The organism is Mycobacterium ostraviense (assembly GCF_002705925.1).
Classification (GTDB): Bacteria; Actinomycetota; Actinomycetes; order Mycobacteriales; family Mycobacteriaceae; genus Mycobacterium; species Mycobacterium ostraviense.
Window position 1 is genome coordinate 201,880 of sequence record NZ_NKRE01000001.1, and the last position, 57,671, is coordinate 259,550.

The window sequence follows — 57,671 nt, forward strand, 5'->3', positions numbered from 1 at the left end:
TCCGCCTGCTTCGGCGTCAAACCCAAACTCACCCAACCATTCTCACCGATCACGCCCGACTATCGGGTCAACGCCACGCGAAAAACACCACCCTCCTAGGCGGTGTAGGCGGTACCGGCGGCATCGGCGGCGGCGGCGGCTCCGGTACCCCCGGCAGCCCCCCGACACCGCCAAACAATCCGGCAGGTCCGGGAGGCAACGGCGGAGCGGGAGGCGACGGCGGCGTGGGCGGTATCGGCGGAGATGGCGGAAACGGCGGAAACGGCGGAGTAGGTGGCGGCGGCGGACTCATCGGCCGACCCGGCGTGTCCGGCGCCGGCGGCACCGGCGGCCTTCCCGGCGGTGGCGGCACAGGAGGTGTCGGCAATGGCGGCGGGGCGCCTGGCGGCGGCGCACCAGATGGCTCACCGGGCGCAACTGGTAGCCCAGGGGCGCAGGGCGCCACCGGGAAAGCCGGCGCGCCCGGGGCGCCCGGCTGATCAAGGTCACGTCCTCGGCTTCAAACGGGTTGTCGAGTTGACCGGTCTTCGCCGCTGCTACAGACACAAAACGACGCGTCCACCCCTGGACATGATCGCGCCTGGACCGCGGCATGCGCCGCCGCTATTTCGGCTCAGGCGCTGACTTTGCGCCGGCGGTTCGACCGGGGTGGGCCCGCCGGCTTCCCGGTGCCGACGACTTCCGCCAGGAACTTGCCCGTGTAGCTTTCCGGCACGGCGGCGACGTCCTCCGGCGTGCCCTGGGCGACAACTGTTCCACCCCCCGCGCCACCCTCCGGTCCCATATCGACGATCCAGTCCGAGGTCTTGATCACGTCCAGGTTGTGTTCGATGACGATGACCGTATTGCCCTTGTCGACCAGACCGTTGATCACCTTGAGCAGCTTGCGGATGTCCTCGAAATGCAGGCCGGTGGTGGGTTCGTCGAGGATGTAAATGGTGCGCCCGGTCGAGCGTTTCTGTAACTCGGAGGCCAGCTTGACCCGCTGCGCCTCACCGCCGGACAGCGTCGGTGCGGGCTGGCCGAGCCTGACGTAGCCCAGGCCGACGTCGACGAGAGTCTGCAGGTAGCGGTGAATGCCGGTGATCGGCTCGAAGAACTGCGCCGCCTCCTCGATCGACATGTCCAGCACCTCGGAGATGGTCTTGCCCTTGTAATGCACCTCGAGGGTTTCCCGGTTGTAACGGGCGCCCTGGCACACCTCGCAGGGCACGTACACGTCGGGCAGGAAGTTCATCTCGATCTTGATGGTGCCGTCGCCGGTACAGGCCTCGCAGCGGCCGCCCTTGACGTTGAACGAGAACCGGCCCGGTTGGTAGCCGCGGACCTTGGCCTCGGTGGTGGCGGCGAACAGGGTGCGGATCTTGTCGAACACCCCGGTATAGGTGGCCGGGTTGGATCGCGGCGTGCGACCGATCGGCGATTGGTCCACCCGCACCAGCTTGTCCAGATGGTCCAGTCCGGCGACCCGGGTATGGCGGCCGGGAACCTGCCGGGCGCCGTTGAGCCGGTTAGCCAATACCGCCGCCAGGATGTCGTTGACCAGTGTCGACTTGCCCGACCCGGACACCCCGGTCACCGACGTCAGCACACCGAGCGGGAAGGACACGTCGATGCCGCGCAGGTTGTGTTCGCGGGCGCCGACCACGGTGAGCTGTCGCCGCGGGTCGGCAGGTCGACGGATCGCGGGAATATCGATGCTTTCCCGCCCGGACAGATAGGCTCCGGTGATCGAGTTCTTGTCGGCCAGCAGTTCGTCGTACGGTCCGCTGTGCACGATGCGGCCGCCGTGCTCGCCGGCGCCCGGCCCGATGTCGACGATCCAGTCGGCGTGGGCGATGGTGTCCTGGTCATGCTCGACGACGATCAGGGTGTTGCCCAAATCCCTTAGCCGGGTGAGGGTTTCGATGAGACGACGGTTGTCGCGCTGATGTAGGCCGATGGACGGCTCGTCGAGCACATACAGCACCCCCACCAGCCCGGAACCGATCTGGGTGGCCAGCCGGATGCGTTGCGCCTCACCACCGGACAGGGTGGCCGCCGCCCGCGACAGCGACAGGTACTCGAGCCCGACGTCGAGCAGAAACCCGAGCCGCGACTGGATTTCCTTGAGCACCTGCCCCGCGATCGCCTGCTCGCGCGGACCCAGGGCGAGGCGCTGAAGAAAGTCCGCGCACTCGGCGATCGACAGCTCGCAGACCTCGGCGATCGACTTGGGGCCGAGCTCGCGTCCGGCCAGCGTCACCGCCAGAATTTCCGGCTTGAGCCGGGTGCCTTCGCATACCGGGCACGGCACGTCGCGCATGAAGCCTTCGTAGCGTTCCTTCATCTGCTCCGACTCGGTCTGCGACATCTTGCGTTCCAAGAACGCCAGCACGCCCTCGAAATCGGCATAGTACGACCGGGTGCGTCCATACCGGTTGCGGTAGCGCACGTGCACCTGCTCGTCGCAGCCTTCCAGAATCGCCTTGCGCGCCTTGGCCGGCAGCTTGCGCCAGGGAGTGTCGACATCGAAGCCCATCGCCTCGCCCAGCCCGGCCAGCATCCGGGTGAAGTACTCCGCGGTGTGGCCCGTCGACCATGGGGCGACCGCACCCTCGGCCAGGGTGCGGTCCGGGTCGGGCACCACCAGCTCCGGGTCGACCTCCTTGCGGATGCCCAGACCGCTGCATTCGGGGCAGGCGCCGTAGGGCGAGTTGAACGAGAACGACCGCGGTTCCAGGTCGTCGACGGCCAGGGCATGCCCGTTGGGGCAGGCGAGTTTCTCGGAGAACCGCTGCTCACGGTGCGGCGCGCCGGGTTCGTGGTCGGGGAACTCCAGCACCACGATGCCGTCAGCCAAGTTCAGCGCGGTCTCCACCGAATCGGTGAGCCGCTGCTTGGCGGTGGCTTTGACGGTGAGGCGATCCACCACGACCTCGATGTCATGCTTTTCCTGTTTCTTCAGCTTCGGCGGATCGGTCAAGGAATGCACGACACCGTCGACCCGGACGCGGCTGTAGCCCTGGGCGTTCAGCTTGTCGAACAGGTCGGCGAACTCGCCTTTACGGGTGCGTACCACCGGCGCCAGCACCAGAAAGCGGGTGCCCTCCGCCATGGCCAGCACCTGGTCGACGATTTGCTGGGGCGTCTGGCGCGCGATCCGCTCCCCGCAGACCGGGCAGTGCGGCGTGCCGGCACGGGCATAGAGCAGCCGCAGATAGTCGTACACCTCGGTGATCGTGCCGACCGTCGACCGTGGGTTGCGATTGGTGGACTTCTGGTCGATGGACACCGCCGGAGACAGCCCTTCGATGAAGTCGACGTCGGGCTTGTCCATCTGCCCGAGGAACTGACGTGCATAGGCCGAAAGGGATTCCACGTAGCGCCGCTGACCCTCGGCGAAGATGGTGTCGAAGGCCAGCGACGATTTGCCGGATCCGGACAATCCGGTGAAGACGATCATCGCGTCGCGGGGCAGGTCGAGGTCGACACTGCGCAGGTTGTGTTCGCGCGCACCCTTGACGATCAGGCGCTCAGCCACCCAGGCCCTTTCACTGACGGGTTCCTTCTCGAGTCGGAGTTCGTTCCCATGCTATGTGCCCGTACCGACAAGCATTCGGGGACCAGTAAGGTGACGCCTATGACCTGCGCCGATCGTCGCGGGTACCACCGCTTGCTGGGGAGAGTGGCGCACATGACCACCGTCGCTGACGACTACACCGGACACGTCGACCCGGGGACCGCGGCCCGGCGCACGCTACCCGGCGCCACCATCCTCAAGGCGTCGGTGGGGCCCATGGACAACAACGCCTACCTGGTGACGTGCGCTGCGACCGGCGAAACGCTACTGATCGACGCCGCCAACGACGCCGACGTGCTCATCGACCTGATCCAGCGGTACGCGCCTAAAGTGTCGTTGATCGTCACCAGTCATCAGCACTTCGACCACTGGCAGGCGCTGCAGGCGGTGGCCGAAGCCACCGGCGCCCCCACCGCCGCCCACCAAATCGACGCCGAACCGCTGCCGGTCAAGCCTGATCGTTTCCTGGCCAACGGCGGCACCGTCCGGATCGGCGAGCTGACATTCGACGTCATCCACTTGCGCGGGCACACACCGGGATCGGTCGCGCTGGCACTCGATGGGCCCGCGACCGGCGGGGTCACGCAGTTGTTCACCGGCGACTGCCTGTTTCCCGGCGGGGTCGGCAAGACCTGGCAGCCCGGCGATTTCACCCAGCTGCTCACCGACGTCACCACCCGGGTATTCGACGTGTACGCCGACTCCACCGTCATCTACCCCGGCCACGGTGACGACACCGTGCTGGGCATCGAACGCCCTCACCTTCAGGAGTGGCGCGACCGTGGTTGGTGAACGACGCATCGCGGTGACGTAGGGCAGAACAAGGCCGGAAGACAGCGGCGGTAAGGACCTTGTTCCCTCGTCGGCGACCCGGCGGCGGCGCACAATCGCACACGAAGCCCGGCGCGAAGTGAGGTAGGCGCCGGTCGTGGCGCGAAGGAATGGAGCTCCGACGATGTGGGCACCGTCATCTATCCCGTTCTCCGTGTGGCGCAAGATCGCCATGGCCACCTGGCGTCCCCGAAAGGACCCGATCATCTGGGCGACGGCCGAAGTCGATGCTTCGCGGCTGCTGGACTACATCGCCCGGGTCCGCGAGGCCACCGGCCAGCATGTCACCCCCGTGGATCTGGTAGGCCGGGCGGCGGGAAAAGTCGTCGAAGCGCTGCCCGGCCTCAACGGCCGGGTGGTGTTCGGCAGCTTCCTGCCATCTCCGACGATCGACTGCTTTTTCGTCGTATCGCTGCGAACAGACGTGGTGACGGGAGTCGAAGCGGCCAGGACCGATCTTTCCGGCGCCGTCGTGCGTCGCATCAATGAGAAGCCGCCCTGGGTCATCGCCAAAGAACTGGCTGACCGTGCCGCACGGATCCGCCACAACGAAGATCCACAGTTCAAGCAAGCCAAGGCCATGGTCAAAGGCCTTCCCCCGTTGCTGCTGCGCCCGGTGATGGATGCGATCGCGTTCGTCACCGAAAGTCTGCAGCTGCCGCTGCCCTTCCTCGGGCTTGAGGCCCGCCCCTACGGTTCGATCCTCGTCAGCAATGTGGGCACCTACGGCCTGGACACGGCCGCCGCTCCCTGGCCGACGTTTTGCCACGTGCCATTCGGGATCCTGATCGGGGCGGTGACCGACAAGGTGCTCGCCGAAGACGGTCAACCGGTGGTACGCCCGGTACTGCCGCTGACGATCGGTCTGGACCACCGGTTCGTCGACGGTTACCAGGCGGCGACGATGGCCCACGTATTTCGCCAGTATCTGGACGATCCCGCCGCATTCGACCCGGTCCCCCGTCCCGCGCCGCGGCGCAAGACGCGCCGGTCGCCCGTCCAGTCGAATGGGAAGCGGCCGGCGATGGCTTAGCCAGGCTTAGCCGCCCGGTTCGCCGACAGCAGGAGATGCCATGGAGCTAGCGCAAAAACGGGTCCTGATCACCGGGGCTTCGCGAGGCATCGGCGCAGCTTTGGCACATGCGTTCGCCGCCGCCGGGGCAAGCGTAGCGCTGGTCGCGCGGACCGACGGGGCCCTGCGCACGCTGGCGAGCGAGCTGGGAGGTTCTGCCCACGTTGCCGACCTGTCGGACCCCCGCCAGGTACGCATGCTGATTCCACGCATCGAGGACGAGGTGGGGCCGATCGACGTCCTCGTCAACAATGCGGGCATCGACAACCACACGGGTGGCTTCACTGACGCACCCGAGGATGATTTGCGACGAGTAACCGAGGTCAACTACCTCGCGCCCGCCGAATTGTGCCGGCACGCGATCCCTCGAATGCTTCACCGCGGCGGCGGGCACATCGTCAACGTCTCCTCGATGGCGGGCTGTGTAGCCCTTCCCGGATTAGTGACCTATTCGGCTTCCAAAGCGGCTCTTTCTCATTTCACGGCGGGCCTGCGAGCCGACCTTCGCGGCGTGCCGATCCGCACGACTCTCGTCGAACTCGGGCCGATCCCCACCGACCTGCTGGCCCATACCGAGGAATACCCGCCGACCGCTGATTCCTTCCGGCGGCTCTACCGGATGCACCTCATGGTCGAGGTCACCCGCGAGATGGTCGCCAATCAGGTCGTGTCTGCTGTACAGCAGGGCCGCAAACACGTCCGGCTGCCCAGGCGGGCAGCCGTCTTCTCGATGCTTGCCGAGGCTCCCCGGCGTACTGCCGAACTCGTTCTCACCGGTATTCCGCATCAAACAAAACGCTCCAGGACACGGGTTCACCCCCCGGTCAGGGCGAGTCGCCGGTGAAAATACGCCGAACGGGAATCCGCTCGCCGCAGCACCCAGCAGGCTAGGTGGTGTGCACGATGAGCACGTCGACCTTGGCCCGACGCGAGACGTTGGCCGGCACCGAACCCAGCAACCGCCCCGCGATCGTGCTCAGGCCGACGTTGCCGACCACCAGGAGGTCGGCCTTCGCTTCTTCGGCGAGGGTGACCAGCGCGTCGACCGGAGCGCCCACGATGGCGCGTTCCTCGACGTTCTTCGCGCCGGCGTTGTGTGCCCGTTCTTTGGCGTCGTGGAGGATCTCGTAGATCGGGGCGGTGCCCGTCACCTTGTAGCTTTCGTCCTTCAGGACGTCGGCGGCTCGGGCGTCCTCGTGTTGAGGCAGGTACGCCGACGCGATGATCAACGTGGCATCGGCCCCTGCGATCTGCGCGGCCCGGTCCACTGCCCGCATCGACGAGTCCGAGCCGTCGGTTCCTACCACCACGGTCCGATAGGCGCCCATTTACCCTCCCAGTGTCGGTTGCTACGCCAACCCCAGACAGTATCGCGTTGGTTGATCTAGATAGGCCAGATTAACCACACCGCGACGGCGTGGCGCAATCCGTGTTTTGCCGAGGCCGCGCAGCCGGCGAACACCAGCGGATGACGACAATGCACTCGAAAGTCCCCATGCGCGACGAAACTGCTTGTGGTACAAGGCTTTCCGCTAGATAGCGTGATCATACGGGATGGCTCCGGCGGCGGTGCAGCCCGATGCCCGGCCGGGTGGCGCGATGACGGCTGGTGACCGGAATCATCGCCGGCGACCTACAGTGACAGACATCATGTCTGCACCGACACTCGATCAGGACGCGGCGACACTGGCGGGAGAGGCCGCGCGCTTGCAGGCCCGTGGCCGGCGCCTCGACCCCTGGGCGATCGCTTTGCTCGCGACGGTCGTGAGCGGAGCCTGGGCCAGCCGGCCGTCGCTGTGGTTCGACGAGGGTGCGACGATTTCGGCTTCGGCACGGCGCACCCTGCCGGAGCTGTGGAACCTGCTGGGCCATATCGATGCCGTACACGGCCTGTACTACCTGCTGATGCACCGCTGGTTCGCGATCTTCCCGCCGACCGAGTTCTGGTCGCGGGTTCCCAGCAGCCTGGCCATCGGGGCCGCCGCCGGCGGCGTCGTCGTGTTCGCCAAGCAGTTTTCCGGCCGCGGCACCGCAGTGTGTGCGGGAGCCGTCTTTGCCATCCTGCCGCGGGTGACGTGGGCGGGCATCGAGGCCCGCTCCTCGGCACTGTCGGTGGCAGCCGCTGTCTGGCTGACGGTGCTGCTGGTCACCGCGGTGCGGCGCAACACGCCATGGCTGTGGCTGCTGTATGCGCTGGGGCTGATGCTGTCGATCTTGATCAGCATCAACTTGGGACTGCTGGTGCCGGTGTACGCCGTGCTGCTGCCACTGCTGGCCCCGGCGCAATCGCGGAAAGCTCCCGCCATCTGGTGGGCGGTCGCCTCGGCGGCCGCGGCCGGGGCCATGACGCCCTTCGTCCTGTTCGCCCACGGACAGGTGTGGCAGGTCGGGTGGATCTCCGGGCTGAACCGAAACCTTTTCCTCGACGTGGTGCATCGCCAGTACTTCGACCACAGTGTTCCGTTCGCCATCCTGTCCGGCGTGGTCGTCGCCGCTGCCGTCGTGCTGCGGTTGACCGGCGCGCCGGGGCCCGGCGAGGGTACCCGCCCGCTGTTGCTCGCCGGTGTGGCGTGGGTCGTCGTTCCCACCGCCGTCGTCCTGATCTACTCGGCGGCCGTCGAACCCATCTACTACCCGCGCTACCTGATCCTGACCGCCCCCGGAGCGGCAGTCATCCTGGCCATTTGCATCGTCACCGTCGCCCGCAAGCCCTGGCTCATCGCCGGTGCGGTGGCGGTCTTCGCCGTCGCCGCGTTCCCGAACTACTACGTCACCCAACGCGGGCCCTACGCCAAGGAGGGGTGGGATTACAGCCAGGTGGCCGACGTCATCAGCGCCCATGCCGCGCCCGGAGACTGCCTGCTGGTGGACAACACCGTGCCGTGGAAACCGGGGCCGATCCGGGCGCTGCTGGCCACCCGGCCGGCGGCGTTCCGGTCGTTGGTCGACGTCGAACGCGGCGCCTACGGGCCCAAGGTCGGCACGCTGTGGGACGGCCACGTCGCGGTGTGGCTGACGACCGCCAAGATCAACAAATGCACGACCCTGTGGACGATCACCAACCGTGACAAATCATTGCCGGATCATCAAGTGGGACAACGTTTGTCGCCAGGAACGGCGTTCGGGCGCACGCCGGTGCACCAGTTTCCCGGCTACCTGGGCTTCCACATCGTCGAGCGGTGGCAGTTCCACTACTCGCAGGTCGTCAAATCAACCCGGTGAACGACGTGCGCGCTGGGTCGCGCGGTAGGAGGCGACGAACCCGAGGGCGGCTAGCACGGTGAACACCGCGAACAACCAGCGAGCGGCCGCCACTTCACCCCCCTCGGTCGTGTTAACCACGACACCGGCCAGGCCGGCGCCGAAGGCCGCCGAGATCAGCTGCACGATGTTGATGGCCGCCGCGGCGGCGCCGCTCTCGGCCGGATCGTCGACGGAATCCATCGCCCACGCGGACAGATGAGGCCAAGCGATCCCGATCCCGGTCCCGGTGACCAGCAACGCCAGCGCCCACAGCGCGACCACCCCGAGGGGCGCATCGCCACGCTGGGTGACGGCGCCCAGCGCCAAGCCCGACGCCATCACCAACGGCGCCGCCGCCACCACATGCCCGATCACTCGGGTGTTGTTCACCGATGCGCTGACGATCTCGCTGGCCGTCCAGCCCACCGCCAGTGACGCACCCAGGAATCCGGCGGCCATCGGTGTGAGGTTGCCCAACCGCTGACCGAACAGCGGCACATAGGTGGTCACCATCGCGGCGACCATCTGCACCGACATGGTCAGGTAAATCCATCTCAACGGTCCGGGGCCAAAGACGCTGTGCGGCAACACTGCTACGTGCATTCGCCAGTCGACGACCACAAAGATCCCGATCAGCAGCACAGCGGCGGCGAGCAGCCCGGCGGTCTGCACCAGGTAGCGCGGGAGTTCGGCGACGCTGACTGCCAGGGCAGCAGCGCCCATCAGCAACAATGACCACACCGGCACCTTGTGCGCGGCGGTTACCTGCTGACCACCGCTTGCGCCGCCCCGGCTGCTCAGCACGGCCAGCACCAACAGGGCCATCAGCCCGGCCATCACCGCCATCGCAGCGAACGCCCACCGCCACAGCCCGAACTGCGCGAAAAGTCCGCCCGAGGCGGGCCCGACCAGCGTCGCCACCCCCCACATCGCCGACACCAGCGCCGAGCCGCGCGTCCACAGCCGATGCGGCAGCGCGGCGTTGATCAGCGCGTAGCCGAGTCCGGCCAACAGTCCGCCGGCCACCCCCTGCAGGGTGCGTCCGGCGACCAGGGTCTCCATATTCGGCGCGGCCGCACACAGGAGGCTCGCGACGCCGAAGACGGTCAGTCCCATCAGATACGAGGTGCGGGCACCGACCCGCAGCAGCATCGGGTTGACCGACGTGGCCGCCACCACCGAACCCACCAGATACAGGGTCGTCACCCAGGCATACAGCCGGCTGCCACCGATTTCGGCGATGGTGCTCGGAAGGAGGCTGATGGTCAGGAACTCGTTGGTGGCGTACAACGCGACGCCGCCGGCCAGCATGGTGGCCGTCCCCAAGTGCCTGCTCAGCAGTTCGCGCCAGCTGCCGGTCTCGCTCGCCGTCTCGGTCACAGCTACACCGTAGGCGTGCCGACCCTCACTTCAGCCCGGCAGCGTCCATCCCGCGCAATTCCTTTTTCAGGTCGGCAATTTCGTCGCGGAACCGGGCGGCCAGTTCGAACTGCAGATCGCGCGCGGCGGCCATCATCTGCTCGGTGAGGTCCTTGATCAGGTCCGCCAGCTCGGCGCGGGGCATGTTCGAGGTGTCGCGGCCCTCGAAGACCCCCGCGCTGAGCGCGCGACCGGGCGCACCCTGGGCACGTCGCCCGCGGGACGCGTTGCGGCCCGACCCGCCGACCGCGACCGCCTCGGTGGCATCACTATCCGCGGCCTCGCGATAGACCTGGTCAAGGATGTCGGCGATCTTCTTGCGCAGCGGCTGCGGGTCGATCCCGTTGGCCTCGTTGTAGGCGATCTGCTTTGCCCGGCGCCGCTCGGTCTCGTCGATGGCCTCTTTCATCGAGTCGGTGATCTTGTCCGCGTACATGTGCACTTCGCCGGAGACGTTGCGCGCGGCGCGGCCGATCGTCTGGATCAGACTGCGCGACGACCGCAAAAAGCCCTCCTTGTCGGCGTCGAGGATCGACACCAGCGACACCTCGGGCAGGTCCAGGCCCTCGCGCAACAGATTGATGCCGACCAGCACGTCGTAGTCGCCCAGCCTGAGTTGCCGGAGCAGCTCGACGCGGCGCAACGTGTCGACCTCGGAATGCAGGTAGCGCACCCGGATACCCATCTCCAGCAGGTAGTCGGTGAGGTCTTCGGCCATCTTCTTGGTCAGTGTCGTCACCAGCACCCGCTGGTCGGCATCGGCGCGTTTGCGGATCTCCCCGATGAGATCGTCGATCTGACCCTTGGTCGGTTTCACCACCACCTGCGGGTCCACCAGGCCGGTCGGCCGGATCACCTGCTCGACGAACTCGCCGCCGGACTGGCTGAGTTCGTACGGTCCCGGCGTGGCCGACAGATATACCGTCTGCCCAATGCGGGTGGCGAACTCCTCCCAGGTCAGCGGGCGGTTGTCGCACGCCGACGGCAGCCGGAACCCATATTCGACCAGATTGCGCTTGCGCGAGATATCACCCTCGTACATGCCCCCGATCTGCGGCACGGTGACGTGCGACTCGTCGATGACGAGCAGAAAATCCTCCGGAAAGTAGTCCAGCAACGTCGCGGGTGCGGACCCGGGCAGCCTCCCATCTATATGTCGCGAGTAATTTTCGATGCCCGAGCAGAACCCGACCTGCCGCATCATCTCGATGTCGTAGTTGGTGCGCATTCGTAGCCGCTGGGCTTCCAGCAGCTTGCCCTGCCCCTCCAATTCGGCGAGCCGCTCGGCCAGCTCCTCCTCGATGGTGGAGATCGCGTGCGCCATCCGCTCGGCCCCGGCCACGTAGTGGGTAGCCGGGAAGATCCGCAGCGAGTCGACCTGGCGGATCACCTCACCGGTCAGCGGGTGCAGGTAATACAGCGCCTCGATCTCGTCGCCGAAGAACTCGATGCGAACCGCCAGCTCCTCGTAGGAGGGGATGATCTCCACGGTGTCGCCGCGCACCCGGAACGAACCGCGGGTGAAGGACAGGTCGTTGCGGGTGTACTGCACGTCGACCAGCAGCCGCAACAACCCGTCGCGCGGCACCTGGCTGCCGACCCGCAACTCGACCGAGCGGTCCAGGTAGGACTGCGGGGTGCCCAGGCCGTAGATGCAGGACACCGAGGCCACCACCACCACGTCACGCCGCGACAGCAGCGCCGACGTGGCGGAGTGGCGCAACCGCTCCACGTCGTCGTTGATCGAGCTGTCCTTCTCGATGTAGGTGTCGGTCTGCGCGATGTACGCCTCCGGCTGGTAGTAGTCGTAGTACGACACGAAGTACTCAACGGCGTTGTGCGGCAACATCTCTCGTAGCTCGTTCGCCATCTGGGCGGCCAGCGTCTTGTTGGGTTCCATGACCAAGGTGGGGCGCTGCAGGCGCTCGATGAGCCACGCGGTGGTGGCCGACTTTCCGGTGCCGGTGGCGCCGAGGAGCACCACGTCACGCTCCCCCGCGTTGATCCGGCGCTCCAGCTCGTCGATGGCGGCCGGCTGGTCGCCGGCGGGTGCGTGCGGGCTGACCACCTCGAAGCGTGCGCCGGAGCGCACCAAGCCTTCCACGTCCTCTGCGGCTGGGCGGTATTCGGAATGGGCAACTACTGGGTGCTCGGTGGCAAAAGCCATGTCATCAGAGTAGAACCAGGTACCGACACGTCTCAGCCGTGACGGATCTCGACCACTTGTCGGGTCGTATTCGAGCAGGTAGCCGGCAGATACCGGGACGACGCGGCGCTGCGACGCCGGACTTGTCCCCCGTGGAACATCCCGCTTTGCGCCGATAACGGACGGCCCCGGCCGGTAGGGTGGCCTCATCCACCCACCCAAGCACGAGACGTTCGACCTGGTGGCCCGCACCAACACCGATCCCAAAGGCATCGTGCGGGCCGTCGATGAGTACGCCGTGCATCCATGGGGGCTCTATCTGGCCCGGCCCACCCCGGGCCGTGCCCAGTTCCATTACCTCGAATCCTGGCTGCTGCCGTCATTCGGGTTGCGCGCCAACGTCTTTCACTTCAACCCTGGCCACGAACGCGACTACGACCACTACCTCGACGTGGGTGAATACACGCCCGGCGCCGCGGTGTGGCGGTCCGAAGATCACTACCTCGACATCGAGGTCCGCACCGGACGCGGAGCCAGATTGGCCGACGTCGATGAACTGCTGGATGCGGTCCGCCACGGATTGTTGCCCGCCGAGGTCGCTGAGCAGGCACTACAGCGGGCGGTGACTGCCGTCGACGGCCTGGCCCGCCATGACTACGACCTGGTGCGCTGGTTGGCCGCCTACGACATGGCCCTCACCTGGCGCTCCGGTTGATCGCCGGCCGCTGCGGGTCATTTGCGGCCATCGCGGGTATCCGTGTCGTATGCAATTGACCGGATACCGGCGCATTGGGCTGTCCGGCGCCATCACCGTACGCCGCGGCGCACCAGGAGGACGGCACCGCCCGAAGAAGCTGACGACCGGGCAGGGCCCACGTTTCGTCATCCGCCACCACGTGGCACACAGCGACCACTATGACCTGTCCCTCGAGATCGACGGCATGCTCGTCTGCTGGGCGATACCCCGAAGCCCGTCGACCGATCCGAAGGACAAGCGGATGGCCCTACGCGTCGCGGATCACCCGGTGCAGTACACCACCTTCGAACCGGCCCGTGGCGTCATCGTCTGGGACCACGGCACCTACGCCAACATGACGGGGCACGAAATGATCAAGGGTCTCGAGCGCGGCCATCTTTGGTTCCACTTGCATGGCCGGACACTGCGCGGCGGCTACGCACTCACCCGGATCCGCGAAGGCGAGGACGAGACCTGGCTCCTGACCAAACGCAACGACGCCGTTCAGCCCGGCGACGCCGATGCACGGCCGGAACTCGGGATGAGCCAACCCGAATCGGTGTTATCCGGTGGCAAGTTGGACAACTCGTCGTAAAGGATTTCGGCAAACGCTCACGCGCTTCGTGACCCGCTGAGTGACCACGCGCCGGGCGTATCGTCATCGATATGAGCTCCACCACGCAGAAATGGTCTACGATCGCCGCGATGACGGCCGTCGCGGTCGGCTCACAACTAGACCCCGCAACCGCGCTGGCCGATCTCCACAACGTCACCTACATCGCCAGGATCGACGGTGTCGCACCCGGTAGTCAGGCCACCTTCGTGGTCAACGACGGCCAGACATCCACCGCCCCGCTGAGCCCGATGCCCGGCAACGTGTTCGAGGCCAACGCAGTACTGGCCGATCCGCAGCAGGCAGGGATGCAGGTGTCGCTGCACTGGCCCTACTCGGCGAATGTCCACTGCGAAATCGACGTCGACGACAACGTCGCCACCCAAGTCGACCAGTTCGTCAGGCCCAAGCCGGGCGACAGTGATCCCCTGAGCGGGGTACTGCAGTGCGGCGCCCCGCTGCCCGGCACCTGACCCGCGGCGTTACGGGCGCCAGCCGACGGAATCGGCCCAGTCCCACGCCCGCCGGTAGGCGTCGAGAAACCACGGCTCTTTGGCCGTCACGTAGTGCGCGATGTCGCCGCCACCGGATGCGGCGGTATGCTCCGCGGCTCGCTTGAGCGACAGGTAGTCGTCCTGGACACCGGGGTTGGCCCGTAGCCAGTCCACGAACAGCAGGGCGAACTGCTGATTGGGCCAACCGTCCACCCGGATATGCACATTCGTCGGCCGCCCCGGATCTGCGGAAGCGTGAAAGCGCTTGTGCCACAACGTAGCATCCGAAGTGTGATCGTAGTGGTCGACGGTGCTGCGCGCATCGGCTTTGGCGACGTCCCGGGTGACGTGCTCCAGCCGCGGATAACCGGCGGATAGCAGCGAGTCGGCGAGTTCGTCTGCCACCGCCAGTGATTCGACGGTGATCTGGATGTCGATGACGTCCTTGGCTCCGTAGTTCGGCACGGCGGTGGACCCGATGTGGTCCACCCGCAAAGCCCGGTGGCCGGCTGCCGTCTTGAGCCGGTTGACGATGCGGCGGGCCTGGTCCGGCCAGCTCGGATCGGGCAGCACCAGCCGTGCCGGGGGGCGGGCGATCCGACGCTCGCTGAGGTTATGGGCGAACGGCAATATCCGGTTGTACCAGACGTTGCGGGCCCGCTCGACCAAGACGTCCCGGCTGCCCGAGTTGTCCAGCCAGACATCGGCGACTTCACGGCGCTGCTCGTCGGTGGCCTGCGCGGCGATCCGGGCGCGGGCGTCCGCTTCGGACATGCCGCGCTGCTCGACCAGCCGTCGTACCCGCTGTTCGGCGTCGGCGTGCACGATCACCACCAGCGGGAACAGCGGCGCCATCCCCGATTCGACCAGCAGCGGAATGTCTTCGACGACAACCGCATCCTGCGCTACCGCCGCGATGATCTCGGCGCGGCGGCGGGCCACCAGCGGGTGGACGATCCGGTTGAGTTTCGCCCGCGCCTCGTCATCGCGAAACGCCTTGGCGGCCAACGCCGGTCGATCCAGCGCCCCGCTGGGCAGCAGGATGTCGTCGCCGAAGGCGTCGACCAGTGCCGCAAGCCCCTGGGTGCCCGGCTCGACTACCTCGCGGGCCAGCACATCCCCGTCGACGACGATTCCACCGCACTGCGCGAACGTGGTGGACAGCACCGACTTGCCGGCGCCGATGCCGCCGGTGAGTCCGACGCGCAGCATCGGCGACTACGCGTTGCCGGCGAGTTTTTCCCGCAGCGCCGCCAGCTGGGCGTCGCTGGCCAGTGACCCGCCCGCGGCCTTCTCCGGCGGCGCCGGGCTGCCCGAGGGCTGCTCGCCGCCGCCGTGTCCAGCGGCCTCGGCCGCGGCGAACTTCTCCATCTGCGCGGTATGCATCTTGTGCCGCCGCTCGGCCTCGGCGTAGCGCGCTTCCCATTCGGTGCGCTGCGCGTCGAATCCGTCCATCCATTCGTTGGTGTCGGGATCGAAGCCCTCGGGGAAGATGTAGTTGCCCTGCTCGTCGTAGCTGTCGGCCATCCCGTACTTCGCCGGGTCGAACTCCTCGGTGTAGTCCTCGTTGGCCTGCTTGAGCGACAACGAAATTCGGCGACGCTCCAGGTCGATGTCGATGACCTTGACCATCGCGTCGTCGCCGACGGCAACCACCTGGTCGGGCACCTCGACGTGGCGCTCGGCCAGCTCCGAAATGTGCACCAGCCCTTCGATGCCCTCCTCGACGCGAACGAACGCGCCGAACGGCACCAGCTTGGTGACCTTGCCCGGCACGATCTGCCCGATCGCGTGGGTACGCGCGAAGTGGCGCCACGGGTCTTCCTGAGTTGCCTTCAGCGACAACGAAACCCGCTCGCGATCCATATCCACGTCGAGCACCTCGACGGTGACCTCGTCGCCCACCGCAACCACCTCGGACGGGTGGTCGATGTGCTTCCAGGACAGCTCGGAGACGTGCACCAGACCGTCCACACCGCCGAGGTCGACGAAGGCGCCGAAGTTGACGATCGAAGAGACCACGCCCTTGCGGATGGTGCCCTTCTGCAGGTTGTTGAGGAACTCGCTGCGCACCTCGGATTGGGTCTGCTCCAGCCAGGCCCGCCGCGACAGGACCACGTTGTTGCGGTTCTTGTCCAGCTCGATGATCTTGGCTTCGATCTCCTTGCCGATGTACGGCTGCAGGTCGCGGACCCGGCGCATCTCGACCAGCGACGCCGGCAGGAAGCCGCGCAGCCCGATGTCGAGGATCAGGCCGCCCTTGACCACCTCGATGACGGTGCCCTTGACCGCCTCGTCCTTCTCCTTGAGCGCCTCGATGGTGCCCCAGGCGCGCTCGTACTGGGCGCGCTTCTTCGACAGGATCAGCCGGCCCTCTTTGTCCTCCTTGGTGAGCACCAGGGCCTCGACCTTGTCGCCGACGGCAACGACCTCGTTGGGGTCGACGTCGTGCTTGATGGAGAGTTCGCGGGCGGGGATGACCCCTTCAGTCTTGTAGCCGATGTCGAGGAGCACCTCGTCCCGGTCCACTTTGACGATGGTGCCTTCGACGATGTCGCCATCGTTGAAGTACTTGATCGTTTTGTCTATTGCTGCGAGAAAGTCCTCGGAGGAGCCAATGTCGTTGACGGCTACTTGCGGCGAGGTGACGGCGGGACTCGGCATATTGTTGGGTTGCTCCGGACAGGGTCGGTCGTAGGGATGTGGAAACTTGAGTTGTCGATGACCCGCCATCGAGCCGACGGGCATCTGTCGAGGCTACTCGACTGTGTACATGCTGGACAAACTCGGTCCCGTCGGGCCCCCACCAGCCAGGGGCGCATCTATTGCCGTCGTCCCGTTGTGATCTTCGGGCTTTACCTCGAGCCGCTGATCAGCCGCGCTGAGACCGCGTCGGTCAGCTAGCTAGGCGTCGGTCGCGACCGGCGCGCCGCTGGTCGAAAAACCCGCAAAGGGCCTATTACCTGCTGCTGATGCTGACCGGCCACCGCCGCAATGAGCTCAACTTGCTCACCCACTACCTGATCTGAGCCGACCCGGTCGGTGCGGTTTCGCCTCACTGGAGAACACGCAAAAGCTGGCCACGTGTTGATCGGCTACCTGAGTGCGGTCGCCATGCATGCGCTGTGGAATCGGGTCGTCACCGCCGAGCCTCGATTGGTACTTCGCGCCTACCTTGTCTGGACGGCCCCCGGTGTCAATGCTGGCAATCGTGCTGGGCATGCACAGCCGCCGCCATCCGCGGCCAGAGGGGGGCGATCCGCAGCGCGACCCGCATGGGCGGACGGCCCGCGGGCCGAGCCGTCAAGAACTTCGACGCCCGTGCGGGCGAGCGCACCTTCGTGTGCGTCTGCCTGGCCATCAGCGCCTGGCGCCAGGCGAGGTCACCCACTGAGATCACGCTGCCCGCTCCACCTAGCGCAGGATCCTTCGCGCATCGCCGAGTACCGCGGCCGCCCGTGCGTGATCGCCGATCCGAGCCGACAGTGTGGCCCGAGCCAACTCGGGCGGCAGGGCCGACGAGAACTTCAGTCCCCGAAGCGCGTTCGCGTCGACCGCCGGCTCCTGCCACTCGACGGCATCCAGCGCAGCCGAGAACTCGGCGACCGTGACGCCAGGCACCAGCCGTAGCGACTTCTCGTCGATCCGCTGCCGGGGGTCGACGATCGTGCGCAACGAAGCCTGCAGCGTCCGGTTGGCCGCGGTTCCCGCCCACGTCCACCAACGCCCGGCTGAGTCGGCAGGCAGGCGCACGATCAGGGCGTCGGTAGAAACGTTGTCGCCGTTCGCCTCTCGAATCTCTGCGAGCTTCGAGGACGCTCGGCCGGTGAATACCGCTCCCGCAGGCTGGGACCCGAGCAGCACTGACCGCATGCCGCGGGCGATGTCATACGACAGACCGCGGCCCGATCCCGACCATTTGGCCCGCCCGCCGCCGTCCTCGGGTTCGACGAAGCATCTCCTGCGGTCCCAGTCGACATGGGTGACCCGCCACGACCGCCCGCCCAGCAACAGCACTCGCGGCCCATCGACCTCGTCGGTGAGCAGCTCGCTGCCGACGGTTCCGACTTCGAACTGCCCGGCCAGGACGAGGAACTCCGGCGGCGCTGTGAAGACCGCCGTCAAATCGGAGAAGTAGCGGCGCCCGAACCTTCGCTCGGCCTCGGAGCCGATGTGCAGGAACGGCCCGTCTCGCTCGAAGAACCCCTCGGCGACGAGGTGATCCAGGATCGCCGGGCCGGCGTCGAACAACGGCAGCTCACCCCACCACGACACCCACGCCCCCGCGCTGATGCGGCGTTCCTGCAGACACAACGCCATCAACTGCTGCGCTGCAATGTGCCGCGGTGCCGGGGGTGGGGTGATCGGCTCGACCCAGCCTTGCGACCAGCGCTGCAGCATCCCTGCGGCCAACAGCACACTGTCGTCGTCGACACACAGGAACAGGCAGTTGCGGACGCTGTCCGCCCGACGGCCGGTCCGGCCCAGCCGTTGCAGGAACGACGCGACTGTTCGGGTCGAGCCGATCTGGATGACACGGTCGAGGTCGCCCACGTCGATGCCGAGTTCGAGGGTCGAGGTGGCGACGATGACGGTGCCGCGCGCCTCGGCGAATGCCGCCTCCGAGCGCCGCCGCTCGGACGCCGAAAGCGACGAGTGGGAGACGAACGTCGAAACGCCCAATCCCCGCAGCGCGACGCCGAGTTCCTCGGCCTGGCGTCTGCTGTCGACGAACACCAGCCGCTTCTCTCCGGCGTGCAGTGACGCGATCACCCTGGCGGCATTGCTCAGTGACGCGACGTAATCAACCGTGATCTCGGGATCGACAGTAGGGCCGACGGGAGGCGCCACCACCGACGACGCGCGTGCGACGAAGCTGCCCTGCAGCCATGCCAGCAGTTCCGTGGGATTCCCGACGGTGGCCGACAGCCCCACCCGCTGCAGCTCGCGGCCAGCGAGACGCGACACCCGCTCCAGCACCGCGAGCAGGTGCCAGCCGCGGTCGTCGCCGGCGAACGCGTGAATTTCGTCGACGACGACGGCCCGTAACCCGGAGAACAGCACGCGGGGATCGACTTTGGTGGACACCAGCATGGATTCGATCGACTCCGGGGTGGTCAGCATGATGTCGGGACGCTCGGCAAGAATCCGTTGCCGTTGGCTTTGACCGACGTCACCGTGCCAGACGGCCGCCGACCGGCCGAGCCACCTGGCGTAGCCGTCGATGCGGGGTTGCAGGTTGTTGAGCAGTGCGCGCAGCGGGCACACGTACAGCACCGAGAGTCCTTGCCAGTCCTCGGTGGCCATCCTCGACAGCAACGGGAACACCGCGGCTTCGGTCTTGCCGCCGGCGGTAGGCGCGAGGACGAGGGTGTCGCAACCCTCCAGGATCGGTGCGACGGCTTGTGCCTGCGTCGGACGAAGAGCGCTCCACCGCAACGTGTTTGCCAGATGGTATTGCAGTCCGGGATGTAATTGCTCGAAGGCATCCATCACAGGTCGAGCGCGACGTCGTCGGCGGTCAGTGCTGCGCGTTCGGCGGTGGTCAGTTCGTTGTCGGCGATGCGCACCTCGTAATCGCGGTACGGGTCGAAGTCCGGGAACTGGTCGATCTTGTCGAGGACGTCAACGAGTTTGCGAAGGAACAGCCGCGGTGCGATGCCCACCCGCCCGCCGAGCTCACCGGCGACCGCGGCCGAGAACCGTTGCAGGAACGCGTCGTCGGCGACGGACGCAATGCGGTCGGGGCCGGGCACGCCGGCGACGTACAAAGCACGGACGCGGGTACCCAGTTCGATCAACCGCGGTTGGTCGAAGCCGGTGAGCCGTAGTTGCGGCGCCCGTGGATTGTCGAATCGCGGATCCTTCGCGAACTCGGTGTGCAACCGGTCGGCCAGCGGCGGCAGCAACGGTATGCCCTGGCGACCCTCAAAGAACGCGGGTGTCCCGGTGATCAGCAGATACAAGCCTGGGAAACGACCGTCGTGGATTTCGTCGACGAGTTGGCGTAATGCGTTGAGCGCCTTGGCTCGTGCGTCACTGCGGATGCGTTGGAGCGTCTCCACCTCGTCGAGCACCAGCAGCAGACCGGGGTGTCCGGCATCGGCCAAGACCGCCAGAAGCCCACGCAGAAACCCCAGCGCGAGAAAGTGGTCCAGATCGCCCTTGATACCGGCCCGGCGTTTGACGGCCGCGGCGACGTGCGGCTGCCCGCCCAGCCAGGCGACCAGTCCGTCGGCGCCGTCATGGTCGCCGTCGGCGAGCATTCGCCGGTAGGCGCGGATCGCCAGCGGGAACACCGGCGCCCGCGCGGCGACGTCGGCGAGCCGGCGTTCCAGCAAAGTGTCGGCATCCACGCCCTGCTGGCGGGCGTCATCGTCGATGGTGAACAGCCATGCGTCCAGAATCGGGCGCAACGCGATCGGCGGAATGGTCGCGGTCCGCAGGGATTCGATGGCGCGCCGGTAGACGGTTTCCAGTTTGTGCAGCGGCGTGTCGATCTCGTTGATCTGGACCTCGGCGACGGCGAATCCCTTCTTCATCGCCCGATCGGCCAGCCAGCGCGCGAAAAATGTCTTACCTGAACCGTATTCGCCGCGCACCGCCTTGAACATCGCACCTCCGGCAGCGACGGCGTCCAGCGATGCGTCCAGTTCGGCTTCGAAGCGCCCCAGCCCGACGGCCAATTGGTCGAGCCCGTTGGACGGAACGGTGCCGCGGCGCAGCGCGTCGAGGATCTCGCGGCGTCGCCGCGCCGACACGCTCACTCCGACACCCCGAACTGTTCCTTGAGGGCATCGACGTCGAGGCGCACGACACCCTGGGTAACCCGCAACACCTCGTAGCCTTCGACATCGAGCACCCGTTTGGTCTGCATCAGCGCGCCGTTGACACTGGCGGTCGCGACACCGAGGGCGACCGCCGCCTGCGCCAGCGTGATCTCGTGGGCACTCGTCGCGAGCAACGCGGCCAGTAGGTCCCCGATTTGACTCTGCTGCAAGACGTTTCGCTTGGCGAGCTTGAGTTGTTCGCTGAACACCTTGCTGCGCAACACCTTTTCGGGCAGCACGCTTGACTGCTCAGCGATGTCGAACAGGCTGGGCTCCTGCGGCTTCTTGGTCTTGACCGGGCGGGTGACGACGGGTTGGACGGAGGTGTGCCACCACGGGGGCTCGGCGCCCGCGACGGGAACCGCGCCGTCGGGCAGTGGGCCGGACGCCAGCACCACCACCGGGACCAGCGCTTCCGCGGGTGATCCCCCGCCGTGGTAGCCGGCGTTGCGGGCCTGATAACGCACGTCCGGGTCGACGGCCAACACGACCTTGTGGTCGGCGGTCAGCACGCGGGGGCCTTCGACAACCACCTCGCGGTCGGGGTCGACGTTGGCGTAGTCGCCGTGGGCGCGTTGGCCGTAGACGTTGGCACGGTCGACCTTGGTGCTGGTGCCGTACTCGATGAGGTGGCCGTGATCGGAGGTGATCACCACAGCGCGTCCGGCGTTCTTCGCCGCATGCAGTAACGCGCGCAGATGCGTGATGGTGGTCAGTGTCCAGTCGGTGCCGCCCGGGTCGGTGTGGTGCAGCGTGTCGTCGACGTAGTTGAGCACGGCGGCGACCAACCGTTGATGTTCGGTGTCGGCGATCGAGTTGTTGACGTCGGTGGCTAGCGAGGCGCCGGCGGGAATGGCGTCGAGCGCCTTCTTGTGAAAGATCGGGTCCGGCACGCCGCCGGTGGCCTGCAGTTGCGCCTCGCGGATCAGTGAGACGAAGCCGGCCCGTTCGACGCCGTCCGGGCCTTCGCGCAGTTCGCCGCACAGCAACGAGCAGCGGCTGCGCTGGGTCAGGGTGGGCAGCACCGCCAGCGCGGCACCGCGGCGTCCGTCGGCGGCGGCGGAGATCTCCACCCATCCGTCGCGCTGCGCGGCGGTGACGAGGTCGTTGGCGGCGGCCAGCGACAGGGCGTCGATGACGAGCAACAGTGTCGGCATTTTCTTGGCGAGCGGTATGACCCACTGGGCCAACACCTTTTCGACTGTCTGCAGCGGGGGCTTCGGCGCGTCGGCCAGTGCCTTTGCAAACGCGCGATCGTATTGGGCGCGGCGGCCGGCGACGGTGTCGATGACCGCGCGCAGCGCCTCGGCCAAGTGCGGCGCGTCGGCGCCTCGGCGTGCCGCGACCAACGCCGTGTCGACCCACGACAAGTCGCGCACATAGAGTGTGCTGGCCGCAGCGAGTCCCGTTGCGGCAACGGGTGTTTGGGCCAGCCAGCGAACGAGCCGGACGGCACCGGCGAACGCCGGGCACGACGGGTCGGATTCGTGCAGGAAATGGTTCTGGACGTCGGCCCAGGCGTTTTCGACGCCAGGCAGCGTTTCGGGCCGGGTGAGCACGGGCGTTACCGCGTCGGCGAGGACCTTGAGTCGATGGTCAAGGCCGTGCCTCAACAACTCCGAGGACGCCGCGGTCGCGCCGAGTCCCAGGTCGTCCACCACGGCCGCCGCGGCTTGCAGCACGGAGTGCGGTGATGTCAGCGAGTTGGTCACCAATCCACGGACATTGACGGACCAAGTGTCCAGGCCGGGGGGCGTCAGGGAGGTCAGCCCGTAGCGGCCCAGGAAGACGCCGAGGGCCTTGGCATCATGGTCGGTGTCGGAACGCTGCGAGAACAATCCCGCGACGATGCCCAACGGCACCAGATCCGTAATCCGGTCGGCCCTCAGCAGGGCGGTCAGCGGTCCGGCGATCGCCGCGGCACGTCCAGCCAACCAGCCGTGGAAGGCCACCGCGAGTTCCGTGCCGCCCCGGTCGGCCAACACCGCGAGATCGTCGGCCGCTTCGGCAGACAGGCTCCACTCCAGCACCGCGAGCGTGTCGATCTCCACGTCCGCGCGGTTGACGATCTTCAGCACGTCACGTGCGACGGTGGCCATGGCGTGGTCCAGGGTCAGCACCCCGCCCGGGGCCGCGGTGTAGGCGTCGGGCGCCAGGACGTTCAGCAGGCCGTTGGCGATGGCGCGGTCATTGTGCGGCCGGTACAACGCGGGTTCGATGGTGGAGGCGGCGAAGTTGCTGCGCAATGCGTCCCACGGGTCGGGGGTGATGAGCCTGCCGTCGAGCAGGTGCGCCAGCACGGTGTCGCTGAGGTCGTCGTCGACGACGTCGGTGAGCACTACGGTCCACGCGTCGGTGTCGCGGGTGTCGATCGCTTCCCAGAGGGCCAGCACCGACGGACAGGGGACGACGGTGACCTGGGTGCCTTCGTAATCGAAGGCGTTGCCGTTCCATTCGGGCTTGGCGCGTAGCCCGAGCACGCCGCGGGCGTACCGTTTGGCCTTGGCCTTGCGCAGACGTGCCCGGATGATGGGTTCGGTCGCGGTCAGTGTGGTCACTCGACCCACCAGCGCACGTGAATGGTCTTGCTGTGCTGGGACAATGCCTTCGCCAGCGTCGAGTGCAGGCTGGACAGCTCCTGCGGGCTGCTGACGGTGGCCTCACCGGCCTCCCCGGCCTCCCCGTCGGGCGGAGGCTTGGGCTTGTCCTCGACGACCCAGGTGACCAGCCTGTTCTCCCCGCTGGCCAGCTCGTCGCTCAGGGAGCGGCCCGGCACCGCGATGGCGTCCTGCAGCGACCGTTGGATCGCCCGTGCGCTGTCGCCGGCCTCCCCTGCTCGCCCGGCGCCGGCGAGCAACGTCTTCAGCAGTGGCCATTTGAAGTTGTGCAGGGCGTGGGCGTCTCGGGCGGCGTCGTTGCGGATCTGACCGGCGGTCTCGACGGCGACGGGGAGGGCGATGGTGGCTATCGCGTCGATGACGCCGACGTTTCCCGTTGTGGTGCTGAGTCTTTCGACGAAGTTGTGCAGGGCAACTGCGGCGGTCAGTCGGGCGCCGGCGCCGGGTGTCGAATCCAGCCGTGCATGCGCGGGCCGTAATTCGTCGATGAGGTAACCCAGTTCGGGGACGGCATCGGAGGCCTTGGCCCGGATCTGGGTGGCGAATTCGGCGACGTTAGCGCCGGTGAGATAGGTGCGCGGCATCGTGTAGCCGAAGAGCTTTGACGCGTTGGCGCGGGCGTCGTCCCAGGCCTGCTGGGTAGGCAGTTCCTCGGCGCGCAGTTCGATGCTGCGCCGCAGCCGGCCCAGTGGTAGCGGGGCGATCGCGAGGCCTGCCTCGAACCAAGCCCGTTTGCGCAACAGCGCCCAGGCACAGATCACCAGGTCGCGCGCCTCGGGCCGCAGCCCCCAGGCGGGGGTGATCGCCTCGATGTGGTCTTGCAGCACACCGACGTTCAGCGGCTGCGACTGGTGTGCGGCGCGGTCGAGTTCACCGGCCCAGTAAGCGAACGAGTCCTCGCCGAACAGGAAGTGGTCTTCGGTGGCTTTGCCGACACGCAGCGGGCCGGCGATGCGGCGCACAACCTTGCGGTCGTTACCCGGGTTTGTGGGGACCCGCCCGTCGCGGTGGGCACAGGCCTGCTCGACGTAGTCGCGCACGGTCTCGAAGTTGCGGGCGGTGAGTTCGTCGTCGGCGGGGTCGAATGCCGGGTGGTTGGGGTAGGTCGCCGTGAACGCCTGGTCGACGATCTTGAGAAACGCGGCCTCCAAGCTGGCGGCGGGCGGCAGTTCGGGTTGGAAATCGCGCGACAGCGAGGTGAGCACGTCGTACTGCTGCGATTCGGTCGTGATGCGTTTGGGGTCGGCGGGCTCGATGCCGTAGGCCTGCTTGAGCAAGGTCTGGAAGCTGGTCATGGTGCCGCTGCGCAGGTTCTCCAGGATGCCGCGGGCCTGGGCGCGGTCGGTGGCCGACAGATGGTCGGAGTTCTCGGTCCAGCGGTCGCCGCTGCCGGTGAACAGCCAGTCCAATTTGACCAGCAGTGCCAGGTCTTCCATCGCGGCGTCGGTGAACGACCTGGGCAGCCAGATGACCGTGTGACGGTCGCCGGTGGTCAGCAGCCGGTCGATGCGGTCAACGTCGTCCTTATTGGTGTAACCCCCCTCATCGAAGGGGTAGTCGACGACGACGCGCCACGTGCCGGGCCGGTAGTCGAAGGCCTGCTCGGGCAGCGAGCCGGCGTCGCGGACGTTGCCGAACACGATGTCGACCTCCCGGCGCGATCCGCGCCACACGACGGTGCGGGTGGCCGCGCCGCTCAGGTCGTCCTGCCGGCTTGGCACGCCGAGCGCCTCGTGCACCAGGCGGCGGATGAGCACGCGTCGGCGGCCCGAATTGTCTTCGCCGCGAATGCGTTCCAGGATCGACTGGTAGTCGACGTCGGCCAGGTGCACCCGGATCACCGGGTTGGCGGCGTCGGAGACGCTGATCTCGGGGACGTCTTTTTGAGACCACTCGCGCACGACGCCGAGGACGACGCGGGCTTCGCCGCCGGCCAGCTTGGACCGGATGGATCCGTGGTTGAGTGCGGCCAGCCGCGGCGCGGTGATGTCGCGCAGCGCGGGCACTTTCGGTGCGATGGCCGACAGCAGCAGCGTTTTGGCGATGCGTTCGTGTGCACGGAACCCGGCGGGCACCGAGGCCGGGTCCTCGTCGAGTTGTTCCCTGCTGACCGAGTGCTTCTCCAGCAGTGCGGGCAGCAGTCGGGTCTGGTATAGCTCGGTGGCCGACTTGAACATTGCTGCGGCGTGTGCGTCGATGGGGTCGCCGCCGTCGACGACGTAGTCGAAGGAGTCGCCGACGGGAATCAGGTCGTCGACGGTGAGGGTGTCGCGGCGGTCGACGAGCATGCGCTGCATCACCTTCAGCGCGGTGCGTTCGCGTTGCATCACCGACGAGAGGTTGCGCAGCGTCGACACCAGCACCGGGGAAAACGGATAGGTGCGGCGGAATTCGGCCTCGGACGCGCCGTGGTGGTGCTCGTCGGTGTTGAGGCTGTCGCGCAGCACTTCCCACACCTCGGGGCGGCGGGTGAGGTTGGCGAACGCCTCGTCGAGCACGGCGCGGGCGGCGTCGTCTTTGGCGGCGAGCAGCCGCGCATGGGCGACCTCGGCGAGATTGTCGTCGCCGAGGGCGATCTCGCGGAAGCGGCCTTGCTGGTAGTGGAATGCGCGGTCGAGCGCCTCCTGCTCGGCGCCCGAGGCCCCGGCGTCGGCGAACCATTTACGCAAATCCATCTGGCGGGAGATGAAGGAGATCAACGGGATTGCGCGGTTGCGGCCCGATGATTCGACAAGTTTGGTGATCTTCTGGGATTCGCGGGCGAAGAACTCGGTGTCGCGCACCGAGAACGCCAGCCACAGCACCAGTTCGTCGAGGAACAGCACGACGGCGTCGTAGCCGAGGGTCTTGGCGTGCTCGGAGATGACGACCAGGCCGCGGTCGAGGTCGACGTAGTCGGCGGTCTCGGCGAACGATTTGAAGTAGCTGCCGGCCAGGGCGGACACCAGGTCGCGCCGTTCGGGGTCCTCGGGTGCGGCCGCCAGCGCCGCCTGGTAGCGCGGCAGATCCCAGGCGGTGTTGATCAGCCCGCCCCATTCGTCGCCGCCGCCGCCCGAACCCAGTCCAGCGAGAAACTTCTCGTCGTCGGCCATCTGCGCGCGCATGTTCTCCGCGTCGGCAAGCAGCTTGTCCGACAGGTGCACCGCGGGCAGCGGCGCGTCGGGGTGCAGCCGGGTGATCTGCTCGACGTAGCCCCGAAGCACCGCGTGCTCAAGGCTTTTCGCGCCGAGCAGGTGGTAGGTCAGGCGCAGGATCTTCTTGCCGGAGAGCCGCCCGTCGTAATGTCCGGTGAGGTCTTGGAACTTCGACGTCCGCGCGGCGGGGTGGTTGCCGAGCAGTGCGTAGAGCACCGCCATGAAGTGGCTTTTGCCGGAACCGAACGAGCCGGTGAGGTAAGCGGCGCGGGATGTGTTGCGGGCCAGCGCGTCGGACACCAGGTCGATCGCGGCGACGAAGTTGTCCCGCAACGGGCCGGTGATAACGTACTCGTCGAGGGTTGCGGCGATGCGTTGGTCGTCGCCGGTGCTGTCGGTTAGGCGCAGCACGTAGTCGTCGCTGCCCACCCGCTCGGGAATGTCGATGACATCGCGTAGCAGTGTGGTCATGACGTTGCGGCCCTTCGTGTTCTGCGCGTGGGCGCCGGGCGCCACGCGGTCAGGTCGGTGTCGGTGAGGTGATGTTCGGCCAGCCGGGCGGTCAGTTCGTCGTCGATGGTGTCGGCGACCGACTCACCGTACTCGGGGTCGATCTCGTTGTGCCACTGGCGAACCCAGGGCAGCAGTTCGTGGAGTCCGGCCAGCAGCGGCACCAGCCGTGGCGTGTCCCAGCCGTCCTCGATGCGCTGGCCGATCAGCGCGGCCAACGCCAGGGCGTGGTCGGCGTGGTCCCACCCGGCCCAGCCGAGCAGTTCGGTGGAGTCCGCGTCGCGGCCGGCGTTCGGGTAGCAGATGAACCGCTCCTTGGGCACGTCGAGCTTGCCGCGGTGTGACCAGTACGCGGGCTTGGCGAAATCGGCGCTGGTGTACTTCGGGGGCACCGGGATGGGGGCGTCGAGCTTCTCGCCATTGTCTTCGCGGCGCTGCAATTCCCAGGTGTGCTCCCAGGCGGCGCGCTTGTCCAAGCCGGACGGCTTGTAGCGGTAGGCGGCCAGGAACGGAACCGATTCGTCGGCAAGCAATTTCGCCAGCGCCGCGCCGGTCGCGACGTTCTGATCGCCGGCCCACAGCCGCAGCACGCCGCGGAACTCCTCGTTGCGGTCGAGGATGTCGGCGAGCTGCGCCACCGACAGGACGGATGGGCGTCCCTCGCGGTCGTACCACAGGGCGCGGTCCTCGACGCGGTCCAGCAGCCAGTCCTTGAGTGCGGCCTGAACCTGTTTGTCCCATGGCTCCATCGCCCAGCGGCGCTTGTACTCCGGCTTTTCCAGCAGGCGGATGTGCGGATTGGAGTCGATGGCATCCAGACGGCGCTGCAGCAGGTCGCGGTAGTCGGCGGGGAGATGCTCGGGAATCTCGGTGAGCGGCGTCGAACCGTGCCGCTCGAACCAGGCGGTCTCCTCACCGTCTTTCATGCGTCGCGCTAGGGTGATCTCGAAAGCCCGCTCGCCAAGGGAGATTTCGGGGGCATAGCCGTCATACGTGAGGTCGTCGTCGATCAGACCGTAGATGCGGTAGTACTCCCAGTCGAGCTCTTCCTGGTTGGCGATCATCAAGCCTCGGAGTCGGGCGAACTCGGATCGCGCCGCTTCCAGCACGGCGTGGGTGGGTGTCTGTCGGGCGGCCAGCTCGACTGGTGTCTGCTGGTGTTGGGCTTGCGCGAGAGCATCGAGCAACCTGGGGCGGTCGAGCGGTGTGGTGGTAGGCAGTGGGAAGTCTTTGAGCGTAGTGCCGGTGAACTCGTATCTTGGTTCCCAGTCCTCGTCGCCGATCCCTCCGCCGATCCCCCCGTTACCCTTGTTGTGGCTGTTCTGTTTGAGCCAGAAGCACGCGATCGACGAGTTCAGCGCACCCAGCAGCCGCAGGTGATCCTCGACCGTCGCGCCCGCGGACAGCTTGATCACCGGAGCCGACTGCTTGAAGACCTTCCCGCCGCGGTCGAGCACGAAGTGGTTGTGCGTCGCGACAAAAGCGAAGGTGATGGAGAGGGGTGTGCGGTAGCGATCTGGAACCCATCGATACCACGACCACCACTCTCGGCCGAAGTCGGCGGTGGTCTCGCCTGCGAATCCAGTGACGTTCTGTAGCGGCACGCGCAGCGGCCAGATCCGTCTGTACCAAAGTGAATTAGTGTCTACACCAATGAGCTCAGCACCCTTATAGGGCGTGAACGCGATTTCGCCATGCAGTTCAGACCAGTCACGTACGTACTCGCCCAGCACCAAAGGTCTTGCAAGAGCGGTTGGGACACCTCGATCGCGAAAATGGTGCGCAGGCCCGAAGAAGGCGTCGTCGGCACCCGGAAAGCTGGCGAACCCGATCTTGCCAGCGATCGCATTGTCAAGAATCTTCTGGGATGTCGCCTCTATTGCGGCGACAAGCTGTACTGCGCCGCCCCCCGCCAGGTTCCACGGATGCGAGAGGAGTAGCGATCGCTCCAAATCGGCGACTCCAATGTAGGTGTTTTCGAAGCCTGGTTCATCAATATTCTCCGTAATTGCTGACCAAACAATGCCTTTCGCAGGATCATTCGGCCGTCCCGGTTCGCCCCGAATACCGAGTACGGCCCGAACCGTGTCCACAGCCGTAGCTTGATTTCGGCCGACGATGATCACCGTCGGTGTGCCGTGTCCCGGGATGTAGGCACCGGACGTGTCGATGACGACTCGCAGATCAACCGTCGGCAGAAACTCCTCGATCAACTTCGATCCGAACTCGCGCTTCATGAACGAGTTCGAGGTGATCTGCCCTACCCAACCCGCGGGACGCTCGCGTCCCGACGAATACGCCAGCCGATAGAACAACTCCATGAATGGCACCGTCAGCGCGTACTTCCGGTGCGGCGTCGTGTATAGCTGCCGATACGTCGCGTTCAGCGCCGCGTCTTTTACGGTGATGTAGGGCGGGTTGCCGACGACTACGTCGTGCTCGCGCTGCAGGATCTCCTTTAGCGCATCGACATTCTCAGTCGAATCCGCTTGCACCGCTTGGCCGATCGTCAACAGGTCATCGCCGAGTGCCTGCTGCTTGGCTCCCCACAGCAGGCTGTCCCCGGCGGCCAGGCGCGGCGTGTAGCGGATCTGCTCTTCGATGCTGGTATCGCCCGCCGCGTGCAGCGCCGCCACCAGCAGCCGGAACCGTGCGATCGCCACCGCGAACGGGTTGATGTCCACCCCGTATACCCCGTCGAGGGCCTTCTCGACCAGTTCCCGGGCACCCAGGCCCGGAGCGTGGCGCTGCCAACGCTCGTGCAGCCGCCGGAACGCCCCGAGCAGGAAATGCCCCGAACCGCAGGTCGGGTCGATGACCGTGAAACCCTCCAACGGCCGGTCGGCCAGCGCCGGCTCCATCGTCTGATCGAGAATGAACTCCTCGACGAACTCCGGGGTCTGCAGCAGCGCGTAGGTCTTCTTCGCGTGCTCTGACAGGTCCTGGTACACGTCGCCGAGGAATCGGGTGTCCACGCCGACGAACGGATACAGCGCCTCACCCGTCGCGCTCTGCTGCCACCAGAACTCCAGCAACGCCCGCGCCGCATCGCCGGACGGTGCAACCAGGTGCAGCGGTGAATACTCGTCCACCAATCCCTTTGTCGCAGTGAACTTCCCGAAGTGCGCGATGATCTGGTGCAGCCATTCACGGTCGGTGTGCTCAGGATGCTGCTGAAAGTAGGCGCGTCGCGCATCCAGCGCGTGGCCGCGTTCGTCCGCGGTGGCACCGCCGATCCACCGCGGCCTCACCAGCGCATTGTCTTCGCAGTAGCGCGCGAACACCGTCACCAGCACCCACGCCACGCCCGCCTGGGTCACCCGGTCGTCGCGCCACTGGTGCCACGATGACGCCGTGCGCTGCGCCGCGAACGCGGCGTCGTAGTCCTGTTTCCACGACTCGTACACGCCCGGCTGGCGCAGGTCGTGATCGTCGCCGTCGACCCGCGCCCGCAGGTCGGCTTCGAGCTCTGACACCTGACGGCGCAGCGCGGCCACCAGATCCGCTGCAGCCCAACTCATCACGGCGACACCTTGCCCCTTATTCGGTCTCACGCGGATGCCCGGGCCCCGCGGGGCGCAGCCACAACGTGTGTTTCTGGACATCGACGAGGTACCAGATCCTTCCGCCGCCGGTCACCTCGTACTGCCACTGCTCCATCTCCACCCCACCGTGCGCACCCGACGCCAGCCGCCCCTTGAGCCGGTGATGCCGCGGCGTTGGCGCCGGGCTTTCCGGACGGCTGCGCAGCTCATTCCACGCAACCTCGGTGTTCGCTGCGGCTTGCTGGCACAACGACTCCCATCCCTTGACTGCCTCGCTGGTCACGAACCGCAACTCCCACTGTCCCTGCGTGGCCGGCGGTGCGACGCGATCTCCCCGTTTCGGACTCACTCAGGCGCCGGCACCCTTCCGTAATCGCCGTCGCTCGGCGCGGTCAGGACCGCCGCCAACTTCGGATCGGCGAGCACCTCCGCGGTGTGTCGCCAACTCTCGATCAGCTGAGCCACCGGCGCCGGGTTGTCGATCGAATCCGCGGCCCGCATCGTCGCCACCAATTCGTCGACGAACTCGTGGACCTCCGCACGCGACAAGAACGCCACCCACGGGAACGCCTCCGGCAACGCCTCGGTCACCAGGTCACGTATCCCGCGGTCGTGCCGCATCATCGCCACGAACAGCCGAGAGGTCGCCGACGACGCCTCTCGCTCCTGGGCCGCCCGCGAGGCCGTGATCAGTACCAAATCCTCGGCGTCGCGCCGACGCACCCGCAGCGGCCGTCCCGCCGAACTGCGCAGCCAGCGCTCGACGGTCGCCTTGCCCTTCAACTGCAGATCGGAAAACGACACCTCGTCCATGACATTAAAACTACTTATAAAGTCACCCCCATGTCGAGATCGCTGGCGTGTGTTCGGCTGCGTTGTCATGTGTGCACTGCATCCGCCGCGACTCGCCAAAGCAGGAACTGCGCGGGCGAGCCCAGTTGAATCGGCTTGCGGTCCACCAGCGCTCCGCTCTGCCCACGCAGTTGAGGTAGCAGCACCCAGACCGGGCGCCGTCGCGGTGCCGACAGGTCGCTGAGCTCGGCAAGAATGTCGAGATGCCCGTAGCGGGCCAGCGGCGACACCTCGGTGAGGATCAGCGGCTCGCCCCGGCCGGCGCCGTCGAACACCGACGCGCGCAACTCGTCGGCCAACGAAGGCACCACCCGGTCGATCACCGCGCGCAGCCCGCGCGCGTCGCGGGTACCCGGTGCTGCGGCGTCGGCGCTACGAATCAGCTCCCAGGACACGCCCTGCCGGTCAGCCAGTTCCCGCATCGCGGCGATCAGACGCGTCGTCACGTCGAGCTCCTCGCCGTCGTAGGCAGCGGCGAGCTCACGTGCGACCCGCTCATGCTGGCCGGGCCGATCCGGCGAGATGGGCACACCGACCGCGAGGAATCCCCGTTCGTCGATGCACCGTTGCAGCACCGCATCGCTATCTGCTCGGTGCCGCGCCGCGGCGTCGAGGTCGCCGAAGCCCGGCAACCCGGTCGGTGCGTGGGTATGCATGGTGGTCGCGCTGGGCGGTTCGGGAACCCGGAAGCGGTAGGCCTCGCCATCCCACTCAAGGTCGAGGCGCGTCTGCTCGATCAGGGTGTCCAGGTGCGGCCGCAGCGGAATGCGGTCCAACTCCGGGAAGCGGGCGGTCACGCGGCTGCGGACCTGCGACGGCGACAGCGACTCCGACTGGGCCAGCCCCGTCAGCGCCACCCGCACCGCGGCCGCGGGCGACATGTCGCGGTTGTGCAACTCGCCGCGGCCGGTCACCGCGGCATGACGCGAGATGGCGGCGGCCAGCCGCACCAACCGCGCGTCCCCCGGCCACTGGACTTGTGCGTCGGCGTCACTGACCGCACGGAAGCCCTCGTGGAATGCTGCCCGCAGTTCCCTGGCCGCCGTCGAGGCGGGCACCACGGCGGCAGCGTCGGCGCTGACCAGTTTGTCGGCCCGCTCACCCGCAGCTTCGGCGGCGGCCAGCAGCATCTCGTCGTCGGCCAGCAGCGCCAGCCGACGGCCGTGCCGTCGCCGCACGAATTCCTTTGTCCCCGACGCGGTTTCGTGCTCACTGAGCCGGTCCAACGCTGCGCGTAGCAATCCACCGGCCGCGCGGTCGTGTGCCGACCAATCGGCGGCGGTGACGCCCGACTGCGGCAGCCGCGCGCGGATCTCGGCCGTCAGCGTAATGACCGCGGCGACCCCGCCGAAATCGGTGACCACCTGCTTGGCGATCTCGGTGATCGCGTCGAGCAAGTCCCGAGCGTCGGTGTTGTTCGCCCAGTCGTCCTGCAGTTCCTTGAGCACCTGGATGCCGCGCGGAGTGGTCTTGCCCAGTTTCTCGGCCAGTTCGGCGCTGCTGGCGAACGCGTCCAGTCCCGATGTGACACCCAGAATCAGCTCGGCGGCCCGCCTACGGGTGGTCGCCGCCCGCGGGGCCGATACGGCCGACATCAACAGGCCGACCGCCTCGTCGAGACCCATGAGTTGATCGGAGACCATGCGCTGCTTGCCCAGCCGCTTCGTCCACTCCCGGTATCGGGTGGTGATCTCCTTGCGCGTGTCTTTGGCTTCGCGGGCGACCAGCCGGTTGAGCGGGGTGGAGTCCAGCGCCAGCAGTTCGCCGACGGTGGCGACTTGCGCAGTAGCCAACGCAGACACCGCCCGAGCACTCAACCCGGCGGCGGCCAGCGGCGTCGATACGTCCGCCCTCGCGGCGGCCGAATCGCCTTCCTGTGGCGCGGTTACGGTGTCCACCACGGCGAAGATGGCGCGCCAGCCGCACAGCATGTCCTCGGCGGTGTCGGGCCGTTGGACAGCGTCGCGGGACAGCGCGGTGGTGAAGAACTCGACCATCGCCGCGGCGACGGCCGGCTCGAACATGTCGGGCGTCAGGGTGATGTCGTCGTCGACCGTGGCCGGATTGGTGTTCGAGTCGAGTCCGTACTGGGGGGTGTTGCCGGTCGCCATCTCGAACAGCACCACCGCGGCGCCGTAACGTTCGGCGGCGGTGTCGTACTGGCGGCGGCCACCGGTGCCCAAGAACGGGTCCAAGTACGGCGGGGTGCCTGCCTCAATATTCTTCGGATCGACCCCGGCCATCGAGAAGTCGAACATCACCAGATGCGAGTCAGCGCGCGAACTCGACTGATACACACCGAGATTCGCGGGTTTGATGTCGCGGTGCGTCACCCCTTTGCGTTCCAGCGCCACCAGGGCCGTCAGCAGGTCCGTGCCCCAGCGTTCCAGCACGTCGATCGACAAGCGGCCGCGATTGTTGAGTTCCTCGGCCAGCGTGGTGCGCCCGACGTACTTGAGCAGCAGCGCGGTGCGCCCGCCGACGTCGACGACGCCATGCAAGGTGACGATGCGCTCGTCGTCCTCGAAGCGGCCCAGGAGCTGCGCCTCGGCGCGCAGCCGCTCGGCGGCGTCGGCGTCTTTGGCCACCTTCAACACCCGTTCAGCGCCACCCACCTGCTGGTCGGCGACCAGGATGCCGACCGCCGTCGAGCCGGCGCCGAGCTTGCGACGGTAGGTGAACCGTCCGGCCAGTTCGGTTCCCGGCCCGGCCTCCAGCGGGTCGGTGCCGGTCGCCTTGCCCAGCACGTTCTCGCGGGCAGCGGCAAGTCGTTCAAGAAACTCGGCCACGTCGGCAATGCGATCGTCGGGCCTGGGGTTGGTGGCGTCGAGCACCAGCTGGCGCAGCGAGGTTCGGACCTGGGGCATCTCCGCGGCCAGATCCAGGCCGTGGTCGCGACGCAGCCGGTCCATCAGCTCGCCGCGTTCGATGGCCGGCGCCTGGCCGTTGGTCAACACGAAAAAGGCCAGCGCTCCCAGCCCGAAGACGTCGATGCGCGCCGGATCCGTCGGGCGCGGCCCCTCCGGGGCTGCGAACAGCCGGGCCATCTCATGCGGTGCTGCCGCCATCAGCGACAGTGACCCACTCGACAGCCGGCTCACGGCGGTGTCGGGGTTGGCGGGCAGCACGCCGGCGCTGTCCCAGTCGGTGACCTGCGGCAGCGGTTCGGTTCGATCGCGGATTGTCACCGAACGCGGGTTGAGGCCGCGATGCACCACGCGGTTGCGGTGGGCGTAATTGACGATGTCGGCCAGCCGACCGATCAAGTCGAGTTGTTGTTCGAGCGACAGGTTCTTGTGAGCGGCCAGCCAAAGGTCAAGCGGCACATCACCTTTGGGCTGTGGAAATACCAGACCGATACCCAGTTCGGGCTCGTTGACCAGGTCTTCGGGAACCTGCAATCCGTCGTAGCGCAACCGGGACAACAGGTGAAACTCGTGGGTGACGGCCTGCGTGCGGGCGTGGCTGTCGGCGGTGGTGGCGCCGTCACCGATGGTGTAGAAGCGGATGCGGGCGTGCCGTTCGGTGTCGACATGGTGAAAGGCCGGCCAGTCCTGCCAACCGTCGCCGTCGGCGAGTGGCTGCTCGTCGATGATCCACGAGCCGACTTCGCGCTGGCGCCGCGGCGCCAGGCCGATCGCCTTCATCAGGCCGTGGATGATCAAGCTGTTCTTCTCGCTGACCGGCTCCCGTCGAGCCGGGGCCAGCAAGCGTTCGGATATCCCGGGCAATCGGGTCTTGGCGGTGTGCCCGTCCAGGCCGTACAGGTTGATCTTCGAGCTCTCCGGCAGCTCGCAGGTGAACTCCCGATGGTGCAGGAACACCAGTTCCTGCACGTAGGGGATGATGCCCGGGTCATAGCCCGCCTTCTGCCGCAGCGCGTCCTTAAGCAGCGACGCGAAGTACTGGGACTTGCGGCGCGTCAGCAGCAGCGGCGAATCCTCAGCCCGCTGCCCGTTGCGGATCCACACGTGGTCGTTGCCCCGCAGAGTGCCCGCGTAATGCTTGAGCTCGATCAGATACAGGGTGTCGCGGGCGAGCACCAGGAGGTCGACCTCGTGCCAGCGGCCGCGTTTGTCGCGGAACTCGAAGTTGGCCCAGGCGCGAAACGGCGCGGCGTCGGGAAGAATCCGCTTGATGGCGTCGAGCCCCTGCTGTTCGTGGGCGAATTGCGACTCGGCGATCTGGACCCAACGGCCGTCCTTCACCGGTTGGGCACCTCCTCGTCGCTCTGGGCCGGATTGCTGCGCCCCAGTATCCGCTGCGACACCGACAATGTAGGCACTTCAGTGTCGCGTGTGCTGAGCCGGGGTCGCTCAGTGCGCCGCGGCATCCCAGCTGCGCCCGAAGCCCACCGACACTTCCAAGGGAACATCCAGCGGGTAGGCGCCGCCCATCTTCTCGCGCACCAGCGCCTCGACCTGTTCGCGTTCACCCGGCGCGATTTCGAACAGCAATTCGTCGTGGACCTGCAACAACATCCGCGATGCCAGGCCGGCCTCGGTGAGCGCCTTGTCGACCTCGATCATCGCCACCTTGATGATGTCGGCGGCGCTCCCCTGGATCGGCGCGTTGAGCGCCGCCCGCTCGGCGGCCTCACGCACTTGGCGATTGCTGCTGTCCAGCTCGGGCAGATAGCGCCGGCGCCCCAATACGGTGGCGGTGTAGCCGTCCTTGCGGGCCTGCTCGACCACGGCCATCAGGTAGTCGCGGACCCCGCCGAACCGGGCGAAGTATTGGTCCATTTGGACCTTCGCCTCTTCGGTGGAGATCTTCAGCTGGGTGGATAGCCCATAGGCACTCAACCCGTAGGCCAGGCCGTACGACATCGCCTTGACCCGGCGACGCAGGTCGGCGGTCACTTCGTCGATCGGCACGCCGAACGCGCGGGACGCGACGAACGAATGCAGATCCTCGCCGGTGTTGAAGGCTTCGATGAGGCCAGCGTCGCGGGACAGGTGCGCCATGATCCGCATCTCGATCTGGCTGTAGTCGGCGGTCATCAGTTCGCTGTAGCCGGCGCCCACCACGAAAGCGTCGCGGATCTGCCGGCCGGCGTCGGTGCGGATCGGGATGTTCTGCAGGTTGGGTTCGGTAGACGAAAGCCGGCCGGTGGCCGCGATGGTCTGGTTGAACGTGGTGTGAATCCGGCCGTCGGCGGCCACCGCGCTCAGCAGCCCGTCGACGGTCACCTTGAGCCGGGTGACGTCGCGGTGCGCCAACAGATGCTGCAGGAACGGGTGCCCGGTCTTGTCAAAAAGACCCTGCAGCGCGTCGGCATCGGTGGTGTAGCCGGTCTTGGTCCGCTTGGTCTTGGGCATGCCGAGTTCGTCGAACAGCACCACCTGCAGTTGCTTGGGCGAGCCGAGGTTGATCTGCTTGCCGATGACGGCATACGCGGCCTCGGCGGCATCGCGGATCTGGTCGGCGAATTGGCTTTGCAGCTCGGCGAGCATCGGCAGATCGACGGCGATGCCGGCGCGCTCCATGTCCGCCAGCACCCGCTGCACCGGCAATTCCATCTCGGCCAGCAGCGCGGTGGAGTCGATGCGGGCCAGTTCGGCGTCCAGCGCTTCGGCCAGATCCGCCACGGCCCGAGCCCGCAGAATAGCCGTCTGGACCGCCTGGTCGTCCACCCCTTCGATGTCGTCGAGCAGTGAAAGCTGTTGCTGCTCAGGGGTTTCCGCCCGCAGCTCGCGGCGCAGGTAGCGCAGCGAGAGGTCGTCGAGGGTGAAGCTGCGCTGCCCCGGCCGTACCAGGTAGGCCGCCAGTGCGGTATCAGAGGTGACACCGTCCAAAATCCAGCCGCGACCGCTGAGGTCGTGAATGGCCATCTTGGCCTCATGCAGCGCTTTGGGTTTGGCGGGGTCGGCGAGCCAGGCCGCCAGCGCGGCGTCGTCGTCGGGCGTCACGGTCGCGGTGTCAATGTAGCCGCCTTCGCCGTCGGCGGCGGCGATCGCCAGCGCAGTGGCATCGCCGCCGTGAGGCAGATGTGTGCCCACGACCGTCAGGCCGGAGCGGCGCCCGTCGCTGGCGTGCTCGGCCAGCCACTGCGCGACCGTGCCCGGCTCGAGCGCACCACCGCGAACGTCGAACCCCTCCTCGACCTCGGGTTCGGCGGCGACCAGGGTGTCGAACAGCCGATCGCGCAGCACCCGGAATTCGAGGTCGTCGAAGAGCCGGTGAATGTGGTCGCGGTCCCAGGGCTGCAGCCGTAACGTGTCCGGAGTTTGGGCCAGCGGCACGTCGCGGACCAGGTCGGTGAGTTCGCGGTTGCGCACCACGCTGGCCAGGTTGGCGCGCAGCGCGTCGCCGACCTTGCCGCGCACCGAGTCGACGTTGTCGACCAGCCCCTGCAGGGAGCCGTATTCGGCGATCCACTTGGTCGCGGTCTTCTCCCCCACCCCAGGAATACCGGGCAGGTTGTCGCTGGGGTCGCCCCGCAGCGCGGCGAAGTCCGGGTACTGCGCCGGGGTGAGCCCGTACTTTTCGACGACGGCCTCGGGGGTGAAGCGAGTCAGTTCGCTGACGCCTTTGCGCGGGTAGAGCACCGTCACGTCGTCGCTGACCAGCTGCAAGGAGTCGCGGTCGCCGGTGACGACCAGCACCCGATACCCCTCCTTCTCGGCCTGGGAAGCCAACGTCGCGATGATGTCGTCGGCTTCGAAACCCGGTTCGGCGAGCACCGTGATGCCCAGCGCTCCCAGAACCTCCTTGGTGATGTCGATCTGGCCGTAGAATTCGTCGGGCGTCGACGACCGGTTGGCCTTGTACTCCGGGTAACGCTCGGAGCGGAAGGTCTGCCGGGACACGTCGAAGGCCGCGGCGATGTGCGTCGGGGCCTCGTCGCGCAGCAGGTTGATCAGCATGGCGGTGAAGCCGTAGACCGCGTTGGTGGTCAGCCCGCCGCGGGTCTTGAAGTTCTCCGCCGGCAGTGCGTAGAACGCCCGAAATGCCAGCGAGTTGCCATCCAGCAACATCAACGTCGGCTTGGGCTGATCCTCACTGGCGGTGCTCACGGATCACACTCTATGCACCTGGTCCGACGCGGTATGCGGCGCCGGAACTGCAACACGTTTCAGTTTTGTGCGTCTGCTCGGTAGGCTGGGCCGGTGCCCGAGGTCACCAGCCAAGCACCGGCCATTGACGGGTGGTTCGCCACCGACGAGGCCGGCAACCCGCATCTGACCGGCAGCAAGTGCCCGCAGTGCGGAACCTACGTCTTCCCGCCGCGCGAGAACAACTGCCCCAACCCGGCCTGCGAGAGCGACACACTAGAGTCCGTCGCGTTGTCTCGGCGCGGAAAGCTGTGGAGCTACACCGAAAACCGTTATGCCCCACCGCCGCCCTATCCCTCCCCCGACCCCTTCGAGCCGTTCGCAGTCGCCGCGGTGGAGCTGGCCGACGAGGGGCTGATCGTGCTGGGCAAGGTGGTCGAGGGCACGCTGGCGGCCGACTTGAAAGTGGGCATGGAGATGGAGCTGACCACCATGCCGCTGTTCACCGACGACGACGGTGTGCAACGCATCGTCTACGCGTGGAGGGTCGCATCGTGAGCACGCCCGAACCGCTGTACATCCTCGGCGCCGGAATGCACCCGTGGGGCAAGTGGGGCACCGACTTCACCGAGTACGGGGTGGTCGCCGCGCGGGCCGCGCTGCGCGAAGCCGGCCTCGACTGGCGCCAGATCCAACTGGTGGCTGGGGCGGACACCATCCGCAACGGCTACCCGGGCTTCGTCGCCGGCGCCACGTTCGCCCAGAAGCTGGGCTGGAACGGCGTGCCGGTCAGCTCCAGCTACGCCGCGTGCGCCAGCGGTTCGCAGGCCCTGCAAAGCGCCCGGGCCCAGATCCTGGCCGGTTTCTGCGATGTGGCGCTGGTGATCGGCGCCGACACCACACCGAAGGGCTTTTTCGCCCCGGTGGGCGGTGAACGCAAGAACGATCCCGACTGGCAGCGGTTCCACCTCATCGGGGCCACCAACCCGGTGTACTTCGCGCTGCTGGCACGGCGACGGATGGACCTCTACGGCGCCACGCTCGAGGACTTCGCCCAGGTGAAGGTCAAGAACTCCCGGCATGGCCTGCACAACCCGAACGCCCGGTTCCGCAAGGAGACATCGGTCGACGACGTGCTGGCCAGCCCGGTGGTCGCCGATCCGCTGCGGCTGCTGGACATCTGCGCCACCTCCGACGGCGCCGCGGCGCTGATCGTGGCCAGCGCGAAGTTCGCCCGCGAGCATCTCGGCTCGCTGGAGGGGGTGCCGTCGGTGCGCGCGGTCAGCACCGTCACCCCGGGCTACCCCCAGCATTTGCCCGAATTGCCCGATATCGCAACGGATTCCACCGCGGTAGTGTCCGCACCGGACCGGGTGTTCAAGGATCAGATCCTCGACGCGGCCTACGCGGAGGCCGGCATCGGGCCCGAGGATTTGAGCCTGGCCGAGGTCTACGACCTGTCCACCGCGCTGGAACTCGACTGGTACGAGCACCTGGGACTGTGCGCCAAAGGCGAGGCCGAGTCGCTGCTGCGCAGTGGCGCGACCACCATCGGCGGCAGTGTCCCGGTCAACCCCTCGGGCGGCCTGGCGTGCTTCGGCGAAGCCATCCCCGCGCAAGCGATCGCCCAGGTGTGCGAGCTGACCTGGCAGCTGCGTGGTCAGGCCACCGGCCGGCAGGTGACGAACGCGAAGGTGGGCATCACCGCGAACCAGGGCCTGTTCGGCCACGGTTCATCGGTGATCGTGGCGCGGTAGCCGCTGCCGAGCAGACACAGAATCGCACTCCGCTGCGCGGATCCGTGCGATTCTGTGTCTGCTCGCCGTAGGGAGTTGGCCGCGAAGGCGGCTACTTGGCAGATGTGTCCAGGGTTTCCAGGACGACTTCGGCCACCCGCTTCATGGTGGTCCGCCGATCCATGGCGGCGCGCTGGATCCACTTGAACGCCTCCGGCTCGGTCATGCCCTGCTTGGCCTGTAGCAGGCCTTTGGCGCGTTCGACGAGTTTGCGCGTTTCCAGACGGTCGGACAGCGCCGCCACTTCTTGTTCCAGCGCGGTGATCTCGCTGAACCGGCTGACAGCCAATTCAATTGCCGGGATCAGGTCGCTGGCGGTGAAGGGCTTCACCAGATAGGCCATGGCCCCGGCATCGCGTGCGCGTTCCACGAGGTCGCGCTGGCTGAACGCGGTCAGCACCACGATCGGCGCGATGCGCTTACTGGCGATCTCCGACGCCGCGTCGATCCCGTCGCGGCGCGGCATCTTCACATCCATGATCACCAGATCGGGCTTGTGCCGCTCGGCCAGTTCGACGGCTTCCTGGCCGTCGCCGGCCTCTCCGACGATGTCGTACCCCTCCTCTCGCAGCATTTCGGCGAGGTCCATTCGGATGAGCGCTTCGTCTTCCGCGATAAGGACACGGTGTGGCTTTACTGCATCGGCGTCGTTGGTGGGGCCGGTCATGACGGACATTGTGGCGTGAGCGGCTGAGATGGCAAACCTTGGGGGGCGGCGAGTCGGGATGACGGCATGAATCCGCTATGGTTGGAGGCTGCTCTGAGGTGGAATGCCGTACGGGAACAACCTCAGCCCTCGTATCCCAACTGGCAGAGGAAACGGACTCAAAACCCGTCCAGTGTGGGTTCGAATCCCACCGAGGGCACTCCGGGATCATGCTGTACACCATTGGCCACGGCGCCAAGACGGCCGGGCAACTCACCGACGCGCTGCACCAGCACGACATCAAGCTGCTGGTCGACGTCCGCAGTTTTCCCGGCTCGCGTCGCAACCCGGACGTGTCCAAGCAAGTGATGCCCGACTGGCTGGGCGCAGCCGGGATCGGCTACCGGCACGAACCTGATCTCGGTGGCCGCCGCAAACCGCCCGTCAGCCCGGTACCGCGTGACCTGTGGTGGGAAAACCCGGCGTTCGCGAATTACGCGGCGCACACCCGCACGCCCGGATTTCGGGCGGCATACCAGCGGCTGCTACAGGATGCCGACACCTGCGACGTGGCGGTGATGTGCGGGGAACCGACGTGGTGGCGCTGTCACCGACGCATGATCGCGGACCTGGCCGTCCGCGACGGACGCCAGGTGCAGCACATCATGCCCAACGCCGCACTGTCGCCACATCCTGCGTCGGACTGGCTCACCTATGACGTCGCCGACGGGTCCTGAGTCTTGGCAGGTGGCCGACAATATCGAACGCAACGGTTACGCTTTGGTCGTGGCGGCTAAGAAACGCGGTGCCCCACGGAAACGATCCGAGGGCTCACCCCGTCACGACTGCGTCACGGTGGTGCGCGAGCAAACCCGCGAATTCGACCAGCACTACGCCCGCAGTGCGGCGCGCCGGGGCCGGCTGCTCAGCATCGCCGCCTGGCTGGCCGTAATGGTCAGCGTGAGCTTCGTGCTCATGCAATTTCTGACCGATGCCTGGATTTGGCCCCTGAGTTGGATCAACATCGCCGCGGCCGTGGTCTTCGCGATCGTCCCGATGCTGCACCGCTTCGGGGAATTGGTGGCACCGCTGACATTCATCGGGGCCGCCTATGTAGCCGTCTTCGCCAGCTGCTGGAGCATCGGCACCGGGTCCGGTGCCCAGTTCTTCTTTCTCGTCGGCGCCTGCCTGGTGGTTCTGGTGTTGGGCATTGAACACATCGTGTTGGCCAGCGGGCTGGCAGCCCTTGCCACCGTGTTGATCATCGCCGTGGAGTTCCTGGTCCCCCGCAACACCGGAATGCAGCCCGCCTGGGCGCAGTCGGCGGGCTTCGTCGTCACCACGGTCTCGGCCTGCGTGGTGGTGGTCGTGTCGGTCTGGTTTGCCCTGTGGGACACCGCTCGCGCCGAAGCGATCATGGAAGCCCAATACGACCGCTCGGAGGCCCTGTTGGCCAACATGTTGCCGGCCAGCATCGCCGAACGGCTCAAGCATCCCGAGCGAGACGTCATCGCCGACAAGTACGACGAGGCCTCGGTGCTGTTCGCGGACATCGTCGGCTTCACCGAGCGGGCCAGCAGCGCCGCGCCAGCCGACCTCGTCCGATTCCTGGACCGGTTGTACAGCGCTTTCGACGCGTTGGTGGACAAGCACGGCCTGGAGAAGATCAAGGTCAGTGGCGACTGCTACATGGTTGTCAGCGGCGTGCCGCGCCCGCGGCCCGACCACGTGCAGGCACTGGCCGACTTTGCACTCGACATGGTCGGCGTGGCTGCGGGGTTGGCGGATCCACAAGGCTGCCCGGTGCCGCTGCGGGTGGGCCTGGCCACCGGTCCGGTGGTCGCCGGCGTGGTGGGTTCGCGCCGCTTCTTCTACGACGTATGGGGCGACGCGGTCAATGTCGCGTCGCGGATGGAGTCGACGGACTCGGTGGGCAAGATCCAAGTGCCAGACGAGGTCTACCAGCGCTTGAAGGACGACTTCGTGCTGCAGGAGCGCGGACACATCAACGTCAAGGGCAAAGGCGTCATGCGCACCTGGTACCTGATCGGCCGCAAGGCGGTGCCGGAGCCCACCGACGTGCTTGCCGAGGAGCCAAGCGCGGCCAGCGTCTGAAAACTCAACGCACTCGATCAGTAATTCGCTAACTGCTCGCCGAGTGTGCACCGACTGCGCCGAGTGTGTACTGGCGGCGGGGACACGCCGGGCGGCGCCGCCGTGGTTGCACTCTCGGCGTGCCGGCATTGTGATGAATGTGGCTGGAGGGCACCGATGGGCAGTTGTGAAGACAGACCTCGATGCCTCCATGCTGTACCTGGCCACTCAGTGCCCGTCGTGGGCTGACGATCTACGCCTGGTCGACGGCACCCCAGTGCCGTGCGGTGCGTCGCGGGAGACCGCGAAACGCTTCGAACTGGCCGGTTTCGCCAACTATGGGGCGGACCACTCTATGCCAAAACCGTCACATGCGTCACACTGGTGCCATGCAAACCACACCCGTCTCGGGCCCCGTCCCCCGCTTGTTGCCGCATCTGTGGATTTCAACGCTGTTATCGGGACTCCTGTCGCTGATCCTCGGCATAGTGGTCCTGGTTTGGCCAGGGATATCGGTCCTGGTGGCCGCCGTCGCGTTCGGCGTCTACCTCGTCGTGACCGGCATCGCGCAGGTTGTCCTCGCGTTCAGCCTGCACGTTTCGGCGGGCAGCCGAATCCTGGCGTTCATCAGCGGCGCAGCCTCGCTGATCCTGGCCGTACTGGCGTTCCGCCATTTCGGCAACGCGGTCCTATTGCTGGCCATCTGGATCGGCATCGGGTTCATCTTCCGCGGCGTCGCCACAACCGTGTCCGCGATCAACGACCCGACCCTGCCGGGACGGGGATGGCAGATCTTCGTCGGAGTTGTCAGCCTGATCGCCGGCGTCGTGGTGTTGGCCGCGCCGTTCGAGTCGATCATCACCTTGGCCATCGTCGTGGGTGTGTGGCTGGTCATTATCGGCGCCTGCGAGATCGTCTCGGCGTTCGGCATCCGTAAGGCGGCCAAACGTCTTGGCCTGTAACCCTTCCACGAGCACGCGAATTGGCCGTAGCGTCAGCGCCGATCGCTCTACTACACTTCGTCGTAGCCCACAGGTATCGGCCCGTAATCTCCGGAGATGACAGATGAATGTCGTCGACATTTCGCGCTGGCAGTTCGGTATCACCACCGTCTACCACTTCATCTTCGTGCCGCTCACCATCGGCCTGGCGCCGCTGCTGGCCGTCATGCAGACGGTGTGGGTGGTCACCGATAACGTCGCCTGGTATCGCCTGACCAAGTTCTTCGGCAAGTTGTTCCTGATCAACTTCGCCATCGGCGTAGCCACCGGAATCGTGCAGGAATTTCAATTCGGGATGAACTGGAGCGAGTACTCGCGCTTCGTCGGCGACATCTTCGGCGCCCCGCTGGCGATGGAAGGCCTGTTGGCCTTCTTCTTCGAATCCACCTTCATCGGATTGTGGATCTTCGGCTGGACCAGGCTGCCCCGGCTGGTGCACCTGGCCTGCATCTGGATCGTCGCGATCGGCGTCAACGTGTCCGCGTACTTCATCATCACCGCGAACTCGTTCATGCAGCACCCCGTCGGCGCTCACTACAACGCCGAAACGCGGCGCGCCGAACTGACCGATATCGTGGCCCTGCTGACCAACAACACCGGGCGAACGGCATTCGCCCATACGGTCATGGGGTCACTGCTGACCGCCGCGACGTTCGTTGCCGCCGTCAGCGCCTGGTGGCTGGTTCGGTCGAATACCTTCCCGGTCGGGCCCGGCACCCGCGCCATGTATCGGCCCGCGACCATCCTGGGCTGCTGGGTCGCGCTGGTCGCCGCGGCCGGCTTGTTCCTGAGCGGCGATTACCAGGGCAAACTGATGTTCCAGCAGCAGCCGATGAAAATGGCTTCGGCGGAGTCGTTGTGCGACACCCAAACCGATCCTAATTTCTCCATCCTCACCGTCGGCCGTCAGAACAACTGCGACAGCCTCACCCGGGTCATCGAAGTGCCTTACGTACTACCGTTTCTCGCCGAGGGCAAAACCAGCAACGTCACCCTGCAGGGTGTGCGCGACATCCAGCGAGACTACGAACAGCGATTCGGGCCGAACGACTACCGTCCCAACCTGTTCGTCACCTACTGGTCGTTTCGGCTCATGATCGGCTTGCTCGCGATTCCGATACTGTTCGCGTTGCTTGCGCTGTGGTTGACGCGCGGCGGACGGATCCCCCGCCAGCGGTGGTTCGCCTGGGTTGCGCTGCTGACGATTCCGACCCCGTTCCTGGCCAATATCGCCGGCTGGGTGTTCACCGAGATGGGCCGTCAGCCCTGGATCGTCGCCCCCAACCCCACCGGTGACCAGAATGTCCGACTGACCGTCGCGGCCGGCGTCTCCGACCACGCGCCCGGCATGGTGATCACCTCGCTGGCCACGTTCACACTCGTCTACGCGGTGCTTGCGGTCATCTGGTTCTGGCTGCTCAAGCGCTACATCGTCGAAGGACCGCAAGACCACGATGCGCAACCGGCTGCGCCTCGTGCACCCGACGACGAGGAAGTCGCGCCGCTGTCGTTTGCCTATTAGGGCGCCTATTGGGGCCGCACGGCGGCCTGATACCGACCGAAGGGAGCTGACCGTGGGTCTGCAGGAGTTGTGGTTCGGTGTGATCGCGGCGCTGTTCCTCGGTTTCTTCATCCTCGAGGGTTTCGACTTCGGGGTGGGCATGCTCATGGAGCCGTTCGCCCGCATCGGCGCCGGCGACCCGGAGACGCACCGGCGCACCGCACTCAACACCATCGGCGCGGTCTGGGACGGCAACGAGGTCTGGCTGATCACCGGCGGTGCGGCGATGTTCGCGGCATTTCCCGGCTGGTATGCCACCGTGTTCTCCACGCTGTATCTGCCGCTGCTGGTAATCCTGTTCGGCATGATCGTGCGTGCCGTGGCCATCGAATGGCGCGGCAAGGTCGATGACTCGAAGTGGCGGTCGTTGGCGGACTTGGGGATCGCGGCCGGATCCTGGCTACCGGCGGTGCTGTGGGGCGTGGCGTTCGCCATCCTGGTGCGGGGCCTGCCGGTCGACGGCAACGCCCACGTGCATCTGTCGATCACCGATGTGCTCAACGCCTACACGCTGCTGGGCGGATTAGCCACCGCCGGGCTGTTCCTGTTCTACGGCGCGGTGTTCGTCGCGTTGAAGACCGCGGGCCCGATCCGTGACGACGCTCATCGGTTTGCCCGGTGGTTGTCGCTCCCGGTGACTGGACTGGTTGCCGGGTTCGGGGTTTGGACGCAACTGGTGTATGGCAAGCAGTGGACCTGGGCGGTGCTGGGCGTGGCGGTGGTGGCGCAGGCGGCAGCCGTGCTGCTGGTGTGGCTGCGCGCGTCGGACGGCTGGGCGTTCGTGTGCACCGCGGTGGCGGTGGCAACCGTGGTCGTGCTGCTGTTCGGCGCCCTCTACCCGAACCTGGTCCCGTCGACGCTGAACGAGCGGTGGAACGTCACGATCTACAACGCCTCGTCGACCACGTACACCCTCAAGATCATGACTTGGGTGACCGCCATCTTCGCGCCGCTGACGGTGGTGTACCAGGCCTGGACGTATTGGGTATTCCGGCAACGCATTTCGACTGAGCGGATACCGCCGTCCATCGGTCTGACGAGGCGCCCCTCCTGAGCGCAACGGACAGGTCTGCCCGCGCGCCGCTGGATCCGCGGCTGTGGCGGGCATCGTCGGCCCTGCGCCGCTACCTGATCGCCGCGGTGGCCTGTGGAGTGGTTATATCCGGCTGTGCGATCGGCTCGGCGGTGGTCCTGGCGACCATCGTCGCGCGGATCGTGGCCGATCCCTCGACGCGACAACTAGGCTGCTGGCTGAAACCGCTGGCAATATTGTTGGCGCTGTGGACAATTCGTGCTGTGACGCACTGGATGCAGGCGCGTCTGGGGCAACGGGGAGCCAGCGCGGTGATCGCGGATCTCAGCGGCCAGGTGTTGACGGCGGTAACCGGCTGCCAGCCCAGGGAGGTTGCGGCACAGCGTGATGCCGCCGCGGTGCTGGTCACCCGCGGACTGGACGGCTTGCGTCCCTACTTCACCGGTTACCTGCCCACCTTGCTGCTTGCGGTGATTCTGACACCGGCTACCGTCGCGGTCATCGCGGCCTATGACGCGAAATCGACGGCGATCGTGGTGATCACGCTGCCCCTGATTCCGATCTTCATGGTGTTGATCGGGATGGCGACGGCCGACCGGTCGGCAGCCGCGCTGGCCGCGATGGGCACGCTGCAGGCCCGGCTGCTGGACCTGATCGCCGGCATCCCCACCCTGCGGGCGCTGGGCCGCGCAGTGGGACCGAAGCAGCGCATTGCAGAACTCGCTGCCGCGCACCGCCGTTCGGCGATGGCCACGCTGCGGGTCGCCTTCCTGTCGGCGTTGGTGCTCGAATTGCTGGCCACGCTGGGCGTGGCCCTGGTTGCGGTCAGCATCGGTCTTCGCCTGGTGTTCGGACAGATGAGCCTGGCCACCGGGTTGACGGTACTGCTGCTGGCTCCCGACGTGTACTGGCCGCTGCGGCGCATCGGTGTGGAATTTCATGTCGCCCAAGACGGCAGAACCGCGGCCGCCCAGGCTATCGCAGTCGTCGGCGAACCGGCGTCGACGACGGCGGCCACCCGCACCGTGTCGGCCCGCGGAGCCCTGATCCGCATCGAAAACCTCAGTGTCGCAAGCAGAGACGGCCGCTCACCGGATGACCTGACCGCGGTGCTCGAACCCGGCCGAGTGACAGTGCTGACCGGGCGAAACGGCGCGGGTAAGAGCACGGTCCTGCAGGTGATCGCCGGCCTCACCGTGCCGTCGTCGGGACGGGTCACCGTCGCCGGAATCGACGTCCGCGATTTGGAGCCCGCCGACTGGTGGCGGCAGCTGTCCTGGCTGCCGCAACGCCCGGTGCTGGTTCCGGGAACGGTCCGCGACAACCTGGTCCTGTTCGGTGATCTGGACGACCTTGACAGTGCTTGCGCGGCAGTAGGATTCGACACCGTGCTGGCGGAGCTGCCTGCCGGATTGGACACCGTGCTCGGCCGCCGCGGCGTCGGCTTGTCGCTGGGGCAGCGACAGCGCCTCGGACTGGCCCGTGCCCTCGGAGCAACCGCCCCGGTGCTGCTGCTCGATGAACCGACCGCGCACCTCGACGCCGCCACCGAGGACCGGGTGTTGCGCACCGTCGTCGACCGGGCGCGCCGTGGTCCGACGGTGGTGGTCGTCGGCCACCGGGCAGAAGTCGTGGCCATCGGTGACCGAGTCGTCGAGGTCAGCGCTGGCAGCGAGGTCGGCTATGCCCCGGTCTGATCCGCTGCTGGCCGGCTATGAGCTGCTGCGTCCGCGACTGCGGCGGGTCCTGGCCGCGATTGTGCTGGCGGCGTTGTCGCTGGGCAGCGGCCTGGCCTTGGCCGGGGTTTCGGCGTGGTTGATCACCCGGGCCTGGCAGATGCCGCCCGTGCTGGACTTGTCCGTCGCGGTCGTCGCGGTGCGAACGTTCGCGATTTCGCGCGGGATTCTGCACTATTGCGGGCGACTTGCCACCCACGACACCGCGCTGCGCGCGGCCGGCGCCGCCCGCGCCCGGATCTACCACCGGCTGGCCACGGGGCCGCCGGCGGCGGCGGTCCGGCTGCACAGCGGTGAGGTGGTGGCCCGAGTCGGCGCCGACGTCGACACCGTGGCCGACATGCTGGTCCGTGCGGTAGTACCGATCGGCGTCGCCGCAGTACTGGCGCTGGCCGCGACCACGGCCGTCGCGATCATCTCGGTGCCGGCCGCAGCGGTCCTGGCGATCTGCCTGCTGGTGGCCGGGGTTGTCGCGCCCTGGCTTGCCGGCAGCGCCGCCGTGCGACACGAGGAGCTGGCCCGGCGACATCATGGCGGCCGCGACACGTCGGCCATGGTCGCACTCGAGCATGCGCCCGAGCTTCGAGTCGCCGGAGTCCTCACCGACGTCATCGCCGAATCCCAACGGCAACAACGTGCGTGGGGTAAGGCGCTCGACGCCGCGGCCAGGCCGGCGGCGATCGCCGAGGCGATACCGACCGCGACGATCGGGATCAGCGTGTTGGGTGCGGCGGTGACGGCGATCGGCATGGCTCCCACGGTCGCGCCGACGACGCTGGCCGTGTTGATGTTGTTGCCGTTGTCGGCCTTCGAGGCGACGACCGCACTGCCGGCGGCCGCGGTCCAGCTGACCCGGTCACGCATCGCCGCACGGCGGTTGCTCGACCTGGCTCCGCCCGAGGGCAGCCACCCGGACCGGGCCACGACGACACCGGTGGGGCCCGCGATCACCGGCCGGCTGTCCGCCGACATCCGGTGCGGCCACTCGGCGGCGCGGTCATGCCCGGCAGTGCTCGACCTGCCGCCGGGTGCCCGGCTTGCCGTCATCGGCCCCAGCGGCTCCGGCAAGACGACGCTGCTGATGACGCTCGCGGGGCTGTTGCCGCCGCTGCACGGCCGGGTGCTTCTGGACGGAACCGACCTGAGCCGCCTCGGTGAAACCGAACTGCGTAGAGCCGTAACCTTTTTCGCCGAAGACGCACATGTCTTCGCCACCACCGTACGAGACAACTTGCTGGTTGCCCGCGGCGATTGCGGCGATGACGAATTGACGGCCGCCTTGGCCAAGGTGGGCCTCGGCGGCTGGCTGGCCGGCCTGCCCGAGGGCTTGTCGACAGTGTTGGTCGGTGGTGCGCAAGGACTTTCAGCAGGACAGCGCCGACGGCTGCTGCTCGCGCGGGCGGTGCTCTCCCCCGCCCGAATTGTGCTGCTGGACGAGCCGACCGAACACCTTGACGCGACCGATGCCGGGGCTGTGCTGCGCGACTTGTTGATGCCGGGCCCGGGACCGATTCTGGGCGACAGGACGGTTGTGGTGGCTACCCACCACCTGCCCGACGACATCCCGTGCGCCCGGCTGCGCGTCGGCTCACCGGCGTGACCCTTCGGGTAGCCCTCGGCGCCGCGGCATGAACTCCAGGGACAGCAGCACCAGCAGCAGCGGAACAATCTGGGTCAACGAGACCAGCGCATAGCGTCGTTGGTCCAAGGCGTGGAACTTGCACAGGTACCGGTACAAGGACTCCAGGGAAATCAACGGATCAAGCAGATGGATCAGCAGGTAGAACAGGCGTTGCAGCCGGCTGCGGTGCGCCGCGTCGAAGATCTCCGGGAACGCCGCAAACGCCAGCGAGAGCCGCTGCGCGCCAGCCTCTTTGGCGGCGGTGATCATGTCGACGCTGAGCCGCTCGTCGATCCCGTTCGGAGCGCCACGGCGCCGCCACGGCACATCGAGGGAGAAATCACTGCCGCCGCCCGCGGTGGTGAATCGGTCGAAGCCCTGCACCCGCCCCGAAGCGTCCCTGGCTATGATCAGCTGAACGCCTGGGTATTTGCCTTCCAGGACGCCGTCGAGGCTCATGCAGAAGCCGCGATCGGCGCGGGCCCCCTTGGGTGACGCCAGCAGCATCTCGGTCAGCTCTGCGCGCTGCTTGTCGTCGAGTTCCTGCTCCGCCACGATCTCGGTGGTGATGCCGGCGTTATGGGTTCGTTTGACGGCCTGACGCAGGTTGCGGAACTTGCGGCCCACCATCGCGAAGTTGGGGACATCGATGACGACGTCTCGCCCGATCGGTACCGCCTGCAGCGACCTTCCCGGGACGGCGGGGTCGGTCCATAGATTCAGCCGTCGCTCACCGCAGGCCAGCACCGCAATCCGCCAGCCGCGGGCATGACACGCGGCGGCGAAGTCGGCAATCAGCTCGGGGAACTGCGATTCGTCACCAATCGGGTCCCCGGCGACAACCGCAAAGCCCAGCCGCGTCCGGTATGCCAGCGCCGCGGTACCGGCCGCGTTGAAGTGGTAGCACTTGCCGGCCTGCATGGCGAACGGCGCCAGCGGGTCCTCGCTGGTGGCGTTGATCAATGCCCACACCCGTGGTAAGTCCTCAGGTCGTGGGTGCGACGACGTCGGCCACATCAACACCAATCCCGATCCGGCGATCAGCATCTCACCGGCCAGGTCGAAGGACAGCACATGCAGGCCCAGCCCGGCGACCAGGAATAGCGCGGCCGCAGCCGCGTGCATGGCCGTGACCGGACGCCCGAGGAAGATGCCCCGGGCGATCAATGCCACCGCCGCCAGCATCGTCAGCGACCAACTCAGCCGCCCGGCTGCCTGCCAATCCTCGTGCCGGTAGTTATGCGCGAGCAGCGCAATGAGCCAGCACGCCGCGCAGAACACCGCCAGGGCGCCGACAAGGCGAGCCCTGAATGTATCGACGTGGACGACGACGCGTTCGCGGGCACGGACCCTCGGCGCGACATCGACCGACGGTTCGTTCACGCTCACCTCCCGCTGACCTGCCTCTCAGCTGCCGGACGGGCACCCGCTACCAGGAACGGTACGCCTGCGCGTGGCCGGGTTGAGCCGAACCGGGCGGTTGTCCTGCGGTTACCCCACCTCTCTATCGGCGAGCCGCGGGAAAGTATTTCAGGACGCCCTCCTGCACCACGGTCGCGATGAGCCGCCCGCCGCGGTCGAAGAAATGCCCGGTACCCAGCCCGCGCGAATCCGCGGCCACCGGCGACGATGTCGAATACAGGACCCAGTCGTCGAAGTCGACCTGCCGATGAAACCACACCGAATGGTTGGCCGACGCCGCGAAAATTCGGTCGAAGCCCCACGACAGCCCATGGGTGGTGATCACCGAGTCCAGCACGGTGGTGTCGGAGGAATACAGCATCGTCGCGGTGTGCAGCACCGGGTCGTCAGGCATCGCGCCCAGAGCCTTGAGCCAGACCCGGTTGTAAGGAAGCCGATCGCCCTTCTCCCGCATCACCCAGGACGGGTCATTGGTATAGCGCCACTCGATCGGTTGCAACGCGTTGACGAAGTGCGGGACGGTGTCCTCGTAGCCGCGCAACAGCTCGCCGATCGGTGGCCGCATGTGCGGCTCGTCAACTTCCGGCGGATCCACGGCGTGCTCGAGCCCGGGACCGCCGGACATGTAGGAGATCATCGCCGACGACAGCAACGTGCCGTCTTGTACCGCGTCGACGCGCCGGTTGGCGAACCGCCGCTCGTCGCGCAACCGCACCACATGGAATTCGATGTCCTTGGTGGTGTCGCCACCGTTGATGAAATGCACCGAGAGTGCGCTGGGTGGTAGGCCGTCGCGGGTCAGCGTGCGGGTGCTGGCGACGAACGACTGCGCCACCAGCAACCCGCCAAAGGTGCGCAGCGGGTTCTTGCTGGGATGAGATCCGATGAATCGGTCGCCGGCGACCCGGTGGAGATCCAACACCGCCAGCAGTTCGTCAAAATCGGACAACTAAACGTCGTCCTCACCGATCCGGTGCACGTGGATCAGGTTGGTGGAACCGACCGTGCCCGGAGGCGCACCCGCGACGATCACCACCAGGTCGCCCCGCTTGTAGCGGCCGAGTTCCAGCAGCGACTTGTCGACCTGGCGGATCATGCCGTCGGTGGTATTCATGTGCGGGACGATGAATGTTTCCGTGCCCCAGGTCATGGCCAGCTGGCTGCGCACCTCGGGCAGATCGGTGAAGGCCAGCAGCGGCAACGGGGTGTGCAGGCGGGCCAGCCGCCGCACGGTGTCGCCGGATTGGGTGAAGGCGACCAGGGCCTTGGCGTCCAGTCGCTCGCCGATGTCGCGGGCGGCATAGGAGATCACGCCCCGCTTGGTGCGCGGCACATGCGTCAACGGCGGAGCCGCCGTCGAATTCTCTTCGACCGCACAGATGATCCGCGACATGGTCCGCACCGCCAAGAGCGGGTACTTGCCGACCGACGTTTCACCGGACAGCATCAGTGCGTCGGCGCCGTCGAGCACCGCGTTGGCGACGTCGGAGGCCTCGGCGCGGGTCGGCCGCGAATTCTCGATCATCGAGTCCAGCATCTGGGTCGCCACGATCACCGGCTTGGCGTTCTCCCGCGCCATCTGGATGGCGCGCTTCTGCACCAGCGGGACCTCCTCCAGCGGCAGCTCGACCCCGAGATCACCGCGGGCCACCATGACGGCGTCGAAGGCCAGCACGATGGCTTCGAGGTTGTCGATGGCTTCGGGCTTTTCCAGCTTGGCGATCACCGGTACTCGCCGTCCGATCCGATCCATCACTTCGTGGACGAGCTCGACATCGGACGGCGAGCGCACGAAGGACAAAGCCACCATGTCGATGCCCAGGTTCAGCGCGAACGTGAGATCCTCGATGTCCTTTTCCGACAGCGCGGGCGCGGAAACATTCATGCCGGGCAGTGAGATTCCCTTGTTGTTGCTGACCGGGCCGCCCTCGACGACAGTGCAGACCACGTCGTCGCCGTCGACGTGATCGACTATCAGTCCGACTTTGCCGTCGTCGACCAGCACGCGGTCCCCGGCCGTCGCGTCCTGAGCCAACCTCTTGTAAGTGGTGGACACCCGGTCGTGGCAGCCGTCGCAGTCCCGGACGGTGATCCGGACCGTTTCACCATCAGCCCAATAGGTCGGCCCGCTGGCGAAGCGCCCCAACCTGATCTTCGGGCCTTGCAGGTCGGCGAGCAGGCCAACGGCGCGCCCGGTGGCATCCGAGGCTGCCCGCACTCGTTTGTAGGCCGCCTCGTGATCCGCAGAGTCGCCGTGGCTGAAGTTCATTCGGGCGACGTCCATTCCGGCTTCGACCAGCGCTCTGACCATGTCGTCCGATTGGGTGGCCGGCCCGAGAGTGCAGACGATCTTCCCGCGTCTTGTCACGACGACAAAGCATAGTCGCGGTCATCTGCCTTCGGTGCGCCTCGCCGATACCCGCGCATCGGACCACAGCCGAAGTGGGCGTCGCAATACCGGTGTGCACGCGCCCACTCTCCGCGCGATGCGAACGCGGACCGGCGGCGGCGGCGCCGGCCCGTCGATCGCCGTGCACGGGCAACTTTCCGCGCGCAAAAGGTGCCGAAAATTTGCCAATTTGAGAAACTCCTCGTATGGACACCTACCGCGCCGTGATTGCTTCTCCCGTCGTCCGAATCCTTGGTCCCGCAGTCGTCACCGTGTGGGGTATCAGCGCCTCCGTCCTTCCCGGCTTTGTGGTCCCGGCGGCGTCCGCAGAGCCCTGCCCCGACGTCGAGGTGGTGTTCGCCCGGGGTACCGGTGAGGCTCCGGGTGTCGGCCCCACGGGGCAGGCATTTGTCGACTCCCTGCGCTCGCGAGCCGGCGGCAAGACGTTCGGGGTGTATCCGGTCAACTACCCGGCCAGTGACCAGTGGGATACCGGGATCGACGGCATCCGAGATGCTAGTGCTCATGTCGTTTCCATGGCGGGCAGCTGCCCGCAGACCAAAATGGTCCTCGGCGGATATTCGCAGGGAGCGGCCGTGATGGGCTTCGTCACGTCGGCCGCGGTGCCGGATGGAGTCGATCCCGCCACCGTGCCCAAGCCGTTGGCGCCCGAGGTGGCTGACCATGTCGCCGCGGTGGTGTTGTTTGGGTTGCCGAACCACCGGGCGATGGACTTCCTCGGTCAGCCCCCAGTCGCTATCGGTCCCGCGTATCAGGCCAAGACCATCAAGGTGTGCGAACCGGAAGATCCGGTCTGCTCCGACGGGCTGAACTTCGCCGCCCATGACGCGTACGCGGGCGACGGGCTGGTGGTGGAGCAGGGGGTGGCCTTTGCCGCCAGTCGGCTTAGCGCGGCTGCTGGCGGGCCGGGCCCGCTATCGGGCTTCGGCAACTGAACGACGGGGCCGGCTGAGGTCAAACGCCCAGAACGGTTGGCACCAACGGGAAGCCGGGCAGGTTTCGCAGCACGGTCCACACCACCGTCGCCACCGCAAGGGTGATGATCGCGGGCGCGGGCAGCCACAACTGGCCATTGCGGCGGCGCAGCAGCATCCAACCGGCAATCATGGGGATGCCGGCCAACAAGAAAACCAAGAAAACATTGTCATTGAGGGCGGCCGCGACATCACCGTGCAGCAGGTCGTGCGTCATCCGCAGTCCGCCGCACGCGGGGCAATTCCAGCCGGTGAGCAACTTGAACGGACATTGCGGGTACAGCGAGTGGCTGCGGTGCGGATCGACCGCGCCGACATAGCCCAGTGCGCCGGCCAACAGCACGGCCGAGCCCGCGGCGCCATAGAGATGACGAAGCCGCCGAGCGTGCTTACCGCGCGCCCCCGATGCTGTGGCGGTCCGATCAGGTTCCATCGCGCAATGGGCGACCCCACGGGTCGCTGACTTTGTCGGTCAGGATCAGCACCGCGTCGATGACGCCCCAGATTACGGCGCCGACCCCGCACGTCAACCAACCGACGAGCAGCTGCGCGATGCCCATCCCGGTGTGCCCGAGGTAGATTCGGCCGATACCGGCGATGCCGAACAGCCCCAACAGCTGTAACAACCCCGCGATCGTCTTCGACTTGTCCGAAAGCGGTTGCCCGGTAACAGGATGCCGACCGAAGGGAGCCGACGGGTCCGCTGCCGGGCCGTGGTAGCCGCCGGGCCGGGAGTATTCCGGATAGTACGGCGGCGGAAAAGGCGGTGGATATCCCGGTTGCTGCTCCGGTGAACCGGGCTGCGCAGCCCACGACTGGTCAGTCACCGCTTCAGCATGCCAGATTCAGTGGGCCGGCGCCCGAACCGCTGGTGCCGGACCGCGCCGGCGGCTACCGTCCCGACCGTTGTCGCCGGTTCCGCAACCGAGCCCGCCAGCCCTGCCGTGTCGAGCCGGTGCTGTCCGACGTCGGCGAGCTGGGAGCGGGCGGTGCCTGGTCGCCATCCTGGTGATCATCCCGGTCGTCAGCACCGCCGGAACCGCGGGATGCATCCGTTTCCGCCGCCTTCGGCGCGGTGGTGTCCTCCGCGTCAGGCTCCGAAGCCTGCGCCTGGGCCGCAGACTCTTGGGCCTCGGCCTCTTCGGCTTCGGTGTCTGCGGCTTCGGTGTCTGCGGCTTCGGTGTCTGCGGCTTGCGACTCAGCCTTTTCGGCTTCAGCCTCCGGAGCTGCAACCTCCGGGGTCTGAGCATCCGGGGCTTCAACCTCCGGAGCTTCAGCCTCGCCGACCTCAGCCTCAGGAGCTTCAGCCTCCGCCGGCTCAGCTTCTTCAGTGGCGGAATCTGCTTCAGGCTCTTCGACTTCGGGCTCTTCCGCCTCGGTTTGGGTCCCGGCTGCCGCAGCGAGCTCCGGCTCTCCGATCTCCGATTCGCCCTCAGCCTGTGCGGCCTCAGCCTCATCGACTACCGACTCGGCGTCGGCCTCTTCGGCCTCTTCGGCCTCTTCGGCTTCTTCAGCCTCAGCCGGCTCAGCCTCGGCCACTTCGGTCTCGGCTTCTTCAGCCTCGGCCTCTTCGGCCTCGGGGGCCACCTCGGCGGCTACCTCACCGGTTTCCGGCTCCTCGGTCTCCGCTTCTTGGGCCTCGGTTGCGCCATCCTCGGACGCCGCGGCCGCGGCCTTCAGGGTGTGCGGCTCGGCGAGTTCGTCGGCTCGCTGTGTTTCCGCCGACTCAGTCGGTTCGTCGTTATCGGCACCGGCTGCGCCAGCGACTGCGGTGACAGCCGCCGAGCCCGAAGCCACAGCCGCGAGCTCTGCCTCAGGCTCGGCCACTACCTCAGGCTCGGCCGCTTCCTCGCCGACCACGGCGGTGCCACGCACTGTGGCCGGATCCTCGCGGCCCTTCGGCGCCAAGATCACATACACCACGGCGCCGATGAACACGAAAGTCGATGTGAACACATTGATCCGGATTCCGGCGATGTGTGTGGCGGTATCGTCACGCATCAGCTCGACACCGAATCGCCCGACGCAATAAAGCGCGACGTAAAGCCCGAACAGTCGCCCATGGCCGATCGTGAAACGCCGATCCAGATAGATCAGCACCCCGAATACCAGTACGTTCCACAGCAATTCGTAGAGGAACGTGGGGTGCACGACGACCGCGAGCTGCCCGGTCGAGACACCGTCAAGGGAATGAACGTCGACGAATCCGGCGGGATCGCGCCGGTAGAAGATCTCCAGTCCCCACGGCACTGTGGTCTCGCGACCGTAGAGCTCTTGATTGAAGTAATTTCCGAGCCGGCCGATCGCCTGCGCCAAAACGACCGCGGGGGCGGCCGCGTCCAGGAAAGCCGGCAGCGGAATTCCGCGGCGCCGACAGGCGATCCACGCCCCGACGGCGCCGAGGGCGATCGCCCCCCAGATGCCTAGGCCGCCATCCCAGATTCGCAGCGCCGCGGCAAACCCGGCGCCACCGTGGCCGAAATATGTCCGCCAGTCGGTGGCCAGGTGGTAGAGCCTGCCGCCGATCAAGCCGAAAGGCACCATCCACAGCGCGATGTCGTAGATCACGCCGCGCTCGCCGCCGCGGGCCACAAAGCGTCGGTCGCCGATCAGTAAGGCCACGATGATGCCGGTGATGATGAACAGCGCGTAGGCACGGATAGGCAGCGGCCCGAGGTGCCAGACGCCGCGCGACGGGCTGGGGATGTACGCGAGCCAAGTCGTGGTCATGAGGCCGGCCTTTCGCGGACCCCGGCGGCAAGTTCGTCCGTCAG

The 57,671-nt window shown here is 67.0% G+C and carries 39 protein-coding genes, 1 tRNA gene and 3 pseudogenes (1 of these 43 running past the window's edge); 20 read left to right on the forward strand and 23 right to left on the reverse strand.

Annotation, left to right across the window (positions count from 1 at the left end; translation table 11 throughout):
• Positions 1-479, forward strand: a pseudogene (locus CDN38_RS29910) (hypothetical protein); the annotation flags it as partial.
• Positions 480-613: 134 nt separating this feature from the next.
• Here CDN38_RS29910 and uvrA read toward each other — a convergent pair.
• Complete coding sequence (gene uvrA / locus CDN38_RS00810) at positions 614-3,523, reverse strand: excinuclease ABC subunit UvrA (protein ID WP_075511379.1); 2,910 nt, start codon at positions 3,521-3,523, stop codon at positions 614-616.
• A gap of 153 nt (positions 3,524-3,676) precedes the next feature.
• Between uvrA and CDN38_RS00815 the strand changes: the two genes are divergently transcribed.
• The 3 genes from CDN38_RS00815 to CDN38_RS00825 all read left to right on the forward strand — a co-directional run bounded on the left by CDN38_RS00815 (position 3,677) and on the right by CDN38_RS00825 (position 6,309).
• Positions 3,677-4,354, forward strand: a complete 678-nt coding sequence (locus tag CDN38_RS00815; RefSeq protein ID WP_075511388.1) for an MBL fold metallo-hydrolase — start codon at positions 3,677-3,679, stop codon at positions 4,352-4,354.
• Between the two features lie 163 nt (positions 4,355-4,517).
• Entirely contained in the window at positions 4,518-5,426 is a 909-nt protein-coding gene (locus CDN38_RS00820; RefSeq protein ID WP_082277188.1) for a 2-oxo acid dehydrogenase subunit E2, read from the forward strand.
• 40 nt (positions 5,427-5,466) lie between these two features.
• Positions 5,467-6,309, forward strand: a complete 843-nt coding sequence (locus tag CDN38_RS00825; protein ID WP_075511377.1) for an SDR family NAD(P)-dependent oxidoreductase — start codon at positions 5,467-5,469, stop codon at positions 6,307-6,309.
• Positions 6,310-6,352: 43 nt separating this feature from the next.
• Here CDN38_RS00825 and CDN38_RS00830 read toward each other — a convergent pair whose 3' ends face one another.
• Positions 6,353-6,793 carry a universal stress protein gene (locus CDN38_RS00830; protein WP_075511376.1) on the reverse strand — a complete coding sequence of 147 codons (441 nt, stop codon included), beginning with the start codon at positions 6,791-6,793 and terminating at the stop codon, positions 6,353-6,355.
• Positions 6,794-7,019: 226 nt separating this feature from the next.
• On the opposite strand from CDN38_RS00830, the gene CDN38_RS00835 reads away from it, so the two are divergent.
• Positions 7,020-8,687: a mannosyltransferase gene (locus tag CDN38_RS00835; RefSeq protein ID WP_142361227.1), complete on the forward strand. Its 1,668-nt coding sequence runs from the start codon at positions 7,020-7,022 to the stop codon at positions 8,685-8,687.
• Here CDN38_RS00835 and CDN38_RS00840 read toward each other — a convergent pair.
• On the reverse strand, positions 8,676-10,088 hold the full coding sequence (locus CDN38_RS00840; protein ID WP_099318731.1) for an MFS transporter: 1,413 nt from the start codon (positions 10,086-10,088) through the stop codon (positions 8,676-8,678). The two genes, CDN38_RS00835 and CDN38_RS00840, sit on opposite strands and share 12 nt — an antisense overlap.
• 25 nt (positions 10,089-10,113) lie before the next feature.
• Positions 10,114-12,294, reverse strand: coding sequence for an excinuclease ABC subunit UvrB (gene uvrB, locus CDN38_RS00845; protein WP_075511373.1), 2,181 nt, complete (start codon positions 12,292-12,294; stop codon positions 10,114-10,116).
• Between the two features lie 253 nt (positions 12,295-12,547).
• On the opposite strand from uvrB, the gene CDN38_RS00855 reads away from it, so the two are divergent.
• The 3 genes from CDN38_RS00855 to CDN38_RS00865 all read left to right on the forward strand — a co-directional run bounded on the left by CDN38_RS00855 (position 12,548) and on the right by CDN38_RS00865 (position 14,095).
• The gene (locus CDN38_RS00855; RefSeq protein WP_099318732.1) at positions 12,548-12,988 is read left to right on the forward strand and encodes a ribonuclease FAU-1 family protein; all 441 of its coding nucleotides are present in this window, start codon (positions 12,548-12,550) and stop codon (positions 12,986-12,988) included.
• 49 nt (positions 12,989-13,037) lie between these two features.
• The gene (locus CDN38_RS00860) at positions 13,038-13,604 is read left to right on the forward strand and encodes a DNA polymerase ligase N-terminal domain-containing protein (protein WP_082277187.1); all 567 of its coding nucleotides are present in this window, start codon (positions 13,038-13,040) and stop codon (positions 13,602-13,604) included.
• 71 nt (positions 13,605-13,675) lie between these two features.
• Entirely contained in the window at positions 13,676-14,095 is a 420-nt protein-coding gene (locus CDN38_RS00865) for a hypothetical protein (RefSeq protein ID WP_075511371.1), read from the forward strand.
• Positions 14,096-14,104: 9 nt separating this feature from the next.
• On the opposite strand, the gene coaE is transcribed toward CDN38_RS00865, so the two are convergent.
• From coaE to polA, 11 genes are all read right to left on the reverse strand, one after another.
• A complete protein-coding gene (gene coaE, locus CDN38_RS00870; RefSeq protein WP_075511370.1) occupies positions 14,105-15,328 on the reverse strand; it encodes a dephospho-CoA kinase in 1,224 nt (407 codons plus the stop codon).
• Between the two features lie 6 nt (positions 15,329-15,334).
• On the reverse strand, positions 15,335-16,780 hold the full coding sequence (rpsA, locus tag CDN38_RS00875; RefSeq protein WP_075511386.1) for a 30S ribosomal protein S1: 1,446 nt from the start codon (positions 16,778-16,780) through the stop codon (positions 15,335-15,337).
• 750 nt (positions 16,781-17,530) lie between these two features.
• Positions 17,531-19,609, reverse strand: coding sequence for a DEAD/DEAH box helicase (locus tag CDN38_RS00890; RefSeq protein WP_075511369.1), 2,079 nt, complete (start codon positions 19,607-19,609; stop codon positions 17,531-17,533).
• Positions 19,609-20,883 (reverse strand): BREX system ATP-binding protein BrxD, encoded by a 1,275-nt coding sequence (gene brxD, locus CDN38_RS00895; protein WP_075511368.1) that lies wholly within the window; start codon positions 20,881-20,883, stop codon positions 19,609-19,611. The genes CDN38_RS00890 and brxD overlap by 1 nt, the downstream gene beginning before the upstream one ends.
• A complete protein-coding gene (pglZ, locus tag CDN38_RS00900) occupies positions 20,880-23,504 on the reverse strand; it encodes a BREX-2 system phosphatase PglZ (protein WP_075511385.1) in 2,625 nt (874 codons plus the stop codon). The genes brxD and pglZ overlap by 4 nt, the downstream gene beginning before the upstream one ends.
• Positions 23,501-27,169 carry a DUF6079 family protein gene (locus CDN38_RS00905; RefSeq protein ID WP_099319304.1) on the reverse strand — a complete coding sequence of 1,223 codons (3,669 nt, stop codon included), beginning with the start codon at positions 27,167-27,169 and terminating at the stop codon, positions 23,501-23,503. The genes pglZ and CDN38_RS00905 overlap by 4 nt, the downstream gene beginning before the upstream one ends.
• Complete coding sequence (gene pglX, locus CDN38_RS00910; protein ID WP_099318735.1) at positions 27,166-30,729, reverse strand: BREX-2 system adenine-specific DNA-methyltransferase PglX; 3,564 nt, start codon at positions 30,727-30,729, stop codon at positions 27,166-27,168. The genes CDN38_RS00905 and pglX overlap by 4 nt, the downstream gene beginning before the upstream one ends.
• A gap of 19 nt (positions 30,730-30,748) precedes the next feature.
• A complete protein-coding gene (locus CDN38_RS00915; protein ID WP_233428380.1) occupies positions 30,749-31,036 on the reverse strand; it encodes a hypothetical protein in 288 nt (95 codons plus the stop codon).
• Positions 31,037-31,098: 62 nt separating this feature from the next.
• Positions 31,099-31,566 carry a hypothetical protein gene (locus tag CDN38_RS00920; protein ID WP_075511365.1) on the reverse strand — a complete coding sequence of 156 codons (468 nt, stop codon included), beginning with the start codon at positions 31,564-31,566 and terminating at the stop codon, positions 31,099-31,101.
• A 65-nt stretch (positions 31,567-31,631) separates the two neighbouring features.
• Complete coding sequence (gene pglW / locus CDN38_RS00925; protein WP_075511364.1) at positions 31,632-35,813, reverse strand: BREX system serine/threonine kinase PglW; 4,182 nt, start codon at positions 35,811-35,813, stop codon at positions 31,632-31,634.
• A 108-nt stretch (positions 35,814-35,921) separates the two neighbouring features.
• A complete protein-coding gene (gene polA / locus CDN38_RS00930) occupies positions 35,922-38,585 on the reverse strand; it encodes a DNA polymerase I (RefSeq protein ID WP_099319305.1) in 2,664 nt (887 codons plus the stop codon).
• A gap of 132 nt (positions 38,586-38,717) precedes the next feature.
• Between polA and CDN38_RS00935 the strand changes: the two genes are divergently transcribed.
• Together CDN38_RS00935 and CDN38_RS00940 are read left to right on the forward strand one after the other, a co-directional pair.
• On the forward strand, positions 38,718-39,161 hold the full coding sequence (locus CDN38_RS00935; RefSeq protein ID WP_075511362.1) for a Zn-ribbon domain-containing OB-fold protein: 444 nt from the start codon (positions 38,718-38,720) through the stop codon (positions 39,159-39,161).
• Between the two features lie 35 nt (positions 39,162-39,196).
• Positions 39,197-40,360 carry a lipid-transfer protein gene (locus CDN38_RS00940; protein ID WP_075511383.1) on the forward strand — a complete coding sequence of 388 codons (1,164 nt, stop codon included), beginning with the start codon at positions 39,197-39,199 and terminating at the stop codon, positions 40,358-40,360.
• 91 nt (positions 40,361-40,451) lie between these two features.
• On the opposite strand, the gene CDN38_RS00945 is transcribed toward CDN38_RS00940, so the two are convergent.
• Positions 40,452-41,066, reverse strand: coding sequence for an ANTAR domain-containing response regulator (locus CDN38_RS00945; RefSeq protein ID WP_075511361.1), 615 nt, complete (start codon positions 41,064-41,066; stop codon positions 40,452-40,454).
• 125 nt (positions 41,067-41,191) lie between these two features.
• Between CDN38_RS00945 and CDN38_RS00950 the strand changes: the two genes are divergently transcribed.
• From CDN38_RS00950 to cydC, 9 genes and pseudogenes are all read left to right on the forward strand, one after another.
• Positions 41,192-41,265: transfer RNA gene (locus tag CDN38_RS00950), tRNA-Leu, on the forward strand.
• Between the two features lie 10 nt (positions 41,266-41,275).
• Positions 41,276-41,782, forward strand: a complete 507-nt coding sequence (locus CDN38_RS00955) for a DUF488 domain-containing protein (RefSeq protein WP_075511360.1) — start codon at positions 41,276-41,278, stop codon at positions 41,780-41,782.
• A gap of 49 nt (positions 41,783-41,831) precedes the next feature.
• The gene (locus tag CDN38_RS00960) at positions 41,832-43,160 is read left to right on the forward strand and encodes an adenylate/guanylate cyclase domain-containing protein (protein ID WP_075511382.1); all 1,329 of its coding nucleotides are present in this window, start codon (positions 41,832-41,834) and stop codon (positions 43,158-43,160) included.
• A 199-nt stretch (positions 43,161-43,359) separates the two neighbouring features.
• Positions 43,360-43,494, forward strand: a pseudogene (locus tag CDN38_RS30215) (IS982 family transposase); the annotation flags it as partial.
• Between the two features lie 16 nt (positions 43,495-43,510).
• Positions 43,511-44,101 (forward strand): HdeD family acid-resistance protein, encoded by a 591-nt coding sequence (locus CDN38_RS00975; protein ID WP_099318738.1) that lies wholly within the window; start codon positions 43,511-43,513, stop codon positions 44,099-44,101.
• 103 nt (positions 44,102-44,204) lie between these two features.
• Complete coding sequence (locus CDN38_RS00980) at positions 44,205-45,662, forward strand: cytochrome ubiquinol oxidase subunit I (RefSeq protein ID WP_075511359.1); 1,458 nt, start codon at positions 44,205-44,207, stop codon at positions 45,660-45,662.
• A 52-nt stretch (positions 45,663-45,714) separates the two neighbouring features.
• Entirely contained in the window at positions 45,715-46,755 is a 1,041-nt protein-coding gene (gene cydB, locus CDN38_RS00985) for a cytochrome d ubiquinol oxidase subunit II (RefSeq protein WP_075511358.1), read from the forward strand.
• Between the two features lie 86 nt (positions 46,756-46,841).
• Positions 46,842-48,431, forward strand: coding sequence for a thiol reductant ABC exporter subunit CydD (gene cydD, locus CDN38_RS00990; protein ID WP_075511357.1), 1,590 nt, complete (start codon positions 46,842-46,844; stop codon positions 48,429-48,431).
• Complete coding sequence (gene cydC / locus CDN38_RS00995) at positions 48,418-50,070, forward strand: thiol reductant ABC exporter subunit CydC (protein WP_099318739.1); 1,653 nt, start codon at positions 48,418-48,420, stop codon at positions 50,068-50,070. Before cydD ends, cydC begins: the two co-directional genes overlap by 14 nt.
• Here the strand turns inward: cydC and CDN38_RS01000 are convergent.
• From CDN38_RS01000 to pyk, 3 genes are all read right to left on the reverse strand, one after another.
• A complete protein-coding gene (locus CDN38_RS01000; RefSeq protein WP_075511380.1) occupies positions 50,059-51,474 on the reverse strand; it encodes a bifunctional lysylphosphatidylglycerol flippase/synthetase MprF in 1,416 nt (471 codons plus the stop codon). The two genes, cydC and CDN38_RS01000, sit on opposite strands and share 12 nt — an antisense overlap.
• A 121-nt stretch (positions 51,475-51,595) precedes the next feature.
• Positions 51,596-52,462 (reverse strand): acyl-CoA thioesterase II, encoded by an 867-nt coding sequence (locus CDN38_RS01005; RefSeq protein ID WP_075511355.1) that lies wholly within the window; start codon positions 52,460-52,462, stop codon positions 51,596-51,598.
• Complete coding sequence (pyk, locus tag CDN38_RS01010) at positions 52,463-53,881, reverse strand: pyruvate kinase (protein ID WP_075511354.1); 1,419 nt, start codon at positions 53,879-53,881, stop codon at positions 52,463-52,465.
• 227 nt (positions 53,882-54,108) lie between these two features.
• On the opposite strand from pyk, the gene CDN38_RS01015 reads away from it, so the two are divergent.
• The gene (locus CDN38_RS01015) at positions 54,109-54,858 is read left to right on the forward strand and encodes a cutinase family protein (RefSeq protein WP_099318740.1); all 750 of its coding nucleotides are present in this window, start codon (positions 54,109-54,111) and stop codon (positions 54,856-54,858) included.
• A gap of 19 nt (positions 54,859-54,877) precedes the next feature.
• Here CDN38_RS01015 and CDN38_RS01020 read toward each other — a convergent pair whose 3' ends face one another.
• The 4 genes and pseudogenes from CDN38_RS01020 to trpA form a co-directional block, all read right to left on the reverse strand.
• Positions 54,878-55,330, reverse strand: a complete 453-nt coding sequence (locus tag CDN38_RS01020; protein WP_075511348.1) for a DUF2752 domain-containing protein — start codon at positions 55,328-55,330, stop codon at positions 54,878-54,880.
• Positions 55,320-55,735, reverse strand: a pseudogene (locus CDN38_RS01025) (TM2 domain-containing protein). Before CDN38_RS01025 ends, CDN38_RS01020 begins: the two are co-directional and overlap by 11 nt.
• Before the next feature lie 53 nt (positions 55,736-55,788).
• Positions 55,789-57,627, reverse strand: a complete 1,839-nt coding sequence (locus CDN38_RS01030) for a prolipoprotein diacylglyceryl transferase (protein WP_075511346.1) — start codon at positions 57,625-57,627, stop codon at positions 55,789-55,791.
• Positions 57,624-57,671, reverse strand: the 3' portion of a protein-coding gene (gene trpA, locus CDN38_RS01035; protein ID WP_099318741.1) for a tryptophan synthase subunit alpha. The gene runs 765 nt beyond the window's last position; only the last 48 of its 813 coding nucleotides appear in the window; the start codon falls outside the window, past its right edge; the stop codon is at positions 57,624-57,626. The genes CDN38_RS01030 and trpA overlap by 4 nt, the downstream gene beginning before the upstream one ends.

Coding starts and splice junctions, on each gene's coding strand:
- coaE (WP_075511370.1), bottom strand. CDS start 15,328: ATGCTGCGCGTCGGACTCACCGGCGGCATCGGCGCCGGCAAGTCGGTG.
- CDN38_RS00945 (WP_075511361.1), bottom strand. CDS start 41,066: ATGACCGGCCCCACCAACGACGCCGATGCAGTAAAGCCACACCGTGTC.
- CDN38_RS00830 (WP_075511376.1), bottom strand. CDS start 6,793: ATGGGCGCCTATCGGACCGTGGTGGTAGGAACCGACGGCTCGGACTCG.
- CDN38_RS00955 (WP_075511360.1), top strand. CDS start 41,276: ATGCTGTACACCATTGGCCACGGCGCCAAGACGGCCGGGCAACTCACC.
- pglX (WP_099318735.1), bottom strand. CDS start 30,729: ATGAGTTGGGCTGCAGCGGATCTGGTGGCCGCGCTGCGCCGTCAGGTG.
- CDN38_RS00980 (WP_075511359.1), top strand. CDS start 44,205: ATGAATGTCGTCGACATTTCGCGCTGGCAGTTCGGTATCACCACCGTC.
- CDN38_RS00920 (WP_075511365.1), bottom strand. CDS start 31,566: ATGGACGAGGTGTCGTTTTCCGATCTGCAGTTGAAGGGCAAGGCGACC.
- polA (WP_099319305.1), bottom strand. CDS start 38,585: ATGTTGCTGGATGGCAACTCGCTGGCATTTCGGGCGTTCTACGCACTG.
- CDN38_RS00835 (WP_142361227.1), top strand. CDS start 7,020: ATGGCTCCGGCGGCGGTGCAGCCCGATGCCCGGCCGGGTGGCGCGATG.
- CDN38_RS01020 (WP_075511348.1), bottom strand. CDS start 55,330: ATGGAACCTGATCGGACCGCCACAGCATCGGGGGCGCGCGGTAAGCAC.
- CDN38_RS00905 (WP_099319304.1), bottom strand. CDS start 27,169: ATGACCACACTGCTACGCGATGTCATCGACATTCCCGAGCGGGTGGGC.
- CDN38_RS00890 (WP_075511369.1), bottom strand. CDS start 19,609: ATGGATGCCTTCGAGCAATTACATCCCGGACTGCAATACCATCTGGCA.
- CDN38_RS00815 (WP_075511388.1), top strand. CDS start 3,677: ATGACCACCGTCGCTGACGACTACACCGGACACGTCGACCCGGGGACC.
- cydC (WP_099318739.1), top strand. CDS start 48,418: ATGCCCCGGTCTGATCCGCTGCTGGCCGGCTATGAGCTGCTGCGTCCG.
- CDN38_RS00825 (WP_075511377.1), top strand. CDS start 5,467: ATGGAGCTAGCGCAAAAACGGGTCCTGATCACCGGGGCTTCGCGAGGC.
- uvrB (WP_075511373.1), bottom strand. CDS start 12,294: ATGGCTTTTGCCACCGAGCACCCAGTAGTTGCCCATTCCGAATACCGC.
- CDN38_RS01030 (WP_075511346.1), bottom strand. CDS start 57,627: ATGACCACGACTTGGCTCGCGTACATCCCCAGCCCGTCGCGCGGCGTC.
- rpsA (WP_075511386.1), bottom strand. CDS start 16,780: ATGCCGAGTCCCGCCGTCACCTCGCCGCAAGTAGCCGTCAACGACATT.
- CDN38_RS00975 (WP_099318738.1), top strand. CDS start 43,511: ATGCGTCACACTGGTGCCATGCAAACCACACCCGTCTCGGGCCCCGTC.
- CDN38_RS01015 (WP_099318740.1), top strand. CDS start 54,109: ATGGACACCTACCGCGCCGTGATTGCTTCTCCCGTCGTCCGAATCCTT.
- CDN38_RS00860 (WP_082277187.1), top strand. CDS start 13,038: ATGCAATTGACCGGATACCGGCGCATTGGGCTGTCCGGCGCCATCACC.
- CDN38_RS00865 (WP_075511371.1), top strand. CDS start 13,676: ATGAGCTCCACCACGCAGAAATGGTCTACGATCGCCGCGATGACGGCC.
- CDN38_RS00940 (WP_075511383.1), top strand. CDS start 39,197: ATGCACCCGTGGGGCAAGTGGGGCACCGACTTCACCGAGTACGGGGTG.
- CDN38_RS00820 (WP_082277188.1), top strand. CDS start 4,518: ATGTGGGCACCGTCATCTATCCCGTTCTCCGTGTGGCGCAAGATCGCC.